At 48.3% G+C, this 57,671-nt stretch carries 38 protein-coding genes, 9 tRNA genes, 3 rRNA genes, 11 pseudogenes and 2 other annotated features (2 of these 63 running past the window's edge); all 61 genes and pseudogenes read left to right on the forward strand.

Going from position 1 to position 57,671, the window contains the following annotated elements; genetic code table 11:
• A pseudogene (lonB, locus tag ACTWJ7_RS09425) lies at nucleotides 1-1,476 on the forward strand (ATP-dependent protease LonB) (it extends 278 nt beyond the left edge of the window).
• A gap of 86 nt (nucleotides 1,477-1,562) precedes the next feature.
• Nucleotides 1,563-3,902 (forward strand): endopeptidase La, encoded by a 2,340-nt coding sequence (gene lon / locus ACTWJ7_RS09430; protein WP_301881430.1) that lies wholly within the window; start codon nucleotides 1,563-1,565, stop codon nucleotides 3,900-3,902.
• 156 nt (nucleotides 3,903-4,058) lie between these two features.
• Complete coding sequence (gene yihA, locus ACTWJ7_RS09435) at nucleotides 4,059-4,709, forward strand: ribosome biogenesis GTP-binding protein YihA/YsxC (protein WP_285078342.1); 651 nt, start codon at nucleotides 4,059-4,061, stop codon at nucleotides 4,707-4,709.
• A gap of 268 nt (nucleotides 4,710-4,977) precedes the next feature.
• Complete coding sequence (locus ACTWJ7_RS09440) at nucleotides 4,978-5,568, forward strand: non-ribosomal peptide synthetase module (RefSeq protein WP_301881434.1); 591 nt, start codon at nucleotides 4,978-4,980, stop codon at nucleotides 5,566-5,568.
• 322 nt (nucleotides 5,569-5,890) lie between these two features.
• On the forward strand, nucleotides 5,891-6,298 hold the full coding sequence (gene speD / locus ACTWJ7_RS09445) for an adenosylmethionine decarboxylase (RefSeq protein ID WP_301881436.1): 408 nt from the start codon (nucleotides 5,891-5,893) through the stop codon (nucleotides 6,296-6,298).
• A gap of 336 nt (nucleotides 6,299-6,634) precedes the next feature.
• Nucleotides 6,635-8,022, forward strand: a pseudogene (hemA, locus tag ACTWJ7_RS09450) (glutamyl-tRNA reductase).
• 14 nt (nucleotides 8,023-8,036) lie between these two features.
• A complete protein-coding gene (gene ccsA / locus ACTWJ7_RS09455; protein ID WP_024633984.1) occupies nucleotides 8,037-8,864 on the forward strand; it encodes a cytochrome c biogenesis protein CcsA in 828 nt (275 codons plus the stop codon).
• Nucleotides 8,865-8,869: 5 nt separating this feature from the next.
• A pseudogene (locus ACTWJ7_RS09460) lies at nucleotides 8,870-9,417 on the forward strand (precorrin-2 dehydrogenase/sirohydrochlorin ferrochelatase family protein).
• 103 nt (nucleotides 9,418-9,520) lie between these two features.
• Nucleotides 9,521-10,477 (forward strand): hydroxymethylbilane synthase, encoded by a 957-nt coding sequence (gene hemC / locus ACTWJ7_RS09465; RefSeq protein WP_301881439.1) that lies wholly within the window; start codon nucleotides 9,521-9,523, stop codon nucleotides 10,475-10,477.
• A gap of 6 nt (nucleotides 10,478-10,483) precedes the next feature.
• Entirely contained in the window at nucleotides 10,484-12,046 is a 1,563-nt protein-coding gene (gene cobA, locus ACTWJ7_RS09470; RefSeq protein WP_301881440.1) for a uroporphyrinogen-III C-methyltransferase, read from the forward strand.
• A 105-nt stretch (nucleotides 12,047-12,151) separates the two neighbouring features.
• Nucleotides 12,152-13,153, forward strand: a complete 1,002-nt coding sequence (gene hemB / locus ACTWJ7_RS09475; RefSeq protein ID WP_301881441.1) for a porphobilinogen synthase — start codon at nucleotides 12,152-12,154, stop codon at nucleotides 13,151-13,153.
• 120 nt (nucleotides 13,154-13,273) lie between these two features.
• Nucleotides 13,274-14,578 (forward strand): glutamate-1-semialdehyde 2,1-aminomutase, encoded by a 1,305-nt coding sequence (hemL, locus tag ACTWJ7_RS09480; protein ID WP_301881442.1) that lies wholly within the window; start codon nucleotides 13,274-13,276, stop codon nucleotides 14,576-14,578.
• Nucleotides 14,575-15,483 (forward strand): RluA family pseudouridine synthase, encoded by a 909-nt coding sequence (locus tag ACTWJ7_RS09485; RefSeq protein WP_301881444.1) that lies wholly within the window; start codon nucleotides 14,575-14,577, stop codon nucleotides 15,481-15,483. The genes hemL and ACTWJ7_RS09485 overlap by 4 nt, the downstream gene beginning before the upstream one ends.
• 135 nt (nucleotides 15,484-15,618) lie before the next feature.
• Nucleotides 15,619-17,181 carry a LysM peptidoglycan-binding domain-containing protein gene (locus tag ACTWJ7_RS09490; protein WP_301881446.1) on the forward strand — a complete coding sequence of 521 codons (1,563 nt, stop codon included), beginning with the start codon at nucleotides 15,619-15,621 and terminating at the stop codon, nucleotides 17,179-17,181.
• 156 nt (nucleotides 17,182-17,337) lie between these two features.
• Nucleotides 17,338-17,606, forward strand: a binding site (T-box leader).
• Nucleotides 17,607-17,664: 58 nt separating this feature from the next.
• A pseudogene (locus ACTWJ7_RS09495) lies at nucleotides 17,665-20,330 on the forward strand (valine--tRNA ligase).
• Between the two features lie 76 nt (nucleotides 20,331-20,406).
• Nucleotides 20,407-21,783, forward strand: a complete 1,377-nt coding sequence (locus tag ACTWJ7_RS09500) for a bifunctional folylpolyglutamate synthase/dihydrofolate synthase (protein WP_285078332.1) — start codon at nucleotides 20,407-20,409, stop codon at nucleotides 21,781-21,783.
• A gap of 56 nt (nucleotides 21,784-21,839) precedes the next feature.
• Entirely contained in the window at nucleotides 21,840-23,159 is a 1,320-nt protein-coding gene (murC, locus tag ACTWJ7_RS09505; protein ID WP_301881476.1) for a UDP-N-acetylmuramate--L-alanine ligase, read from the forward strand.
• A 119-nt stretch (nucleotides 23,160-23,278) separates the two neighbouring features.
• A complete protein-coding gene (locus ACTWJ7_RS09510; RefSeq protein ID WP_443145367.1) occupies nucleotides 23,279-23,776 on the forward strand; it encodes a hypothetical protein in 498 nt (165 codons plus the stop codon).
• A gap of 58 nt (nucleotides 23,777-23,834) precedes the next feature.
• Nucleotides 23,835-24,482 (forward strand): SPOR domain-containing protein, encoded by a 648-nt coding sequence (locus ACTWJ7_RS09515; protein WP_443145368.1) that lies wholly within the window; start codon nucleotides 23,835-23,837, stop codon nucleotides 24,480-24,482.
• 145 nt (nucleotides 24,483-24,627) lie between these two features.
• Nucleotides 24,628-24,870 carry a DUF4321 domain-containing protein gene (locus ACTWJ7_RS09520; RefSeq protein ID WP_024633972.1) on the forward strand — a complete coding sequence of 81 codons (243 nt, stop codon included), beginning with the start codon at nucleotides 24,628-24,630 and terminating at the stop codon, nucleotides 24,868-24,870.
• A 93-nt stretch (nucleotides 24,871-24,963) separates the two neighbouring features.
• A complete protein-coding gene (locus tag ACTWJ7_RS09525) occupies nucleotides 24,964-25,575 on the forward strand; it encodes a Maf family protein (RefSeq protein ID WP_079347334.1) in 612 nt (203 codons plus the stop codon).
• Between the two features lie 35 nt (nucleotides 25,576-25,610).
• On the forward strand, nucleotides 25,611-26,300 hold the full coding sequence (gene radC, locus ACTWJ7_RS09530) for a RadC family protein (RefSeq protein WP_024633970.1): 690 nt from the start codon (nucleotides 25,611-25,613) through the stop codon (nucleotides 26,298-26,300).
• A gap of 194 nt (nucleotides 26,301-26,494) precedes the next feature.
• Entirely contained in the window at nucleotides 26,495-27,529 is a 1,035-nt protein-coding gene (locus tag ACTWJ7_RS09535) for a rod shape-determining protein (protein ID WP_063568116.1), read from the forward strand.
• A gap of 189 nt (nucleotides 27,530-27,718) precedes the next feature.
• Nucleotides 27,719-28,590, forward strand: a pseudogene (gene mreC, locus ACTWJ7_RS09540) (rod shape-determining protein MreC).
• Nucleotides 28,590-29,123, forward strand: coding sequence for a rod shape-determining protein MreD (gene mreD, locus ACTWJ7_RS09545; RefSeq protein ID WP_024633967.1), 534 nt, complete (start codon nucleotides 28,590-28,592; stop codon nucleotides 29,121-29,123). Before mreC ends, mreD begins: the two are co-directional and overlap by 1 nt.
• Before the next feature lie 73 nt (nucleotides 29,124-29,196).
• Nucleotides 29,197-29,858, forward strand: a pseudogene (gene minC / locus ACTWJ7_RS09550) (septum site-determining protein MinC).
• A gap of 3 nt (nucleotides 29,859-29,861) precedes the next feature.
• Nucleotides 29,862-30,656, forward strand: coding sequence for a septum site-determining protein MinD (minD, locus tag ACTWJ7_RS09555; RefSeq protein WP_024633965.1), 795 nt, complete (start codon nucleotides 29,862-29,864; stop codon nucleotides 30,654-30,656).
• Nucleotides 30,657-30,880: 224 nt separating this feature from the next.
• Nucleotides 30,881-31,765 carry a M23 family metallopeptidase gene (locus ACTWJ7_RS09560; RefSeq protein ID WP_301881460.1) on the forward strand — a complete coding sequence of 295 codons (885 nt, stop codon included), beginning with the start codon at nucleotides 30,881-30,883 and terminating at the stop codon, nucleotides 31,763-31,765.
• Nucleotides 31,758-32,616 (forward strand): annotated as a pseudogene (locus tag ACTWJ7_RS09565) (M50 family metallopeptidase). The gene ACTWJ7_RS09560 and the pseudogene ACTWJ7_RS09565 overlap by 8 nt, the downstream one beginning before the upstream one ends.
• Nucleotides 32,617-32,721: 105 nt before the next feature.
• Nucleotides 32,722-33,972: an Rne/Rng family ribonuclease gene (locus ACTWJ7_RS09570; RefSeq protein WP_079347326.1), complete on the forward strand. Its 1,251-nt coding sequence runs from the start codon at nucleotides 32,722-32,724 to the stop codon at nucleotides 33,970-33,972.
• A 56-nt stretch (nucleotides 33,973-34,028) separates the two neighbouring features.
• Nucleotides 34,029-34,113, forward strand: a sequence feature (ribosomal protein L21 leader region).
• A 14-nt stretch (nucleotides 34,114-34,127) separates the two neighbouring features.
• The gene (gene rplU / locus ACTWJ7_RS09575; protein ID WP_024633961.1) at nucleotides 34,128-34,439 is read left to right on the forward strand and encodes a 50S ribosomal protein L21; all 312 of its coding nucleotides are present in this window, start codon (nucleotides 34,128-34,130) and stop codon (nucleotides 34,437-34,439) included.
• A 13-nt stretch (nucleotides 34,440-34,452) separates the two neighbouring features.
• Nucleotides 34,453-34,781, forward strand: a pseudogene (locus tag ACTWJ7_RS09580) (ribosomal-processing cysteine protease Prp).
• 23 nt (nucleotides 34,782-34,804) lie between these two features.
• Nucleotides 34,805-35,115, forward strand: a pseudogene (gene rpmA / locus ACTWJ7_RS09585) (50S ribosomal protein L27).
• Nucleotides 35,116-35,266: 151 nt separating this feature from the next.
• On the forward strand, nucleotides 35,267-36,004 hold the full coding sequence (locus ACTWJ7_RS09590) for a Spo0B domain-containing protein (protein ID WP_024633958.1): 738 nt from the start codon (nucleotides 35,267-35,269) through the stop codon (nucleotides 36,002-36,004).
• A gap of 17 nt (nucleotides 36,005-36,021) precedes the next feature.
• Nucleotides 36,022-37,332: a GTPase ObgE gene (gene obgE, locus ACTWJ7_RS09595; RefSeq protein ID WP_024633957.1), complete on the forward strand. Its 1,311-nt coding sequence runs from the start codon at nucleotides 36,022-36,024 to the stop codon at nucleotides 37,330-37,332.
• 225 nt (nucleotides 37,333-37,557) lie between these two features.
• Nucleotides 37,558-37,995, forward strand: coding sequence for an ACT domain-containing protein (locus tag ACTWJ7_RS09600; RefSeq protein WP_024633956.1), 438 nt, complete (start codon nucleotides 37,558-37,560; stop codon nucleotides 37,993-37,995).
• 94 nt (nucleotides 37,996-38,089) lie between these two features.
• A pseudogene (locus ACTWJ7_RS09605) lies at nucleotides 38,090-39,375 on the forward strand (homoserine dehydrogenase).
• A gap of 121 nt (nucleotides 39,376-39,496) precedes the next feature.
• Nucleotides 39,497-40,567 carry a threonine synthase gene (thrC, locus tag ACTWJ7_RS09610; RefSeq protein ID WP_079347320.1) on the forward strand — a complete coding sequence of 357 codons (1,071 nt, stop codon included), beginning with the start codon at nucleotides 39,497-39,499 and terminating at the stop codon, nucleotides 40,565-40,567.
• Nucleotides 40,564-41,532, forward strand: a complete 969-nt coding sequence (gene thrB, locus ACTWJ7_RS09615) for a homoserine kinase (protein WP_301881464.1) — start codon at nucleotides 40,564-40,566, stop codon at nucleotides 41,530-41,532. Before thrC ends, thrB begins: the two co-directional genes overlap by 4 nt.
• Complete coding sequence (pheA, locus tag ACTWJ7_RS09620; protein ID WP_079347316.1) at nucleotides 41,529-42,410, forward strand: prephenate dehydratase; 882 nt, start codon at nucleotides 41,529-41,531, stop codon at nucleotides 42,408-42,410. The genes thrB and pheA overlap by 4 nt, the downstream gene beginning before the upstream one ends.
• Before the next feature lie 140 nt (nucleotides 42,411-42,550).
• A complete protein-coding gene (gene ilvE / locus ACTWJ7_RS09625; RefSeq protein WP_024633951.1) occupies nucleotides 42,551-43,435 on the forward strand; it encodes a branched-chain-amino-acid transaminase in 885 nt (294 codons plus the stop codon).
• Between the two features lie 193 nt (nucleotides 43,436-43,628).
• Nucleotides 43,629-44,267 (forward strand): LysM peptidoglycan-binding domain-containing protein, encoded by a 639-nt coding sequence (locus ACTWJ7_RS09630; protein WP_443145369.1) that lies wholly within the window; start codon nucleotides 43,629-43,631, stop codon nucleotides 44,265-44,267.
• Nucleotides 44,268-44,296: 29 nt separating this feature from the next.
• Nucleotides 44,297-45,328: a hypothetical protein gene (locus ACTWJ7_RS09635; protein ID WP_443145370.1), complete on the forward strand. Its 1,032-nt coding sequence runs from the start codon at nucleotides 44,297-44,299 to the stop codon at nucleotides 45,326-45,328.
• Between the two features lie 493 nt (nucleotides 45,329-45,821).
• Nucleotides 45,822-47,372 (forward strand): 16S ribosomal RNA (locus ACTWJ7_RS09640).
• A gap of 307 nt (nucleotides 47,373-47,679) precedes the next feature.
• Nucleotides 47,680-50,605, forward strand: a 23S ribosomal RNA gene (locus ACTWJ7_RS09645).
• Nucleotides 50,606-50,687: 82 nt separating this feature from the next.
• Nucleotides 50,688-50,804, forward strand: a 5S ribosomal RNA gene (gene rrf, locus ACTWJ7_RS09650).
• Together the 16S, 23S and 5S rRNA genes with 9 tRNA genes alongside form the textbook arrangement of a ribosomal RNA operon.
• Nucleotides 50,805-50,889: 85 nt before the next feature.
• A tRNA-Asn gene (locus ACTWJ7_RS09655) sits at nucleotides 50,890-50,965 on the forward strand.
• Between the two features lie 4 nt (nucleotides 50,966-50,969).
• A tRNA-Glu gene (locus tag ACTWJ7_RS09660) sits at nucleotides 50,970-51,041 on the forward strand.
• A gap of 124 nt (nucleotides 51,042-51,165) precedes the next feature.
• Nucleotides 51,166-51,241: transfer RNA gene (locus ACTWJ7_RS09665), tRNA-Val, on the forward strand.
• Nucleotides 51,242-51,261: 20 nt separating this feature from the next.
• A tRNA-Met gene (locus tag ACTWJ7_RS09670) sits at nucleotides 51,262-51,335 on the forward strand.
• A gap of 27 nt (nucleotides 51,336-51,362) precedes the next feature.
• Nucleotides 51,363-51,440 (forward strand) — tRNA-Asp (locus tag ACTWJ7_RS09675).
• A gap of 20 nt (nucleotides 51,441-51,460) precedes the next feature.
• Nucleotides 51,461-51,535 (forward strand) — tRNA-Gly (locus ACTWJ7_RS09680).
• A gap of 8 nt (nucleotides 51,536-51,543) precedes the next feature.
• Nucleotides 51,544-51,620: transfer RNA gene (locus ACTWJ7_RS09685), tRNA-Arg, on the forward strand.
• Nucleotides 51,621-51,634: 14 nt separating this feature from the next.
• Nucleotides 51,635-51,713 (forward strand) — tRNA-Leu (locus tag ACTWJ7_RS09690).
• A gap of 7 nt (nucleotides 51,714-51,720) precedes the next feature.
• Nucleotides 51,721-51,794 (forward strand) — tRNA-Pro (locus tag ACTWJ7_RS09695).
• 233 nt (nucleotides 51,795-52,027) lie between these two features.
• Entirely contained in the window at nucleotides 52,028-52,720 is a 693-nt protein-coding gene (locus ACTWJ7_RS09700; RefSeq protein ID WP_301878371.1) for a BofC C-terminal domain-containing protein, read from the forward strand.
• Nucleotides 52,721-53,014: 294 nt separating this feature from the next.
• Entirely contained in the window at nucleotides 53,015-53,518 is a 504-nt protein-coding gene (gene ruvC / locus ACTWJ7_RS09705; RefSeq protein ID WP_024633031.1) for a crossover junction endodeoxyribonuclease RuvC, read from the forward strand.
• Entirely contained in the window at nucleotides 53,515-54,129 is a 615-nt protein-coding gene (gene ruvA, locus ACTWJ7_RS09710) for a Holliday junction branch migration protein RuvA (RefSeq protein ID WP_079350721.1), read from the forward strand. The genes ruvC and ruvA overlap by 4 nt, the downstream gene beginning before the upstream one ends.
• Before the next feature lie 55 nt (nucleotides 54,130-54,184).
• Nucleotides 54,185-55,195, forward strand: coding sequence for a Holliday junction branch migration DNA helicase RuvB (ruvB, locus tag ACTWJ7_RS09715; RefSeq protein WP_024633033.1), 1,011 nt, complete (start codon nucleotides 54,185-54,187; stop codon nucleotides 55,193-55,195).
• A gap of 82 nt (nucleotides 55,196-55,277) precedes the next feature.
• A pseudogene (locus ACTWJ7_RS09720) lies at nucleotides 55,278-57,351 on the forward strand (SpoIID/LytB domain-containing protein).
• A gap of 7 nt (nucleotides 57,352-57,358) precedes the next feature.
• Nucleotides 57,359-57,671: the beginning of a tRNA preQ1(34) S-adenosylmethionine ribosyltransferase-isomerase QueA gene (queA, locus tag ACTWJ7_RS09725; protein WP_301878369.1), read on the forward strand. 716 nt of this gene lie beyond the right edge of the window; 313 of the gene's 1,029 nt are visible here — the first part of the coding sequence; it begins with the start codon at nucleotides 57,359-57,361; its stop codon lies beyond the right edge, outside the window.

Raw genomic sequence — 57,671 nt, forward strand, 5'->3', positions numbered from 1 at the left:
CATTATATATGGACCACCAGGGGTGGGGAAAACAGCCGCTGCAAGGGTGGTTTTGGAGGAAGCCAAAAAGAATCCGTCATCGCCCTTTAAGGCAGATGCCAAATTCACGGAACTTGACGCCACGACGGCGCGTTTCGATGAACGGGGTATTGCTGACCCTTTGATTGGTTCAGTGCATGATCCGATCTATCAGGGAGCGGGAGCGATGGGCGTAGCAGGTATTCCACAACCGAAACCGGGTGCCGTTACGAAGGCACATGGGGAATGCTGTTTATTGATGAGATCGGTGAACTGCATTCCATTCAGATGAATAAACTGCTGAAAGTCTTGGAGGACCGCAAGGTCTTTTTGGAAAGTGCGTACTATAACTCGGAAGACACGCATACTCCTGCTTATATCCACGATATTTTTCAAAATGGTCTGCCAGCCGATTTTCGTCTTGTCGGAGCGACGACTCGTTCGCCCCATGAACTGCCTCCAGCCTTGCGCTCGCGGTGCATGGAGGTCTATTTCCGTCCATTGCTTCCTGAAGAGATTGGGCGAATTGCGGAAGATGCTGTTCAGAAAATCGGGTTCAGTCCATGTCCAGAAGCCGTTGATGTAGTCAAGCGATATGCAACCAATGGACGCGAGGCGGTTAACATTATTCAGCTCGCTGCTGGGCTGGCCTTGACCGAAAAACGTGAAACGCTGCAGGCGTCGGATGTGGAATGGGTTGCTGGCAGCAGCCAGATTCAGCCCCGGCCAGATCGCAAGGTGCCTTTGCAGCCACAGATTGGTTTTGTGAATGGCTTGGCCGTATATGGACCCAATATGGGCACCATTTTGGAGATTGAAGTATCCGCTGTTCCGGCTCTTCGAGATCAGGGACGGATTAACATCACGGGAGTTGTGGATGAAGAAGAGATTGGAGGCGGTTCGCGCACACTCCGGCGAAAAAGTATGGCTAAAGGATCGGTTGAAAATGTGTTAACCGTATTAAAGGCCATGGGCATTCGTCCTAACGACTATGATTTACACGTCAACTTCCCAGGTGGAACGCCAATTGATGGTCCATCTGCCGGGATTGCCATGGCCACAGCCATTACATCAGCCATCCAGGGGCGTCCGATTGATCACGAGACAGCGATGACTGGCGAGATCAGTATCCATGGACGGGTAAAACCAATCGGCGGTGTACTTGCCAAAGTGGAAGCTGCATTCCAGGCGGGTGCAAAGACGGTCATTATTCCCGCCGAGAACTGGCAGTCCATCTTTGAAAATCTGGATGGCTTACGCGTTGTTCCGGTCGATACCGTTGAAGACGTGTTCCGTGAAGTATTTGACTGGGTACCTAATGAAGAGCAAACAAAACAATTAAACCTTGCGGAGGAGTCAGCGACACCTGCACCGGAGATTTTTCCACCTGCATCCGCTTCATATTTACGTGTCGACTTGCCCCGTCCAGGACAGGTTACAGATTCGGGAAGCTGTTAGGCGCTTCCCTTCATTGGTTTTTTATGTGAACATTTGATAGAATAATGAATGACTACAACCTGAGAGCCATTGGAGGTGCGAAAGCGATGGGACCGAGCAAAGCGAAAGGTCGTCGTTTTCCTTTACTGCCTTTAAGAGGACTTCTCGTCTACCCGAGTATGGTACTGCATCTCGATGTGGGCCGGGAGAAATCGGTCAAGGCTTTAGAAAAAGCGATGGTAGAAGAACATTTGATTCTCCTATGTTCCCAAGCCGAGGTAAATATTGAAGAACCAACACAAGAGGATATTTTCAGAATCGGAACGGTTGCCAAGGTCAGACAGATGCTGAAGCTTCCAAACGGGACGATTCGTGTACTTGTGGAAGGCTTGGAACGGGCTGAAATCATTGAATATACGGATAACGAGGAATATTACGAAGTGCTGGCACAAGAGCTTCCTGAAGAGGAGAACAGTCATCCAGAAACGGATGCGCTGATGCGTACGGTTCTGAACCAGTTCGAAAATTATATTAATCTGTCCAAAAAGGTTACACCCGAGACACTTGCAGCTGTGTCTGATATCGAAGAACCAGGTCGATTGGCCGATGTTATTACAAGTCACCTGTCCTTGAAAATCAAGGACAAACAGGAGATTTTGGAAACCATCGACGTTCGTGAACGGCTGGAGAAGCTGCTGGACATCCTGAACAATGAGCGGGAAGTACTGGAGCTTGAACGCAAAATCAGTCAGCGTGTGAAGAAACAGATGGAGAAAACCCAGAAGGAATACTACCTTCGTGAGCAGATGAAGGCGATTCAGAAAGAGCTGGGTGAGAAAGAGGGCCGTGCCGGCGAGGTTGAGGAGCTCCGAGATCAGATGGAGGCTCTAAGCTTGCCGGACAAGGTGAAGGAAAAGGTTGAGAAAGAAATTGATCGACTGGAGAAGATGCCATCTAGTTCTGCCGAAGGCGGGGTTATCCGCAACTATGTCGATTGGTTGCTGGGGCTGCCTTGGACACAGATGACAGCGGACGATCTGGATATTCAAAAGGCTGAAGATGTGCTAAACGCAGATCATTACGGTTTGGAAAAACCGAAAGAGCGTGTGCTGGAATATCTGGCTGTTCAGAAGCTGGTGAAAAAGCTTAAAGGGCCAATCCTTTGTCTTGTTGGACCTCCAGGGGTCGGCAAAACGTCGCTTGCCCGCTCCATTGCCAGATCACTCGGACGCGAGTTTGTCAGAATATCGCTGGGTGGTGTGCGAGATGAAGCGGAAATTCGCGGACATCGTCGTACCTATGTTGGAGCAATGCCAGGGCGTATCATTCAGGGCATGAAAACGGCGGGTTCACTCAATCCAGTTTTCCTGCTGGACGAGATCGATAAAATGGCTTCGGACTTCCGCGGAGACCCTTCCGCAGCGTTGCTTGAGGTACTTGATCCCGAACAGAATAACACGTTCAGTGACCACTTTGTAGAATTGCCGTTTGACTTATCTAACGTTATGTTCATTACAACGGCCAACACAGTGCATAACATCCCACGTCCGCTTCTGGATCGGATGGAAATGCTCAATATTCCAGGATATACTGAACTGGAGAAGCTGCAAATTGCCAAAAACTATTTGCTGCCGAAGCAGAAGCAGGATCACGGTCTGGAAGAAGATCAGTTGAATATTGGGGATGACAGCTTGCTGCGTGTCATTCGTGAATATACACGGGAATCCGGTGTGCGGAATCTAGAACAGCAGATGGCGTCTTTGTGCAGGAAAGCGGCTAAAAACATCGTATCCGGTGTAGAAGGCCAAATTAATATCGCATCGGATGAAGTCAAAGACTACCTTGGCCCTGGCAAGTTCCGCTATGGCATGGCCGAACTGGAAGATCAGATCGGTACGGTGACAGGTCTCGCTTGGACTGAAGTGGGTGGGGATACGCTTGTCATTGAAGTGACGGTCGTACCTGGAACAGGTAAACTGACGCTGACAGGTAAACTGGGCGATGTCATGAAAGAATCCGCTCAGGCAGCATTCAGCTATACCCGGTCCAAAGCTGCACAGCTCGGCATCCCGTCTGACTTCCACGAGAAGAACGATATCCATATTCACGTTCCGGAAGGAGCCATTCCGAAGGATGGACCATCTGCCGGGATTACAATGGCGACTGCGTTGATCTCTGCTTTGACGAACAAGCATGTCTCCAAAGACGTTGCCATGACTGGTGAAATAACGCTGCGTGGCCGTGTGTTGCCAATTGGAGGACTTAAGGAAAAATCACTGGCGGCCCACCGCGCCGGTTACAAAAAAATATTATTGCCCAAGGATAACGAACGGGACCTGCGGGATATTCCGGATAGCATCAAGGAAGATGTGGAATTTGTTCCTGTAGCCCATATGGATCAAGTGCTGCAACATGCGCTTGTGGAACAGGCAGGAATACACCTGTAACCCGTTAAACGAGGGATCGTATGAAGAGTAAACCGTTCTGCGGAAGCTTTGGCGTCCGTTGGAACGGTTTTTTTGGTATGATAGAACAATCCATGGCATAATACGAACAGCAGCCATAAGTAAGAGCACAGGAGTTCAAGAGAGGACAGATACATTATGAAAGTAAATCAATCTGAATTTATTATCAGTGCCGTTCGGCCTGAACAATACCCCGAGGATGGCCTGCCCGAGATTGCATTGGCGGGACGATCCAATGTAGGGAAATCATCTTTGATCAACCGTTTGATTAATCGCAAAAATTTGGCTCGGACGAGTTCCACCCCTGGTAAGACACAGCAACTGAACTATTATAAGATCAATCAGGATCTCTATTTTGTGGATTTCCCTGGCTACGGTTATGCCAAAGTGTCGAAGCAGCAGCGATTTGCCTGGGGCAAAATGATGGAGAAGTATTTGCTGGAACGGAAAGAATTGAAACTGGTTATGCAAATGGTGGATATGAGACATGAACCTTCCAAGGATGACATGATGATGAATGACTGGCTTCGCCATCATGGCTTGCCTCTCGTTGTAGTAGCGACGAAGATGGACAAGATTCCAAAAACGCGTAGAGCCAAACATATCAAAGTCATCAAAGAAGCTTTGGATCTCCGTCCTGGGGATCTGTTCGTACCGTTTTCATCGGAAGAAGGTTTAGGTAAGGAAGAATTATGGGAGATCATCACCCGCTATGCTGGAATCGGTCAAGCTGTAGCGGAAGAAGAGCCTGAGGCTGAGAGTCAAGAAGACCACGAAATTAACGGATAACCGGGGATTACGCCATGTGTATGCAGGAAAGTGAGCAACTTGGGTGTATCTTTGAGGAGATCAAGGAATAATCCATATTTTGCTGGGTTTTCGTGGAAATTCATCGTTTTATTCTGGGGTGAAATAGCAATACGGTAGTGTATAATGAGTATAGGTGCATTTGTGCCAACAGTACTAAAGTAGCGGCCTTGCCGACCTGAAGAATTTTGAGATCACTGCCACATGTGCAGGAAGACAAAACAATCGGGAAAGAATTGAGGAGATTTTTATGGCTCAGCGATTAGCCACAGAGTATGTTAAAGCCACTTTGAAATTGTCAGAACCCCAGATGCATCAGTTTTTGCGCATGACAGAAGATGGCCGGCTTCATCAACGTGTGAAGGTGATGGAGAATGGCTGCCAGGAAATTGTGCTCGTAGATGTGAGTGGAGAAGAAGTTCATTTCCCTTTTGACCGTAGGGAAGGGTTTTACATCTGTGAGTTATCTTGCCGCCTGGTGAATCATCATCTGACGAACGTAGTTCGGAAGCTCTTTATGACCTTTAAGGGTGACGGCGTTGTTCATCGAATTTATAAAGAGTTCACCATGACGTATGTTTATACTCAGGGCGTTGTCCGTAAAATTGTGGAGCAGACCGGTGAAAATATCCGTGTCATCTACGAATACAAAAATACGATTCTTGAATTGCAGCGTGTGTTCCAGGCTCGGGATATTGAACGCGAGATAAACCGGGTATACGCCGAGGTTGATTCGTTACTCGATACAAGAAAAGATGCGTCTACTTCTGAACAACTCCGGCAGATTGATGAAAAGCTTGCTCTTCACCAGAAACGGCTGTTTGAGCTTGAGGCCTATTGACCTGAAGGTGTGAATGATACAAGTATTTAAATAACCGTCCCCTTATGCTCTGATCTGGCACATTCCAGGCGGCAGCGAAAGGGGATTTTTTTGAATTTGAGAGTCTAACGGACACTGAATTTTTTTATTTTTTGTTCTTCTTAAAAGGGGTTGCATTCCTTTTGATTAGATGTTATTTTTAATCTCGTTGAAAAGAATATAGGAACCAGGATTCACTCAGGACATTATATGTTGCGAGATTTTTCCCTCGGGAAGTGAATGACGTAGGTCCTAGCGGATGAAATTTTCAAACATTTTATTCCTAGGAAGGGGGCGCCGAAGGATGGAATATTCAACTTTCGGAAGACACGTTGCTGTTGATGTTTGGGGTGTAGACTTTGATCTATTGAACAGTGCGGAGTATTTGCAAGCTCAACTGGTTGAAGCAGCGGAGGCATGTGGCGCGACAGTAATGTCCGTACAATCCAAGCAGTTTGAACCACAAGGAGCGACAGTGCTTGTACTACTGTCTGAGAGTCATCTCTCGATTCATACGTATCCTGAGAGAGGGTTTGCAGCGATTGATTGTTACACTTGCGGGGAGACCGTAGACCCACAACTGGCCATTGATTACCTGGTATCCGTATTAAAACCGGAAAAAACGTACGCAAAAAAACTGGTACGTGGATTGGGCGAATTGCATGTTGAGACACCAGAAATGAAACCAAATGATCTGCTATACATGATTTAATTACGACAGCATGAATAATGTTCACATATCGGGATGAACCCAGAATCATCTTAAACCCAAATAGTCATGGAATCTTCCATGGCTATTTTTTTATATGGGGTTTTCATGAATCTTTATTATTAAAACAAGTATTTAACGCATAAGGGCGAAGATTGGTGAGACACTACAATAAATGACAATGCATAAGATGATTTACATGTGGATTTCATAAACATTTCATAAAAATGGCCCGGCCATTGTATGGATGTGTGATATAATTAACCATGTCAATCATAAATGGATGAACATATGTAGAAAACACTTTGATTGGAAATTTATTAGGCAGGTGAACTTGCAATGCACATCGTTGTCGTTGGTTTGAATTATCGCACGGCGCCTGTAGAGGTTAGGGAACGATTCACATTTGCAGAAAAGGACTTGTCTGAAGCGCTGCAGCAGCTCAAGCTGACCAAGAGTGTATTGGAAGGTGTAATCGTAGCCACATGTAACCGTACCGAGTTGTATGTTGTGGTAGACCGTCTTCACATGTGTGGTTATTTTATTCGGACGTTCATGGAACAGTGGTTTAATGTTCCGCGGGAAGAATTTACGCAACACTTATATATATATGAAGATGATCAAGCCATGCGCCATTTGTTCCGTGTCATTTGTGGGCTGGACTCTATGGTTATTGGCGAGACTCAGATTCTTGGACAAGTGAAACAGGCTTTTTTCAAAGCTCAGGAAGAGAAAGCTACGGGGACCTGGTTTAACATGCTGTTCAAACAGGCTGTTACACTAGGGAAACGCGCGCATTCGGAGACTTCGATCGGAGAGAGCGCGGTATCAGTAAGTTATGCTGCTGTTGAACTGGGCAAGCGTATCTTTGGCATGTTCACGGATAAGAAGGTGCTGATTCTGGGTGCCGGCAAAATGAGTGAACTTACAGTAAAACATCTTTATACTAACGGAGCCTCTGAAGTCATTGTAGCGAATCGAACACTTGCGCGAGCTGAGGAATTGGCCGCGAAGTTTCGGGGATCCCTTGTACGATGGAGCAGGCATTAGAGCGACTGAACGAGGTGGATATTGTTATCAGCTCGACGGGTGCAGAAAGATATGTACTGGACGCCACCGTTGTTCGAGAGAGCATGAAGCGTCGTCAATCACGCCCTCTGTTCCTGATTGATATTGCTGTTCCGCGGGATATTGATCCGGCGATCGGCGAGTTATCCAATGTATTCCTTTATGATATTGATGATTTGGAAGGAATCGTGGAGAGTAACCTGGAGATGCGTAAGGTGGAAGCTGCGAAGATCGAGAAAATGATTGAACTTGAGATGGAAGACTATTATCAATGGCTCAAAACATTGGGCGTTCGGCCTGTAATTCGGGCATTGCAGGAAAAAGGCGCTTCCATTCATGAAGAAACGATGGATAGCCTGTTCAATAAATTGCCTGAACTGGATGAACATCAGCGTAAAGTTATCCGTCGTTTGACGAAAAGTATCGTGAATCAAATGACGACAGATCCGATCAACCGGATTAAGGAAATGGCTGGTACCAAGCACGGTGATGAAGCACTGCGCATGTTTACTCAGATCTTTGCTCTGGAGGATGCAGTAGAGGTGGCCGCTGAGAAAGTAAACCAGAGCGACGCCACGGCTCTGCGCAAACCGGATGCCGTTCATCTTAATGATTCCCGGCAAGACCACGTGCCGGCTTATGCTCCGGCAGGCGTATAAGGCGGGTGGGCAGCTTGACCCTAGCTGAACAAATCTATGAAGCTTTAATCTATATGTATGCCCTGAGCCTACTGTTCTATTTCTCGGACTGCATTCGACGCAATGCGGGGGCGAAGCGGACAGGCACAGGGTTTCTTGTTGTTGTATGGGCGCTTCAGGTGCTCCATGTCATTTTACGCATGTTAACCGAAGGGCATTTTCCAATCTACACCACGTTTGATTTTTTGTTTATATTTTCATTCAGTATCGTGCTGATGTCCCTGGTAATGACCCGTATCCAGCGTTCTGAATTTGTTATTTTGTTGCTGAACGTGGTTGGTTTCTCGGTTACGGTGTTGAACCGTTTGTGGTTTACAGCAGGCGAGATATCTCTGCATAATTGGCAGACCGTGCATGGATTGCTTATTATGCATATTACCTTGGCGAATCTTGGTTTCGCAGCTCTGACGGTTGGTGCTGTATTTGCCATGTTATATCTGTTTTTGCACCGCAAGCTCAAGAATAAAAAGTGGAATGATACCGTACGTCGTCTGCCGAGTCTGGAAGTGATCAGCAAATATATGGATGGTGCTACACTGATTGGCACACCTCTCCTTGGTGTTTCAATCATGCTCGCGGTATTGTCTATTGTAGCCGAAACGCGCTGGAGCCTGCTCTTGGATCTCAAGGTTATTGCCACAGGGCTTGCCATGGCGATTTATGTGGGATACTTCGTCTTTAAGAGAAGGAAACAGTTCTCCACAGTCATTATGGCGAGATGGACGCTCATCGGATACGGTTTTGTCATTATCAGTTTTTTATCCAATGCGTATTCAGCGTTTCATCGTTGGACGGGAGAGTGAAGGAGATGGAACGCTACACCCCCATATTTGTAGATATATCAGGGAAGTCTTGCTGCGTGGTTGGGGGCGGACGTGTTGCTGAACGTAAAATAAAAGGTCTGCTTCATGCGCAAGCGCAAATCAAGGTGATTAGTCCGGAAGTTACGCCAACGTTACAACAATTGCATCTTGATTCCCGAATTCAATGGCTGGCCCGGTCCTACCGCAATGGAGATTTGCGGGGGCCTTTCTCGTATATGCAGCAACGGACCATAGTGAAGTGAATACAGCGGTTGTCCAAGAAGCCGAGGATGCGGGTATACTGGTGAATGACGCCATATCTTCTGAACGAAGCACCTTTATTACACCAAGTGTGGTCAGGCGTGGAAGGCTGAGCATTGCGATATCGACTGCTGGAGCTGGGCCTGTGGCCGCAGCAGAAATTCGTGACACATTGGAACAGCAATTCGGAGATGAGTACGAGACGTATATTGAATTTTTGTATCAGATGAGGATGGAAGTAAAGGCACGTGTATCTTCTCCAGAAGTCAGGGGAAATTACTCCGTCGTTTAACCGAGATGAATGTGCTGGTAGATATCCGTACAGGTCAGTTTGAGTGGTGGACAGAAGAACAAATTGGGGACTGGATTTCCCATAATCAGGAGGACGTGTAGACATGCGGACAATAAAAGTGGGAAGCAGACAAAGCGCACTTGCTTTGACCCAGACAGGCCATGTAATTCAAGATTTACGTGATATTTGTGAGCGAGAAGGACTAGCGTTTGACTTTGAAGTACATAAAATCGTTACAAAAGGGGATTTGATTCTCGATGTAACCCTGTCCAAAGTTGGAGGCAAAGGTCTGTTTGTCAAAGAGATTGAACAGGCGATGCTGGATCGCACGATAGATATGGCTGTTCATAGCATGAAGGATATGCCTTCTGAGTTGCCCGAAGGGTTAACGAACGGAGCTGTTCCTCGCCGGGCAGATCCCCGTGACGCACTAATTTCGAATGGTGGACTTACCTTGGATCAATTGCCGGAAGGTGCAAGAGTGGGGACGAGCAGTCTGCGTCGCTCCAGTCAATTGAAAGCATACCGTCCGGATCTGCAGCTTGAATCACTTCGTGGTAATATTGATTCCCGTCTGCGCAAGCTGGAGACCGAAGGGCTGGACGCCATTATTTTGGCTGCCGCAGGTTTGTATCGAATGGGCTGGCAGGATCGAATTACGGAATATCTGTCAGAGGAAGCTTGTCTTCCTGCAGTGGGTCAGGGTGCGCTCGGCATTGAGTGCCGTGAGGAAGATGCGGAACTGCTTCATCTGTTGCAGTTGTACAACGACCCAGAAACGGCATTTCCTGTGTTGGCTGAACGTCGCTTCCTTAGTGTATTGAATGGGGGCTGTCAGGTTCCGATTGGAGCTCATGCCGTATGGGTGCCACAGCAAGATGCAGATTCCGCGAATGGACAAAACGCGTTACAATTAACAGGTATGGTCGGAACGCCGGATGGCGGGCTGATTCTTAAAGAAGCCTTGACGGGCAAAGATCCGGTTCGTCTTGGTGAAGAAGTGGCTTGGAGATTGATTGAACGGGGAGCAGAGCAGATACTGGCAGAAGTTAGGGGATGAAGAGACATGGTGGGAAAGGTCTTTTTGGTTGGTGCAGGTCCAGGGGACGCCAAGCTGATTACAGTAAAGGGCTGGGAATCAATCGGTAGAGCGGATGCAGTAGTGTATGATCGATTGGCCAGTCCAAGACTACTCAAACAAATGAAGCCCGGCGCGGTTAAGATATATGTGGGTAAACGCCCGGATCGACATACGATGAAGCAGGAAGAAATCAACCAGCTATTGGTTGATCTTGCATTGGAAGGTAAGGTTGTGGTCCGACTTAAAGGGGGAGACCCGACGATATTTGGACGCGTAGGCGAAGAGGCTGACTTGCTACGCAAAAATGGCGTTCCTTTTGAAATTGTACCTGGTGTAACCTCAGCCATAAGTGTACCTGCTTACGCCGGAATACCTGTGACCCACCGCGACTATGCTTCCTCCATTTCCATCATTACGGGGCATGAGAGTCCGGACAAGCTTGATCGCAGCATCCATTGGGATAAAGTGACGAATGCAACAGGCACACTTATATTTATGATGGGTGTCTCCAAAATTGGATATATCAGTGAACAGTTGATTCGCCATGGACGCCCGGCACAAACACCGGTGGCATTGGTTCGCTGGGGCACAAGAGCAGAGCAGGAAACGATAACAGGCACGCTAGAAGATATCGAAGCAAAAGTCATTGCTGCAAACTTCCAACCGCCCGCTGTCATTGTTGTAGGTGAGGTGGTGAACCAGCGTGAGCAGTTGAAATGGGCGGAAGCACTGCCGCTGTTTGGCAAACGCATTCTGGTAACGCGGGCACGCAGTCAGGCTAGTGAATTAGTGAACCGGATTGAGGAGCTTGGCGGTGAACCTTATGAATTTCCGGTGATCGAGACCGTAATGCCATCAACGGAGTCGGCACAGGAAAGTGTCAGACAGGCTTTTGGTGCGTTAAATACGTTTGACTGGGTATTTTTCACGAGTGTGAACGGGGTGGATTTCTTCTTCCGTCATTTGGAGCAGCAGGGGAAGGATGTCCGTGCGCTCCATCAAGCGAGAATTGCTGCGGTAGGACCTTCCACTGGGGAGGCATTGCGTAAGTACGGCATCGTTGCCGAGGTCATCCCAGGACCTTTTCAGGCCGAAGGCATGCTGGAGGCTTTCGAAAGTGAGCTGAAGGAAGGCCAGAAGGTGCTGCTTCCGCACGGAGATCTTGCTCGCACCTGGTTGCCGGAACAGTTGAGGGAGCGAGGGCTTTTGGTCACCGAGGCCATTATCTATGACACCATCCTGGCTGGCGAGGATGACGATGAACTGCTGAAGCTGCTCGAAGAGGGCGGCATTCATGCGATGACTTTCACGAGCTCATCCACCGTTACTAATTTCCTGAACATTCTAAAACGGATGGGATTACAGGATCCCTTGCCTTTATTGAAAAACGTAGAGGTTGCTTGTATCGGGCCTGTTACAGCGAACACGGCAGAAGCAGCAGGCTTGAAGGTCACCATGATGGCTGAAGAAGCAACGATTGAGAGCCTCATCTCTGTCTTGTGTGAGTGGGAACGAAAGCCTGCTACGGCAGCTGCCTTTCCCCGTTGAACATATAAATTGAACGCAATCGATAGATGAAGCGTGCTGAATCATTACGATACCGGCGCGCTTCGCTTTTTGCACTATATAACTATTTAGGGAGGTTTCACACATATGAGTTTTCCAATTGTACGGCATCGCCGTTTACGTCAATCCACAGGTATTCGAAATATGGTGAGAGAGACCCATTTGACTGTGGATGACTTTATCCAACCGATCTATGTGACTTATGGTGAAAATGTAAAATCCGAGATCAAATCCATGCCGGGCGTATTCCGCTTCTCGCTGGATCGTCTGCAGGAAGAAGTGAAGGAGATTGCCGAGTTGGGTATTCCGGCTGTGCTGTTATTCGGTATTCCCGAAACCAAAGACAGTGTCGGTTCGTCTGGATTCGCGGAAGATGGGATTGTGCAGGAAGCGACGAAGCTGATTAAATCCTGGTATCCTGAGCTGCTGGTTGTTGCTGATACCTGTCTGTGTGAATTCACGGATCATGGTCATTGCGGCATGGTGCATACCGTAGAAGTGGACGGTCACATATGCGGAGATGTTCTCAACGACGAATCGCTGGATCTGCTCGTGAAAACGGCAGTATCCCAGGCCAAGGCAGGCGCGGACATTATTGCTCCTTCCAACATGATGGACGGTTTCGTTCAAGCGATCCGTGCCGGACTCGATGAGAATGGGTTCAGTCACATTCCGATTATGTCCTACTCGGTGAAATATGCGTCGGCATTTTACGGTCCATTCCGCGAAGCTGCGGATTCTACGCCGCAATTCGGAGATCGCAAGTCGTATCAGATGGACCCGGCGAACGCCCGTGAAGCATTGCGTGAAGCCGAAACGGATGTGCTTGAAGGAGCGGACATGCTGATGGTGAAGCCTTCGCTTTCCTATCTGGATGTCATACGTACGATCAAGGACCAATTCGATCTTCCACTGGTTGCTTACAACGTAAGTGGAGAGTATGCCATGGTGAAGGCAGCCGCGATTCAAGGCTGGATTGATGAGAAGAAAGTGGCGATGGAAATTCTGCTGAGTATGAAACGTGCGGGTGCAGATATGATTATTACGTACTACGGAAAAGACGCTTCACGCTGGTTGTCAGAGAAATAAGAAGTAATTAGCTTGCTTCAATAACAGCTAGGATGAACAAAACTTATTATGATTTATCAAAAAATATAAAAGGCCTCATCCAATAAGTTTGGAGGGGCCTCATCACTAAGGAGGATGTTCATGACTGCACAACAAGGAACTCGTCGTAATGATGAGCGCTCGCGCAGCGCATTTGAAGAAGCCAAACAGTACATACCTGGGGGTGTAAACAGCCCGGTTCGGGCGTTCAAATCGGTTGGGCTTACCCCGATCTATGCAGAGCGCGGAGAAGGCTCCAAAATCTATGATATTGATGGCAATGTTTTTATTGATTATGTGGGATCCTGGGGTCCGCTCATTATGGGACATGCACATCCTGATGTTGTAGAAGCTTTGCGTGAGACAGCACTTAAAGGAACCAGCTTTGGTGCGCCAACGCTGCTGGAGACAGAGATGGCAAAACTCGTCTGTGAACGAGTGCCTTCGATCGATATTGTGCGGATGGTGAATTCCGGTACGGAAGCAACAATGAGTGCGATTCGTCTGGCACGTGGGGTAACAGGACGCAGTAAAATTTTGAAGTTTGAAGGCTCCTATCACGGGCATGCCGACAGCTTGCTGATCAAAGCAGGATCTGGCGTAGCAACACTGGGTCTGCCTGACAGCCCGGGTGTTCCTGAAGGTGTGGCTATCAATACGATTACGGTTCCATACAATGACCTGGAGTCGGTGAAGCTTGCTTTTGAACGTTACGGTGAAGAACTGGCAGCCGTCATTGTGGAACCTGTTGCAGGTAATATGGGCGTTGTGCCTCCTGTTTCGGGCTTCCTTGAAGGCCTGCGCAGTTTGACGTCTCAGTACGGCAGTCTGCTCATTTTTGACGAAGTCATGACCGGTTTCCGTGTGGGACTGAACTGTGCGCAGGGGAGATACGGCGTTACACCTGACCTGACCTGCTTGGGTAAAGTCATCGGTGGCGGACTTCCGGTTGGCGCTTATGGCGGCAGACGCGATCTGATGGAACAAATTGCTCCAACCGGACCGATCTATCAGGCAGGTACATTGAGCGGCAATCCGCTGGCTATGGCAGCAGGTTATACCACGCTCAAATTGCTGACGCCAGAGGTCTATGACCGTTTGGAGACGCTGTCTGCACGCTTGCAGGCTGGGTTTGAAAAGAATGCAGCAGAGACGGGCATCCCGATTACGATTAACCGTGTTGGTTCAATGGTTTGTCCATTTTTCAGTGCTGTTCCCGTTACGAATTATGATATTGCCAAAGAAAGCAACCTGGATCAATTCCGTCGTTACTTTGCGGCCATGATTGATCAAGGTGTAAGTGTTGCCCCTTCTCAATACGAAGGCATGTTTGTCTCTGGCGTGCATACGGAGCAGGATATTGACGATACGATTGAGGCAAACCGTAAGGCTCTTCAATCATTATGACGATTAAAAGTTGGAAACGCCGTGGGGACTGGCTTGAACTGATGCCAGGCAAAGTGGTGACAGGCAGTCCAGACAGACAGGCTGCTGCAGAGCAATGGCTTCTGTCTGAACTTCAGTTTCCGGAGAAATTGCTGCGTCAGCTAAAGACGAACCAGGGCATACAACTGGCAGGGGACCGGCTTCGGCTGGCCCTTTTTGCGTCTCAGCCGATTGACGTTGAACCGAGTTGGGCGGATATTGAAGTTTTGTATGAGGATGATTTCTGCCTGGTTGTGCACAAACCTGCCGGAATGAAGCTGCATCCTGATGGGAGCCGTGCGGATCAAGCGATTACGCTGGATCATGCGGTAGCCTCCTACTACGAAATGAATAATATTCAGGCGAATGTACGCCATGTTCATCGTCTGGACGAGGACACGACAGGACCTGTTTTATATGCCAAAAATGCCTTTGCTCTCGTTAAACTGGATGAAGCGATGCGGCGTAAAGACATTGGACGCCATTATGTCGCCATTGCAGGCGGTCAGATATCCACAGAGTTGAATACGATTGATGCTCCGATCGGGAAGGACAGGCACCACAAGCAACGCAGACGTGTCTCGGAAGGTGGGCAGGAAGCGGTAACCCATGTGGAGATCGTGGAGGTATGGGATAGAGCTACTCTTGTACGGCTGACACTGGATACAGGACGCACACACCAGATTCGGGTGCATTTAAGTTATGCAGGACACCCCCTCATAGGGGATGAGTTATATGGGGGCAGAAAGGATTCAATTGGCCGACAGGCGCTTCATGGTGAGACACTGAGTTTTACCCATCCGCTGACCGGCGTACGAATTGAAGTGGTTGACCCTTGGCCGGCGGATCTCGAACAACTGGCACAACGTGAAGGCAAGGACCAATAAACGGAAAGGTTTGCACAAAAGGTGGCATGCTCATCTCATTCAAGGCATATAGATGGGGTAACGAAGGATTTGGACCATGGATCAGTCCCATGAGAAGGATCATGGTGAACATATGCCGAAAGGAGGACGCCACCTTTGTTGAATCAACCTTATGGTTTGCGGTTCGATATTTATGAGCGCGTTCATTTGTCAGAGGGAGTCCCTGCGATTGAGGAACTGGAGGAAATTGAGCTTTATCCTCGCATTCAGGTGATAGGTCAGGATGATCATGCAACATTGCGAGGCCATCTTTTGCTGACGGGTGCGTATCGGGGAGAGAACGAGATCTCGGAGGAACTCAAACATTTTATCCCGGTGGAGATCACGGTACCCCTGAACCGGGTAAGATCGCTTGAGGATATTTCCATTGAGATTGAAAATTTTGATGTCGATTTGTTATCCAACCGAAGTTTGAATATTACAGGCGTATTGTCGCTTCGCGGCATTGAGGGCTTCCCGGTGGAGGAGCCGCAGGTCTGGTCAGCAGATGAGTTTACCGTTGTACATTCGCCTGACCCTCAGCAGAGTGACCGTTCAGCTCAACTGGAGCAGACAGGCAGCGATCCCAATGTATTTGCTCAGGAATACCTGCTTCAACGGAGCGAAGAGGAAGGGCTTACGAGTACAGCAGAGCCTGCCTATGGCAGTCAGGGATTCGTTGATCCTTCTGCTGGAGATGAGACGGCACGGAATGAAGAGGAGTCGCAGCAGGCACATCTATATCAAGTTTCTCCTGAGCAGTTTCAGAACGGGCAGCAAGGGGCTGGTTACGCGCAGCCAAGCCCAATATCGGCTGAAAACGAAGAGTCCTTGTCCTTGAGGAACAAAGAGGATGAAGCGAAATCGAATGTATCCGAAACGCCTTCTCCAGTTTCGTCTTTTTTGGCGGAGACAGCCGACAGGTTGGCTTCTTACCCTGAATCTGAGCCTCTGCTTCCTCTGACTGAAGAGTCGTCAGTTTGGTCCGAGCCTTCCGTCGAGACCTTACATACGAACTCAAGGAACTCGGAGCAGGCCGATTCCAAATTGGTCTCAAAGCCTTCTGATGAACCAGCAGCACCGAACGTTTGGCATTTTGAATCTGCCCGATCTGAATCCAAACAAGAGGAGCAGGCGGTAGCAGATGTCCCGGCAAATTCCCAGTCGGAGAACTGGCAGGATGTCTTCGCAACATCTGAACCGGAAATTTCGGAAGAATACAAACCTCATGAAGTATCGGACACCAATGAGTCCGCTGAAGAAAAAGAAGCCTTTATCCCTGAACCTGTGGCTGAAACGGAAGACAAGCCGGAGCTCAAGGTTGCTTTTGGCAGCAAGAGAGAGTCTGCACCAAAACAGGCAGAGGGCGTAGGCATCTCCTCCTTGTTATCCTCTGGCAGAGTGACACGTGAGGCGGAAGCTGAACGGGAGCAAGAGGCACTCGCTGGAGAACTGCAGGAAGAAGCATATCAGCCTGATGATGTAGAGTGGAAGAACCTGTTTCTCGGCACCCTTGTGGATCAGACCCCGTTTCGTAAGGTGAAATTATGCATTGTACAGCGTGAAGAGACACTGGATACGATTGCAGACCGATATCAGTTAAGTACCAGAGAGCTCCAGTTGTATAATCGATTATCCGAACAGGTTGTGGAAGAAGGGCAGATTCTATATATCCCTTAACTGCAGGTAGGTTAATGTCCATTTCGACCCGTGATCCCTTGAGGATGGCGGGTTTTTGCTTTATCTGCCCTCAACCTGCATTGCAGCGCGCTTTTTCCGCTGTTGTCAGGTTGACTATCGGGCACGGGCAGGGTATGATGTGTTTAGGTTTTTTGAAGAACAACGTGGATCGGGAGTAGTAGACAGTATGACCTTTCAGAGAGCGGGATTGTAACGCTGGGAAATTCCGTAGGAACCAACTGATCGAAGTCGCCCGGGAGTTGCCTGTTTGAATACAAGGGATGAGTCATTCATACCTGAGGTAGGATGGGCCGGTCGCAGCCGTTATCTGCTTGAAGTGTCACGTAAGTATAGGAGGGGAAGTCTGTCTTTCTATCTGCGTGAAACAAAGGTGGTACCGCGAAAGCTAACCTTTCGTCCTTTGATGGATGAAAGGTTTTTTTGTTTTTTGGCGATGATGAATAAGTAACGGAGGAATGACACATGTCTGAACAAAAAAATTCAGCTGCAACAGAAATGCCGACCACGTATGATCCGAAAGCTGCGGAACAAAATGGTATTCCACTTGGATGGAAAATGGATATTTCAAGGCAGGCCAGCGTAAAGATGCTGAACCTTATACGATTGTAATCCCACCCCCGAACGTAACCGGAATGCTCCATATTGGGCATGCGCTCGATTTCACACTGCAGGATATTCTGATTCGTACCAAGCGGATGCAGGGCTATGATGCACTGTGGCTGCCGGGTTCTGACCATGCAGGGATTGCTACCCAAACCAAAGTCGAGCAGAAATTGCGTGAAGAAGGTCTGACTCGTTATGATCTGGGACGCGAAAAGTTTCTGGAGAAAGTATGGGACTGGAAAGACCAGTATGCAACAACTATTCGTCAGCAATGGGGCAAAATGGGCTTGTCGCTCGACTATACGCGTGAACGTTTTACGCTGGACGAAGGTTTATCTCAGGCTGTGCGTAAAGTGTTTGTTCAACTGTATGAAAAAGGCCTCATTTATCGAGGCAAACGAATTATTAACTGGGACCCGGTAAACCGGACTGCATTGTCCGACATCGAGGTTGAATATAAAGAAGTTCAGGGTCACTTGTACCACCTGCGTTATCCGCTCAAAGACGGAAGTGGTTATGTCACAGTAGCGACAACTCGCCCGGAAACGATGCTGGGAGATACGGCAGTTGCTGTTCATCCGAAGGATGAGCGTTACGCAGATATGATTGGCAAAGTGCTTGTGCTGCCTATCATCGGACGCGAAATTCCGGTTATTGCAGATGAGTATGTAGATAAAGATTTCGGAAGTGGCGCCGTGAAAATTACGCCTGCTCATGATCCGAATGACTTCGAAGTGGGCCTCCGTCATGATCTGCCACAGATTACGGTGATGGATGAGACCGGTACGATGAATGCCGACGCAGGCAAATATCAGGGACTGGATCGCAGTGACTGCCGCAAGCAAATCGTTGCAGATCTGAAAGAACAGGGCGTATTGATCAACATCGAGGATCACACGCATCAGGTTGGACACAGCGAACGGACAGGAGCTGTCGTTGAGCCGTATTTGTCGACACAATGGTTTGTTGAGATGAAGCCGCTCGCGGAAAAAGCGATTGAGAAGCAACAAAGCGGTGAAGGGGTTCGTTTTGTTCCGGATCGTTTTGAGAAAACGTATCTGAACTGGATCGAGAATGTTCGTGACTGGTGTATCTCTCGTCAATTGTGGTGGGGTCATCGTATTCCTGCCTGGTATGACGAGGAGACCGGAGAAGTTATTGTATCTGCTGAAGATCCGACAACACTGCCAGAATACGCTGGGCGCAAGCTGAGACAGGATGAAGACGTTCTGGATACATGGTTCAGCTCTGCATTATGGCCGTTCTCTACATTAGGCTGGCCGGAAGACACGGAAGATCTGAAACGTTATTACCCGACAAGTGTATTAGTAACAGGGTATGACATTATTTATTTCTGGGTGGCGCGCATGATCTTTACCGCTCTGGAGTTCACGGAAGAGGTTCCGTTCAAAGATGTGCTGATGCACGGTCTTGTTCGTGATGCAGACGGACGCAAGATGTCCAAATCGCTTGGCAACGGTGTTGATCCGCTGGATGTGATTGAGCAATATGGCGCGGATGCTATGCGTTACATGATCTCTACCAGCAGCACTCCGGGGCAGGATCTCCGTTTCCGCTGGGAGCGTGTGGAACAGGCTCGTAACTTTGCGAACAAAATCTGGAATGCATCACGCTTCGCCCTGATGAATCTGGAAGGGTTCACCTATGAAGATCGCGATATTAGTGGAGATCTTGGAACAGCGGATTACTGGATTTTGCACCGCCTGAACGAAACTTCTCGTGATATTACGCGTCTAATCGAAGCATATGAATTTGGAGAAACAGGCCGTTTGCTGTATAACTTTATTTGGGATGACCTGTGTGACTGGTATATCGAGTTTGCGAAGTTGTCCTTCTATGGGGAAGATCCGGTTGCCAAGAAGAAAACACAATCGGTGCTTGCTTATGTGCTGGATCAGACCATGCGCCTGATTCATCCGTTCATGCCTTACATTTCGGAAGAAATCTGGCAGCATCTGCCGCATGAGGGCGAGACGATCACGTTGGCTTCCTGGCCGGTATATGATCCTGCATTGGAGAACCCAGAAGCTGTTGCTGAGATGAATCTGCTTATGGATACCATCCGTGCAGTGCGAAACATCCGTGCAGAAGTGAATGTACCTATGAGCAAGAAAATCGAATTGATGGTGAAAGCGAACAACGAAGAGACATCCAGCATCATTGAACGCAACAGCCATTACATCAAACGTTTCTGTAATACGTCCGAGTTCGACAGCGGCCTGGATCTGAGCTCACCGGATAAAGCAATGACTGCTGTCATTACTGGGGCTGAGCTTTACTTGCCGCTGGCGGGCCTTATTGATATTGATCAGGAAGTGGCTCGTCTGGAGAAAGAGTTGCAGAACCTTGAGGGCGAAGTACTCCGTGTGGAGAAAAAGCTGGCGAACGAAGGCTTTGTTGCCAAGGCTCCTGCCAAGGTCATCGAGGAAGAGCGCGCCAAGCAAGCGGATTATTCCGACAAACGGGATAAAGTGATTGCACGAATCAAGGAACTGAAAGGTTAATGTATTCGGGTCGGATGGAGTGCTTTTGCGCCATCCGGCCGCTTTTTCAACCAAACTCAAACCAAAGGTGAATCATATGACGGAACTTAACGGGACAGAAATAGCAGCTCCTTTACTTACCTATGACGAGGCAGTCAACTGGATCAATGGCCTTATTCCTTTCGGCATCCGACCCGGATTGGAACGAATCGAGGGATTGATGTCATTGCTGGGCAATCCTCACCAGCGTCTCAAATTTATTCATGTCGCGGGAACGAACGGCAAAGGTTCGACTTGCGCTTTTTTGACGTCAGTGCTGCTTCAGGCGGGATATGATGTTGGAACGTATACATCCCCTTATATCACCAAGTTCACAAACCGTTTTCAGTACAACGGTGAGGATATTCCTGAAGAAACTTTGCTCAAAATCTCGAACCGCCTGTATCCATTAGTCCAAGAGATGGCTACAACTCCCCTTGGATCACCTACAATGTTTGAGGTTTCCACGGCACTCGCCCTTCTGTATTATGCGGAAGAATGCTACCCGGACATTGTGGTATGGGAGACAGGGCTCGGGGGAAGGATGGACGTAACGAACATTGTTACACCCGTGATATCGGTCATTACCAATATCGGTATGGACCATACGGATGTACTGGGAGATACGATTGAGGCGATTGCAGGAGAGAAGGCAGGCATTATTAAGGCGGGGGTACCCGTTGTTACCTGTGCTACGCAGCCAGAGGCTGTGAAGGTGATTCGGGAGACCGCAAAACGGTTAAGTTCAACCGTGTATCTGGCAGGAGATCGTTTCTCCTATCATAGACTGGACAGTGATGAGAACGGTCAATCCTTTCATTTTACAGGACCGTTCCGTGATCTGGACGCTCGCATACGCATGCAAGGCATACATCAATGCGAAAATGCAGCGGGTGCGCTTATGGTACTTGAGTTACTTAGGCAATACATGGCATTTATGCTGGATGACGAAGATATTGCGCTTGGACTGGAGAATGCCTTCTGGGCAGGCCGGTTTGAGAAAGTTGTTGATGAACCCCGAATTGTACTGGATGGAGCACATAATCCGGAAGGGGCTGAATCATTGGCCAAGAGCATTATCGAAGTATATCCTCACAACAAGTTAATTTTGATGATGGGCATGCTGGCGAATAAGCATCACGAAGCGTATTTACAGCATATACTACCACTAGTGGATACGCTGATCCTGACCGAGCCAGATTTCCGACGCAAAATGGCTGCAGCCGAATTGCTGCAGATTGTCGAACGGGTACGTCCCGCCATTGCGAAACCGGAGCTGGAAATCATCGTCGAGCCTGAATGGGCAAAGGCACTTGATCTATTGAAGTCACGGACGGAAGCGGAAGATCTGGGGGTGGTGTCCGGCACATTGTACCTGATTGCAGATGTGCGGGCAGCCCTTTTGCATCAAACCGATTCTGAAAAAGGTTGGTGAAAGTTTTGTTAAATACATCGGAACACGTTCATTTTATAGGGATTGGCGGATATGGCATGAGTGCCATCGCGAGAGTTATGCTTGAGATGGGATACACCGTTACCGGATCGGATGTCGCTTCACAGGAGTTGACCGAGAAGCTGGCAGCCAAGGGAGCGAAAATATATATCGGACATACGGCAGAGCACGTAAATGGGGCAGACCTGGTTGTCTACTCTACGGCAGCTCCGGCTGATAATGTGGAGCGTGTGGCAGCCGAACAGCTGAACATCCCGATTCTGCATCGCGCCCAGATGCTGGCGCGTTTGCTGAACGAGCGCAAGGGTGTGGCTGTGGCGGGGGCTCATGGCAAAACAACCACTTCATCCATGATTGCACTCGTTATGGATAAATGTGATACAGACCCGACATACATCATTGGCGGAGAAATCATGAACGTGGGTACTAACGCCAAGGCAGGCCAGGGCGACTGGGTTGTTGCGGAGGCAGACGAAAGCGACGGTTCATTTTTGCAGTATCACCCTTGGCTAGGTATTGTAACGAATATTGAAGCGGATCACCTTGAGAATTACAACAGTGATTTTGAGGAACTCAAAAAGGCTTATGTGCAGTTCCTGAGTCAAATTCGTCCAGAGGGTACGGCCATTGTATGTTCTGATGACGAAAATGTTCAAGCTATTTTGCCAGCGTTAAAATCACGGGTGACCACATACGGCATTGACCATGCTGCTGATTATACAGCAACAGATATCGTGCTTGGTGATCGCCGAATTTCCTTTACAATGAACCACGAGGGGAATGCTTTGGGTACGGTGGAGTTGTCCGTTCCAGGTAAACATAACGTTTATAATGCGATGGCTACGGTCATCACATGCTTGGAAGCAGGTATTCCATTCGAGAAAATTACGGCTGCCATTATCCAGTTCCATGGAGCGAAACGCAGATTCCAGGTGCTGGGTGAGGCGCGTGATATGCTGATTATTGATGATTATGCTCATCACCCGACCGAGATTGAGGCTACGATCAGTGCAGCCAAAGCGACAGGGAAACGTATCATTGCAGTATTCCAGCCGCAGCGTTACACACGTACGTTCTTCCTGCTTGATGCGTTTAGTCGCGCCTTTGCAGAAGCGGATGAGGTTCTCATTACCGATATCTATTCCCCTGCGGGTGAAAAACAGATTGAAGGTGTGCACTCGGCCAGACTGGTTGAACTTATCGTTCAGAACAGTAATGCTACTGCGCGTTATCTTCCGACAAAGGAAGAAGTTGTTGCAGATTTGCAGCACCGACTTCAGCCAGGTGATCTTGTGCTCACAATGGGTGCAGGTGATATCTGGAAAGTTGGCGATACACTTGCCAAAGGGTTGAAATAATTACATCCTTAAAACCGTCTGACTTCATTTCGAAGCGGGCGGTTTTTTGCATGAAATGGAATGTTTCAGATTCTCTCCGCATATAGCTGTTATAAATGGGACAAAGGAGAGGGTACGGGGTGAGCAATGCTAGAATGACGTTTCGCTTTGGGGATAACGAGTCGGACAAGCCTGAAAACAAGGGGATACCCACATCCAGCACATTTGCCGCTTTGAGTGAAGAAATTCCGCACAGTCCAACACCGACGCCAACGCCAACGCGGTTAAATACAACGCCTTCATGGACACCAGAGGATATACCCGGAGACTGGGGAGAGACGATGCTGACAGGCTCCACTGTACCTGAACCTTACCAAAGAACGGACAAGAATGAGATACTTGATGAGCCCGAATACAACTATAATCACCTTACTGCATATCCGGGAGATGAGGACGAGAGCAGATCGGACGAGAATTATGGTGATCATAATTGGATTGCAGATAGTGAAAATTACTCTTATAAGCGAAATCGTCCCCCGAGGGGCTGGAAAATGATTGGTTCAGTTACCGGTGCACTTGTAACCGGGGCCCTCTTCGGGATGGTTATTCTTTCTTTTTCAATCGGGAAGGGGCCGTAGATCCTGGGAGCAAGATTCCCGCCAATCAGGCGGTGTCGGCTGTGACAGGTCGGGGGGAGTGGCTGGTTCGGAACAGCAGCTCCAAGCAGCAACTACAGGCGGCAGTTATTATGCACTGCAATACGGTGTATTCAGTTCTCCTGAACGCGCTGAACAGGCGAAGGTGGAATTGTCCCAGGCAGGCATTGCAGCAGGCTCCGACCCGGAGGATGGTAATCGGGTATACGCAGGCATTTCGGCTGACCGTGAGGAGGCCAAGCTGCTTAGCACAAGGCTTAAGGCCGAAGGTGTGGAACTGTACGTCAAGGAAATCGTCAACCCTGAAGTGAATCTAGCAGTATTCGGCGGAAAAGCAGAGGATGTTCAGCAGTTCTTCGCAAGTGGATCAACTTTGGTAGAACAACTGTCTACCCTCTCGATCCAGAAGCTCGGTCAAGCTGTTCCTGAAGCTGTTTCAGCCGAAACGATGACCGCACTACAGAACCAGCATGAACTCTGGCTCACTGGTTTGAATAGTATTGCACCGGGTCTGAGTGCAGACGTACAACCCTATGTATCCGCGATGGAAAAATCGATGAACAGTGCGGTAACTGCACTTGCCGAATACAACAAAAATCCGGCGAATGTGCATATGTGGTCTGTACAGTCTGATCTGATGGAATATGTATTACAGCAAAAAAAATGGCTTGAGGCGATAAAACAGTAATCAATGCTTTCCCATAACACAGCCTTGAAATACCTGTCCGGCAAGGAACTGGAAATAGTTCCCCTTGCCGGATTTGTGTTTGTATTGACGTACAAAACCCCGTATAATAATGTGGGTGTCAAAAAATGGCGAGGGAAGATCACCGATGAAAAAAAACTTCGGCATGTTATTGCTGTTTCTGCTGCTCGGCTGGCTGGCCGGTGCGTGGATCGCCAAGGCACTGCAGCCTGTAAAGGCCGTTGCCTTTCTAACGAAAGCCACGACCATTCGTTGGTCGCCGCAGGCTGATCTGGATATTATCAGTTATGATATTTCACTTCAATTTCAAATGAGCCTCCTGAGTCTGATTGGTATTATTGCTGCTGTATGGCTGTATCGCAGGTTATAGGAGAATGACGAATTTTGACGAAGAAACTAAAAAAATGATATCTACTAGCGTGATCCGATAGGATTGTCGCCGTAGCATAAGGGGCCGGTTATTTTGGATAAAACAAAACAGCGTCGCATTATTCTGGCTTCCACTTCGCCACGGCGTAAAGAACTGATCGCATCACTCCATCTAGCTTTTGAAGTAATACCAAGTCATGCCGATGAAGATACACCGCCGGAATGGACTCCTGAACAGACGGTACAGGAGCTTGCGATGCGTAAGGCGCTTGCCGTTTATCGTGGGCTGGAAGGCCGTGAACAGGATGCGGTTATCGTGGGTAGTGACACAGTTGTCGTTCTGGACGGTGATATTCTTGGCAAACCCGTAGACGAAGCGGACGCTGAACGTATGTTATCTCGTCTACAGGGACGTGTACACCGTGTTTTCACGGGAGTAGCCTGTATTGATGCAAACAATGGGCAATCTATGGTTCAGTATCGACAGACTGATGTAACGATGAAGGAACTGTCTGAAGCTACGATTCGTGCGTATGTTCAGACCGGGGAGCCTTCGGACAAGGCAGGATCATATGCCATTCAGGGCATTGGTGCTTCACTGATAGACCGTGTTGAAGGATGTTATTTTAATGTGGTGGGCCTACCGTTGTCCTTGCTTAGCGATATGCTGGATGGATTCGGCATACATGTACTGCCGCGTACATGAAATTCCGCAATTGACGATCTGAAAAGAGGGAACATATGGAGTCGCCTCAATATATGATGCGCGACATCCCCCAGGAAGAACGCCCGAGAGAACGCATGATGGAATACGGGGCGGGCGCCTTAAGCCATGCTGAATTGCTGGCGATTTTACTTCGAACGGGTACAAGACAGGAATCTGCAGTGCATATGGCACAGCGGATTCTGACCGAAGCGGGTGGAATTCGCTCGTTGATGGATCTGAGCCTGGAAGAACTGACTGCGATGAAGGGAATCGGCATGGCCAAGGCTGTACAGCTGAAAGCCAGCATTGAGCTTGGTCATCGGATTGCGAAGAGCAGACTTACACAGTCCACTTCCATCCGTACGCCTCGTGATGCGGCCGATATCCTTACCGAACAATTACGTTACTTGCAGAAAGAACACTTTGTGTGTCTTTTCCTGAATAGCAAAAACCACATTATTGCCCAGGAAACACTCTCCATGGGTAGCCTTAACGCTTCGATTGTACATCCGCGTGAAGTGTTCCGGGCTGCCATCAAATGCAGCAGCGCATCTATTGTGTGCGCACACAACCATCCCAGTGGTGATCCTACGCCTAGTCCAGAGGACATCCAAATAACCAAAAGACTGATCGAAGCCGGCGCAATTGTTGGCATAGACGTGCTGGATCACATTATTATCGGAGATGGAACGTACGTAAGTTTGAAGGAGAAGGGCTTAGTATAATATAATGGTTGGCGTTGATGTTTTCCTATGAATGTTGACGGCGTTGTCCGTAGAAGATAGGTTCACTTTACACATGCAAAGCAATGCAACACAAAACAAATGCGAATATTAGCTCCGCCATTGTGGTGGGAATGAAAATGAAACGCTCTTGATGAACTGGGGCGGCTATATGAGGCAGAAAAGGAGATTACGTCATGTTTGGTGGTTTTACGAAAGATTTGGGTATTGATTTGGGGACAGCGAATACTTTGGTTTATGTACGTGGAAAAGGAATTGTGGTGCGCGAACCTTCGGTTGTCGCTATACGGACAGATACAAAAACCATCGAGGCAGTAGGTGAAGCCGCCAAGAAAATGATTGGACGTACACCAGGTAACATTCGTGCCATTCGTCCAATGAAAGATGGCGTTATTGCCGATTTCGATACAACGGCAACGATGATCAAATACTTCATCCGTGAGGCGCAGAAGCAACGCTCCATGTTCCAGCGTCATCCTAACGTGATGGTATGTGTACCATCCGGGATTACTGCGGTAGAACAACGTGCCGTTGAAGATGCAACAAAACAAGCCGGTGCGCGTGAAGCCTACACAATTGAAGAGCCTTTTGCAGCAGCAATCGGTGCAGATCTTCCGGTATGGGAACCAACGGGAAGCATGGTTGTCGATATTGGTGGCGGTACAACAGAAGTGGCTGTTATCTCCCTGGGCGGGATTGTAACGAGTCGTTCGGTTCGTGTAGCGGGTGACGAGATGGATGAGTCCGTGATTCAATACATTAAACGCCAATATAATCTGATGATCGGTGAACGTACATCGGAGCAGTTGAAGATGGATATCGGATCAGCTATGCCGCTTGAGCAAGTGGAAACCATGGAAATTCGTGGACGCGACCTCGTTACAGGTCTGCCGAAGACGATTACGATTACATCGGATGAAATCAGCGAAGCTCTGGCGGATACGGTGAATGCCATTGTTGAAGCTGTAAAAGTAACATTGGAGAAATGTCCTCCTGAGCTGGCAGCAGATATTATGGACCGTGGTATTGTCCTCACAGGTGGCGGCGCATTGCTTCGCAATCTGGACAAGCTGCTTGCTGGTGAGACAGGAATGCCTGTTATCGTAGCAGAGAACCCGCTCGATTGCGTTGCAATCGGAACAGGTAAAGCGCTTGAGAATATTCATTTGTTCAAGAGCAGAAGCAGTTCGGCAGTTCGCTCCAAACGATAATTGATATCTCCTTCTGCTTGGCTCGCTTATCGACCAAGGGGAATGATATCAACGAAGAGGACCTGGCTTAGGCTGGGAGAGCTATTACCCGCATACCCGGGGAGAATGGACTGATATTCTCGAAGGGACTATAAGTCTGACAGTCTCCCCGCCGGGCATGGCTCGGAAGAGAATAATGGATGTTAGAGGGTGGTCGAACTGTTTAAACTGCTGGGTAACAAAAGACTTTTTGTTTTGCTGGTGGGCCTTGTTACATTTATCGCGTTAATGGGCTTTACGCTCGGTCCGCGAACCGCTCTATCCTGGCCGGAGAAATTCCTGAAGGATTCTGTCGGATTTGTACAATACGTATTTTACAAGCCCGCTTCTTCTGTAGCGGGCTTTTTTAAAGATTTGGCGAACATGCGTACGGTATATCAAGAAAATGAAGAGCTTCGCATTGCGATGGGTCACTATACCCGGGATCGGCTGAAATACAATGATATGGAACAGGTAAATGAACAGCTCCAGAAAGCTCTCAATTTTACCGAGGAACAAAAAAATCGGTATAACTACGGTTCACGAATTGCTCAAGTTATCAGTGCCAATTCCGACCCGAACAGCAGAACGATTAATATCGACATTGGTGAAAATGCGGGAATTAAGGCTGGGATGGCTGTCACTTCGCAGGAAGGGCTGGTTGGGTCGTTAGTCATGTCAGCTCATATACGTCCACAGTTAATCTGTTGACTTCCATGGACGCCAATGATCCAACATCCAATGCCATTGCAGCTACAGCGGTTGGTAAAGAAAAAGTGTTTGGTATGATCGAGAGTTATGATCCGAAGTCCGGCATGCTCAAAATGACCAAGATCTCAGAAGATTCAAATATCAAAGAAGGGGATGAAATTATCTCCTCCGGGATTATTAACAATTTTCCAAAGTACATGCGTATCGGAGAAGTGGAAAAGGTTGAGAAAAGCGAATATGGCTTAACACAAACAGCTACAATTAAACCATACGCAAGCTTTCTGGACTGGAAAGAGCTGATTGTGATTATCCCGCCTGAGGTAAAAGAATAATGGTGACGCGCAAGCAAGTCTTATTCCTGCTGCTGTTCGTGTTGTTCATTGCGGAAGGAACGATTCTTCCGTTACTCATTCCTTCGGGTTGGCAAATGCGCATTTCTGCGAATCTGGTTTACATCGTAATTTTATTTATCGCTGTATATCATCATCGGCACACGGCGTTGGTGCTTGGCATATTTTTTGGACTGCTGCATGACGTCGTATTTTACGGCGAAATGATTGGACCATACGGATTTTCTATGGGACTCTCAGCATATATGATGGGACTTATTTTCCAAGCTCCGCGTGCACCACTGCCAGTGATGGTTTCCGTCGTCCTTTTAGGAAGTCTGCTGAATGATACCATGTTATTCTTTCTGTATAAGCTCTTCCAACTCAATCACGTGACATTTGACTGGGCGCTGCTTGAATACATGATTCCCAATTTGTTCATTCATTTTGTGTTCGCCCTGATCATTTATGTTCCTCTTCGGAAACAACTGGAGCGGATTGGTAAGAGAAAGAGCAAAGCACAAGAAGCTTCTTGAACCATTTTTGGAGTGGGAAGCAGGAACTTGGGGACCCGGGCACGAAATGTAATGAGATGGGAGGGACAGGCTTATGACGGTAAAATCGAATCACGTAACGATTAAAGGCATCCGAGACGGCCTGGTTTTCCTGTTGGACGATCAATGTGAATTCGAGGAATTGCTCTACGAGCTCCGCTATAAGCTGGAACACAGCCATCAAAATATTTTGACCGGACCGATTGTTCATGTGGATATCAAACTGGGCAGCCGTGAAGTGACAGAGGACCAGAAAGAAGCAATTCTTGATATATTGAAACAAAAAGGGAATTTGCTCATTCGTTCCATCGACTCACCGGCCCTTAAACCAGAGGTTAAAGGGCCGCCGCCGATTGTGACCATGTGTGGTATGGTACGTTCTGGCCAGGTGCTTCATCATGATGGGAATCTACTGTTTCTTGGAGATATCAATCCGGGGGCACAGTAACGTGTACCGGAGATATATATGTTTTGGGTTCACTCAGAGGCATGGCTCACGCTGGAATTGGTGGGGACGAAGACTCGATCATTGCCGCTTCGGTATTTGCACCGACGCAGCTGCGGATCGCTGACATCATCAGCCGTCCTCCCGATGAGTGGGAGAGCCGAGAGACCGGAATGGAATTTGCTTATTTACAGGACAATCAGATGCAGATCGACAAGATGAGCAATATCGTTCGGTTGCGCCGAGATTTTAATGTGTTTAAAGGAGTGTAGCTCATGGGAGAGGCGATCGTGATCACTTCGGGTAAAGGCGGCGTGGGTAAAACAACCACCTCGGCAAACATCGGGACAGCGCTGGCGCTGCTCGGCAAAAAGGTTTGTCTGGTAGATACCGATATCGGCCTTCGCAATCTGGATGTCGTGATGGGACTCGAAAACCGGATCATTTATGATCTGTGCGACGTTGCAGACGGCCGCTGCCGACTGAATCAGGCTTTGGTCAAAGATAAACGTTTCGAAGAATTGTATATGCTGCCTGCAGCACAAACGAGAGATAAGAACTCTGTGTCACCCGAACAGGTGAAGGACATTATCCTCGAATTGAAAAAAGATTTTGAATACGTCATTATTGATTGTCCAGCCGGAATTGAGCAAGGGTTCAAAAATGCGGTTGCAGGAGCGGACCAGGCGATTGTGGTCACTACACCAGAAAATGCAGCTGTCCGTGATGCGGACCGTGTCATTGGTTTGCTGGAGAGTTCACATATTCAATCACCAAAACTGGTCGTGAACCGTATCCGCAACAATATGGTCAAATCAGGCGACATGCTTGACATTGACGGCATTTTACAAGTACTTAATATTGATCTGATCGGGATCGTTCCTGATGATGAGCTTGTTATCAAGGCAGCTAACTCAGGAGAGCCTACAGTAATGAATCCGGATTCACTTGCGGCCATTGCCTATCGGAATATTGCCCGTCGTATTCTGGGGGATACCGTTCCCTTGATGCAATTGGAGCAGAAAAAGGGTGCCTTTTCACGTTTCAAAAAGTTTTTTGGAATGGGTTAACTCGTTCGTCCTTATCGCATTCTTGTATGACAGCCGCGGCCCTCAAGCCCGGCTTTTTGATTATTATGGGGCATTTTATTAAAGGTGTCTTGTATAGAACGGATATGTACTTCAAGTAAGGGCTCCACATTGTGGGGTTATTTTTGCTTCCAGCCGAAGCTTGTTCATATTATGAACGGGCTCTCATAGGATGTAGTAAACAAGCCTCGGCGGGAGGATATTCCATGAATACGAAACTCAGAATCAAGCAGAGAAGAGAAGAGCGCATTCGGCGGCTGATGGATGGTGCGACGGAGGAAATTATGCAGCAGCGAGAATCGGGCCCGGTATCTGATAAGCGTACATCAGCGCAACGTAAGCCTCTCTCGGCTATGGATATACAAGAAAATCTAAGAACGGCAAGATCTTCACTGGCAGAACAGGAAAGAGATCCGGAATGGCTGTGGAAAAAAGAGAATGGGCATTTTGGTCCTGGCGGCCATCCACGCTTCAATCTGATGAAGTCTTTCATGGGACGAACGGTGGTTAGTATTTTATTATTTGGCGGCGTTTGGGGATTATTTCAGTTGAATACCGCGTGGACGACTCCTGCCAAAACCGTGATCGCTGATATGCTGCATCGTGATATGGACTTTGCGTATGCCGCTGCATGGTACGAACGTCACTTTGGCGGAACACCCTCATTCCTGCCTGTTCTTGGACATACTACTGATCCTGTGAACGGCTCGGGTATTCGACACCTTTTGGGCAAACCGATCTCTGGAACCGTTGTTCAGCCTTTTGCACTGAGCATGAAAGGTATTGAAATTGTTCCCGAACCTGCCGGCACTGGGCTAGTTCAGGTTGTCAGTTCAGATGCCGGACGAGTACTTCAAGTATTGGATGATCCGGAAAATGGAACTACGGTTGTAATCCAGCACTCTGGCCAAGTGACAGCCATATACGGACGCTTGAACGAAAGTGAAGTTCAGGTGAATGATTGGGTAGAAGCGGGTGACGCAGTCGGTAGCCTGAAGGAGACTGGAAATGATCAACCTGCCACATTGTATTTCGCTGTAAAAGAGGGAGAGGAGTACGTAGACCCTGCGGAAGTGGTTGCCCTTGATTAGGTTATGGGGGGTGCGTATCTCGTTTCACCCTTTTTTGTGATCATCATGATGGCCTCCCTGTTAACCGGAAACTTTATTGAACTCATCACGCTTTTTGCCATCGTTTTTATTCATGAATGTGGACATGCTGCAGCGGCAGCCCTTCTGGGCTGCCGTGTCCTTTCGATACAGATGCTTCCTTTTGGCGGCGTTGCCGTTATTGAGGATGCCGGGAATATTACAGCTCGTCGGGAGATCATTATCGCGTTGGCAGGCCCATTTCAAAATATACTCATGGTTGGAGTCGTTTTATTATTGAAGTATGGAAACTTGGGAGACCCGGTTTTTTTGGATTATATTATACAAGGGAATCTGCTGATTGCCCTCTTTAACCTGTTACCCGTGTTGCCGCTCGATGGCGGTAAAATTGTACAGGCACTCGTTAGTATGGCTGCTCCCTACTATACGACATTGATGTGGACTTACAGGATCAGCATTCTGTGCAGCGCAGGGGTTATTTTGGTTGCCATGGGTCGCTGGTTTACTGGTGATTACGGGTTACCGTTAAATATTCTGTTGATCGGGATTTTTCTGTTCTATTCCAATGTGACTGATTACCGAAATATTCCATATCGATTTATCCGATTTCTGATGAATCGTGAGAGTGCATTCACCCGCCATGCAGCTGCAGGAAGTTTGGCGCAGCCGATAATCTCATTTCCGGCGAAACCTTTGGAGTCTATTTTGCGTCTATTTAGAGAGAAAGATACCATATGATATATGTGATGAATAGACAGGGAAGAATCATGGCCGTTTTGCCTGAGCAGCGAATCATCGGTTCTTATTTCAAACAAGACACGGATAAGTTGTAGCATCTTGGTGGATCTGTCCTGAAATGGGTTAATACATGTACAATGAGTATGGCAAAGATACAGAATGGATGTGGATGAATTGAATAGTCTTCTAGAGGTGAAGCCATGAAACAAATGATTGTACATAATGAACATAACCTCATGCAAATGGCGCTTCTGGAAGAAGGCAAAGCTGTAGAGTTCATGGCAGAGCGTACACGCGAGCGTGGGCTGCTGGGTTCGTATTTCAAAGGACGGGTAGTGAACGTGTTACCAGGTATGCAAGCTGCTTTTGTGGATATCGGTCAGAAAAAGAATGCTTTTCTGTATGTGGACGATGTTTTGCATCCCAATCTGGAGAAACAACCGAAAGTGAAGCCTTCAATCGCGGAGCTGCTTCGTCCAGGTCAGGATGTAATCGTCCAGGTCCTGAAGGAGCCAGTAGGAAGCAAGGGAGCCCGGGTGACGACTCATTATTCGCTGCCGGGCCGCTGGCTTGTCTTCATGCCTTTGGCGGACTATGTAGCCGTCTCCAAAAAAATTGCCCGTGAGGGCGATCGATCCCGCCTTAAGACGCTCGGCGAACAACTGAGACGGGACGAAGAGGGGCTTATCATACGAACCGTATCCGCAGAGGAACAGAGGGAAGCCATTCAGGCCGACCTGGAAACATTACGTGAGCAGTGGCGTCTGATCCGTGAAAAAGCGAATAGCTTGCCTTCACCAAGCCTGCTGCATCGGGATCACAGTATGGTTCAGCGGATTATTCGAGATGTGTATACGCCTGGCAGCGATGAAGTCATTACAGATAATGAAGTACAAGCCAGGGAATTGAGTGCTTTGCTGGAGGAAATCTGTCCAGGCCATAAACCTAAAGTACAGGTGTACAGGGGAGAAGAATCGATTTTTGCCGCTTATCGTGTGCAGGAGCAGTTGAACAAGGATTTTGCCCGCAAGGTATGGCTGCCTGGAGGCGGGTATATTGTCATTGATCATACCGAGGCGCTCACTGTAATTGATGTTAATACAGGCAAGTACACGGGAGCGGGCGGTGACAGTCTGGAAGAGACCGTAACGGAGACGAATATGCAGGCAGCGGTTGAGATCGCCCGTTTAATGCGTCTTCGGGATATCGGCGGCATGATTATTGTGGATTTCATTGATATGGAGGAAGCGACGAATCGGCATGAAGTTGCGGCAACGCTGGAAAATGAACTCAAGAAGGATCGAACCAAGGCTTTTGTCATGGGGTGGACCAAGCTGGGGTTGCTCGAACTTACTCGTAAGAAGGTACGGGAAGAGAGTACGCTCCCTTATGTGGAGCCGTGTTCTTCCTGTCATGGGACAGGCAAAAGATATATTTCACCGTTGCATTGATTTTCAGTATAGTTGGTGGTATAATCTTCAGGTATGTGTTTAGCCTAACGGTCTTGCACATGCTGTAACCGCACTGGCCGGGTACAAGAACAGTTCCGCAAGGACACTGTCACCTGAGACCGGGCGAGTCTGAGACATGAGGAGGTGCAAGGCAAATGTACGCAATTATTGAAACTGGTGGCAAACAGTACAAAGTCCAAGAGGGCGATGTTCTGTTCATCGAAAAATTGACTGCGAACGATGGCGAAAGCGTAACGTTCGACCGTGTCCTGGCTGTATCTAACGATCAAGGTTTGACAGCAGGTACACCATTGATTTCCGGAGCAACTGTAACGGCTAAAGTGGAGAAACATGGCAAAGGACAAAAGGTTGTTGTATACAAATACAAACCTAAAAAGAACTACCATGTGAAGCAAGGTCACCGTCAACCGTATACTAAAGTAACTATCGAAGCAATCAAAGCGTAAGAAGGTGCGATAAGTGATTATCGTTCAAGTCTTTCGTAATGATGACGGGAGCATCGATCGTTTCTCCATCAAAGGGCATGCTAATTTTGCCAAGCGAGGAGAAGACATCGTATGTGCCGGGGTATCCGCTGTTACAGTGGGTACGGTGAACTCGATCGAAACACTGACTGGTGTCGAAATGGATGCTAAGATGAAGAATGGCTTTTTAAGCGCTTCTTTACCGGTGCTGGAGAAGACGGAACCTGGTCCCAGGTACAATTGCTACTCGAATCCATGGTACTTATGCTCACTGATATTGCAGAGTCATACGGAAAGTATATTCAGATAGAGCAAGTCAAATAATTAAAGAAGGAGGACAACCAATCATGTTGAAATTAAATCTTCAGTTATTCGCATCGAAAAAGGTGTAGGTTCCACGAAGAACGGTCGTGACAGTAACGCACAACGCCTTGGCGTTAAACGTGCTGACGGTCAAACAGTAACTGGTGGTAGCATTCTCGTTCGCCAACGCGGTACGAAAATTCACCCAGGTACTAACGTGGGTATCGGTAAAGATGACACTTTGTTTGCGAAAGTTGACGGCGTTGTGAAATTCGAACGTTGGGGACGCGATCGTAAAAAAGTAAGCATCTACCCTGTGAATGTTGCTCCAGTAGCAGCTGCAGTAGAAGCATAATATCGGCATTCCGCCTAAGGAGCCTTCGGCATTTTTGCCGGAGGCTTTTTGTATTTTTAGGTTATTCGATAATGAACTGGCAGAAAAGACATGTTATACTTGTGTACGGTGGGGATTAAACCAACCGAGTTTTGTAGAACGGGGAGAAGCCATGAAATCTTGGAAAAGAGTGCCGTGGATTGCGGCATGTTCACTTCTGATTCCTTTGGTTTTCGTTATGCTGTATCCAGTGGTTATTTCAATGGCTGTGTACGCATTGTGGTCCGTCGCGGTGCTTTTTGTTTCTGTGAACGTGATGAAAAGACAGGCAGAGGCGGAACGCAGAACCATCATACAATCTATGGAAAAGACAGCAATTGCATCATTAAATCATCATAGGCATGATTGGATGAACGATCTTCAGGTGTTATATGGATATCTTCGGCTGGGCAAACTTGATAAATCAGTGCAATGTGTGGAAAGAATAGTAGAGCGGGTTAACGAAGAAAGCCGAATCTCCAGATTGGGTATTCCTTCACTCGTTTTTTATCTTCAATCTTTCCGGACCAGTGGAGTCGCTCTGGAATTGCATGTGGTAGTAGAGGAAGAGTTACAGCTTAGTGCTCTGGTCTCTCCCGAGGATGGCGAGTCACTTACGGGGGCGATTGCCGATGCGATTCGTGCCTATCAATATGGCGGCGGCCGGTCGTCTTGGGGAGAGGTTCGCAAACTGACCTTGAACTTCGGACAGGACCATGGAGATGTGGTTGTTCGGCTGGATGGGGATCAAACACCCGATCCGGAAACACTGCGGCAGCTCAATGCCGTACTCAAAGGAAAAAAAGTCAGAACGGAGCAGCTTCCGTCTGAGGATACGTTTATACAATTCAGAATGCCTTGCGGAATATAGGAAGAAGGGGTTAACCAATGTTTGTAGATAAAGCTAAGATTTATGTGAAAGCCGGAGACGGAGGGGACGGAATTGTTTCGTTTCGTCGTGAGAAGTATGTACCGAACGGCGGACCTGCCGGGGGCGATGGAGGCAGAGGAGCTGACATCATTTTCCGTGTGGATGAAGGTCTGCGTACGTTGATGGATTTCCGTTACCAACGTCACTTCAAGGCCCCTCGCGGTGAGAAGGGACGTAATAAAAGTCAGCATGGCGCGAACGCTGAGAACATGATTGTACGTATTCCACCAGGGACTGTGATTTTGGATGAAGACAGTGGAGAAGTACTGGCTGATTTGACACGTCATGGTCAACAGGTTGTTGTTGCTCGTGGTGGACGAGGCGGACGGGGAAATATCCGTTTTGCCACGCCTAACAATCCAGCGCCAGAACTGGCCGAAAATGGTGAAGAGGGCGAAGAGCGGTACATCGTACTTGAGCTTAAGGTCATGGCAGATGTCGGTTTAGTTGGTTTCCCGAGTGTTGGTAAATCCACGCTGTTGTCTGTTGTATCGGCAGCCAAGCCAAAGATTGGAGCCTATCATTTTACAACGATTACACCTAACCTGGGTGTTGTTGGTGTGGGAGAAGGCCGCAGCTTTGTTATGGCCGACTTGCCGGGTCTGATTGAAGGTGCTCATGAAGGTATTGGACTTGGACATGAGTTCTTGCGTCACGTTGAACGGACGCGTATCATCGTTCATGTCGTTGATATGTCTGGTTCCGAAGGACGTGATCCGTTCGAAGACTGGCAGAAAATCAACGAGGAACTGAAATTGTACAATCCTGTTCTCGCCGAAAGACCACAGGTTGTAGCAGCGAATAAAATGGACATGCCAGACTCCGAAGCTAATCTTGAAGAATTCTTGCAGAAGGCTCGTGAGGTTCAACCGGATATTGAAGTTATGCCTATTTCATCCCTGACACGGAAAGGCATTCAAGAGCTCTTGTATCGTGCCGCTGATCTGCTGGATCAAATTCCGGACGAGCCAGTGGTTGAAGAAGTGGCAGACTTATCCGAACGTAAAGTGTACAGCTTGGACAAGAAAGAGGACGATGGCTTCCGTATTGTACGGGAGAACGAAATCTTCGTTGTCGAAAGTGCCAAGATTGAACGTATGATGAAACGGATGCAGTTGAATTCCCATGAAGCCATTCTCAAACTGGCGCGTACATTGCGGTATATGGGTGTGGATGCGGAACTGCGTAAACGCGGAGCTGAAGAAGGCACCATTGTACGCATTGGCGAATTTGAGTTCGAATTTGTGGAAGGCAGCAGCTACTACTAAGGCAGTTGGCCGCTATGTACAAATAAAGGCTAGAACATACGCAGAGAAGTGGGAGATGACCCGCTGCTCTGCGTTTTTATTTTTTCTTACCTGCACGCAGGATAAACTTGTATACTGTTAGGAACAGTTTTTCAAAAATAGACATGTAACGTATTGCCCTTTTGGAATAGATCCTTTATAATGTCCACTATATGAATACATGAGTCTTTGAGGAGAGGACGTTCTGTGAACGAACGCTATTACTTAGTACGGGAAGACATTTTGCCAGAGGCTGTAGTGAAGACCATGCAGGTTAAAGAACTGCTGGCTTCCGGAGATGTCAAAACAGTTCATGAGGCGGTTGAGCAGGTTGGATTAAGCCGAAGTGCTTTTTATAAGTACAAGGATGGCATCCATTTGATCAACCAGCTTGAACGGGAGAGAATTGTAACGATCTCCATTGATTTGGAGCATCAGTCAGGAATACTGTCTCGTGTGCTCGGACATGTAGCTGGTTATGGAGCCAACGTGTTAACCATTAATCAAAGTATCCCGCTCCAGGGAAGAGCCAACGTTGTCATTTCGGTGGAGACATCGCATCTCCATGGGGAAATCGGAGAAATGCTCGATCGGATGCAGGATATGCCCGGGGTTCGACGCACGCGCATTGTAGGCCAAGGTTAAATAGACGTTATCTTAAAACGTTTAGGTATAAGTTGTATGGATGGTTGAATCGTACAGGGGTGAAGGAGAAAAAGACAATGGGGGTAGAGCGTTGGTGAAACCGGTAAAAGTGGGATTGTTGGGTCTGGGTACGGTGGGTACTGGGGTCGTTCGCATCGTGGAAGGGAATCAGGAGGATCTGAGCAGTCAGGTTGGATCACCGATTGTCATAGAGAAAATTGCAGTGAAGAATACGGAGAAAGATCGTGTCATTGCTGTAGATCGTGCGAAGCTCACGGTAGATCCCTGGGAAGTCATTCGTCACCCGGATATTGATGTTATCGTGGAAGTGATGGGCGGCATTGATCAGACCAAAGAGTATATTCTTGAAGCGCTGGAGCGGGGCAAACATATCGTTACGGCAAATAAAGATCTGATGGCTCTGCACGGTTCCGAGATTTTGGCCAAGGCACAGGAAAAGCAATGTGATGTCTTCTATGAAGCGAGTGTGGCAGGGGCATTCCGATCATCCGCACGCTGATTGAAGGCTTCTCATCCGACCGGATTACCCGCATTATGGGGATTGTGAACGGAACAACGAACTTTATTTTGACTAAAATGAGCCAGGAAGGCGCCTCGTATGAAGAGGTTCTGGCAGAGGCTCAAGCACTCGGATATGCAGAAACCGATCCAACATCGGACGTCGAAGGACTCGATGCAGCTCGCAAAATGGCGATTCTGGGTACGCTGGGCTTCCGCACCAATGTCGAACTGAAAGACGTGACCGTTAAGGGGATTACATCCGTAACCCGTGAAGATATTACGTATGCCAAAAGACTCGGCTACGAGATGAAGCTGCTGGGTATCGCAGATCGTCGGGATGATGAGATCACGATTAGTGTTCAGCCGACGATGGTAAGACAGAATCATCCGATTGCTTCCGTCAATGGGGTGTTCAACGCTGTGTATGTTCATGGTGAAGCTGTAGGTGAGACCATGTTCTACGGTGCGGGTGCCGGTGAGCTCCCGACAGCTACTTCTGTAGTGGCGGATATCGTGGCTGTGATCAAAAACCTCAAGCTGGGCGTGAATGGTCTCAAAGCGATTGTGCCTTATAAACAGAAACGCTTGCAAAGTGACGAGCATATTATGTCGAAAAATTTCATTTTGCTGCATGTGGATGACAAGGCAGGGGTACTGGCGCAAATTACTCAAATCTTCGCTGAATACGAAGTCAGCCTGGCTTCAGTTGTACAACAGCCAAACGAGCATAACCCGGATGCTGAGATCATTATCGTTACGCATAACGCTAGCAAGGCGAGCATGGATAAAGTATTGAAACACTTTGAGTCCCTTGCCGTCATTCGTCGCATTAAGAGTGTGTATCGGGTAGAAGGATAATTCGTTCCCAAATTACGGTTTGAATTTTCAAGTTGAAGTCCAGGTTTTAAGGTACACGATTAACCATATAGATGTATGCAATCATATTCGATTTAATAATTGACAAAGGAGTTTACCCACAATGAGATATCAAGGATTACTGCAAACATACAGAGAGCACCTGCCGGTTAATGAAAATACACCCCTGCTTACGCTTCACGAAGGCAACACACCCCTGGTTCATGCCGAGAATCTGTCCGAGGAACTTGGATTGAATTTATATTTCAAATATGAAGGTCTGAATCCAACAGGTTCATTTAAAGACCGCGGAATGGTTATGGCTGTCGCTAAAGCAATGGAAGAAGGCAGCCGCACGATTATGTGCGCATCGACAGGCAACACTTCAGCGGCAGCAGCAGCCTATGCGGCTCGTGCGGGTCTAAATTGTATCGTATTGATTCCGAATAACAACATTGCGCTGGGTAAACTGGCTCAAGCCATGATTTATGGAGCCAAGGTGATTGCGATCAATGGCAACTTTGACCGTGCATTGGAAATTGTACGTGAGATTACGGCCAAACATCCAATTACGCTCGTGAACTCCGTGAATCCGTTCCGGATTGAAGGTCAGAAAACGGCTGCATTTGAAGTTATTGAGCAGCTGGGTCAGGCACCTGATGTACTCGCAATTCCGGTGGGGAACGCAGGAAATATCTCTGCCTACTGGAAAGGGTTCAAGGAGTACAAAGAAGCAGGCAAATCGAATTCCCTGCCTCGTATGGTCGGTTTTGAAGCGGAAGGCGCCATGGCGATTGTCAAAGGTGAACCGATCCTTGAGCCTGAAACCGTAGCAACAGCTATTCGAATTGGTAATCCGGCAAGTTGGAAAACCGCTGTAGCTGCAGCTGAAGAGTCTGGCGGACAGATTAACTATGTTACTGATGAAGAAATTCTGACAGCCTATCGTACGATCGCTGCTCGTGAAGGGATTTTTGCTGAACCTGCGTCCGCTGCTTCTGTTGCCGGTGTATACAAACTGAAGAGTGAAGGGTACTTTAAAGGCGGAGAGACTGTGGTGTGCGTACTGACAGGACATGGCCTCAAAGATCCTAATATCGCCATCAAAACGGTAGCGACTGAGCCGCTTGTTGTAGACGATTCCGAAGAAGCGGTTATGGCGGCAATTGCGCAACTGGAGCAACAATCCGTATGAGCTTGAAGCCAAGGGTAATCGTTAAGGTACCTGCAAGTACAGCCAATCTGGGTCCAGGGTTTGATACCCTGGGCATGGCATTGTCTCTGTATGCCTGGCTTGAGATGAAACCGGCTGAGCAGACGACATTCCATTTACATGGGGATCATCTGACGGGTCTTCCAACAGATAAATCCAATTTGATATATGAAGTTGCACAGATGGTCTTCAACGAAGCCGGGGTCTCCGTGCCGGAGTTGGAGATTTCCATGTATTCCGATATTCCGCTTGCTCGGGGACTGGGAAGCAGTGCATCGACCATCGTAGCTGCATTGGCTGCTGCTAATGCATTAATTGGCACTCCATTATCTGATGCCAAGCTTCTTAACATGGCTACGTCGCTGGAGAAACATCCGGATAATGTAGGTGCTTCACTATATGGAGGTATCATTACAGCAGCGTGGGATGGCAGTCGGGTAGACCACATTCGCATTGAGCCGCATCAGGATTTGCAAACTTTGGTCATCGTGCCGGACTTCGAGTTGTCCACTTCAAAAGCCAGAAATGTCATTCCGCAGCAGTTCGACAAATCGGATGTCATTCACAATATAAGCAGATCATCCTTGCTTGTTGCTGCCTTGGCCAGTGGAAGATTGGACATGATTCAAAAGGCGATGTCGGATCGGATTCATCAACCTTACCGGGCATCCTTGGTACCCGGCATGGCTGATATCCTGGAGAACGCGGTTAGTCATGGCGCGCTTGGAGCCGCTTTGAGTGGAGCCGGACCTACCGTGTTGACGATGGTAGATCGTCATGATAACCGTAAGCATGAGCTGGAGCAATATTTAATAGACACGATGAGCCGTGAAGGCATCACTGCATCGGCATTGTGGTTAGATCCGGACCTGGAGGGTGTTACCATGCTGCCTGATCAAGATGAAAGTCCTTTTATGGACAGAGTTAAAGGGGAAGTTAACGCATGAAACGAATTGCAGTATTACCTGAAGGTTCCGTTTCTCATGAAGCAGTAGATTTTCTGTTTAACGGGGAGCCTTTGGAATTGCTTCATTCCAAGCTGATTTCTGATGTTTTCCGTGCTACGGATAGTGGAGAGTCCCAGTACAGCGTCATACCCATTGAAAACACGATTGAAGGCTCCGTTAGCTTGCATATGGACTGGCTGGTTAACGAAGTGGACATTCCGATGCAGGCAGAATGGGTGTATCCATCCATACAAAATGTGATTGGGCATGGCTCCGAGTTCAGGACAGCGAGTGGCGAATATGATTTCGGGAAAATTACGAAGATTATGTCCCATCCCGTAGCGATTCCGCAATGCCAGAATTTTATTCGCCTGCATTCACCTGGAGCAGATCTTGAGGGTGTGAACAGTACAGCAGAAGCTGTAGAAATTGTGAAAAAAAATCCTGGCAAAGGCTGGGTTGCGATCGGCACAAGGCTTGCTGCACAGAAGCATGGTTTGGACATTATGGCTGAACGGGTTACCGACCATGACAACAACTATACTCGTTTTGTGCTGATAGGTCACGAGCCAGTACAGATACCACGAGAGCCTGATCATGTGAAAACCAGTTTGCTGGTTACATTACCTGAAGATGCGCCGGGTGCATTGCATCAGGTGCTGTCGGCTTTTGCCTGGCGAAAACTGAACCTGACCCGATTGGAGTCACGTCCAACGAAGAAAAGGTTGGGTAGTTATTACTTTTACATTGATGTTGAGGAAAGTGCAGATTCCGTATTGCTTACCGCAGCGATGGCTGAGATTGAGGCATTGAATTGTCAGGTGCGCGTTCTTGGCAGCTATCCGTGTTATACATATCCTTCGTTAAAAACGACCTGAATCAGGGCGAACATTGTTGAGGATTGTCATATGACTGGGTAAAATGAGCAAGAAATAGCTTGTCATTTGTTGTACAATGAACGAGATAAATCTAGTTTCGGAATCAAGGAATGGAAAATTTTATGGAGGTGCAGTCATCGGTGTCAGAACAATGGATTTATTTGGATGGTCAATATGTGACCAAAGAGAACGCAACCGTTTCGGTATATGATCATGGGTTTTTGTATGGAGACGGTATTTTCGAAGGTATTCGGATTTATAACGGTAACATTTTCAGATGCAAAGCGCATTTGGATCGTTTGTACGATTCGGCTAAATCCATCAGTCTGAACATTCCACTGTCTTATGATGAGATGCTGGAAGTGATGGCTGAAACGGTACGTCGTAATGATATGCGTAACGGTTATATTCGTCTGATCGTTTCGCGTGGACCTGGTAATCTGGGTCTTGATCCGCTCCGCTGCCCTAAAGCATCCGTTATCATCATTGTAGAGCAACTGGCGATCTATCCGGAGGAAGCGTATCTTACCGGGCTGAAAGCCGTGTCTGTATCCCAGCGCCGCAACATCCCGGATGCCCTTAATCCAAAAATTAAATCATTGAACTATCTGAATAACATCCTTGTTAAAATTCAATCCACCTATGCAGGTGCTGGTGAAGCGATTATGCTGAATTCCCAAGGATATGTTACGGAAGGCTCCAGTGATAACATCTTTATTATTAAAAATGGTGTGGTCTATACGCCACCTTGTTATCTTGGGGCACTCGAAGGAATTACACGTCAGGCCATTATCGATCTGTGCGGTGAGTTGGACCTTGAATTAAAAGAAGTGCCATTTACACTGCATGATGTGTACATTGCCGACGAAGTCTTTTTCACTGGAACAGCTGCAGAAGTTATTGCTGCTTATGAAGTAGACGGCAGAACGATTGGAACGGGTGTCGCAGGTCCTGTAACCTTGAGGTTGCTGGAAGCGTTCCGTCAAATTGTCGACAAAGACGGTTACAAAGTTTGGGAAGATTAATGGCACGACCTGAATAGGGGAGCAAGAAATCCTTCATGTCTCAGAAATTCAGCATACCCGGAGTATGTGGTTTTTGGGGCAGGAAGGATTTTTTTTGTTTAGTTGATGTCATTAGCCTAATTTCTGCATAGGATGTAGTAACGGTATGGGCGAATGCACTGCCCAAGTATCACGTCTAGGAGGTTAGTTCCAAGTGAAAATACACATGGTGAAAAAAGGCGACACATTATATCTGCTGTCCCAAAAATATAATGTAGCGTTGGACAAAATTATCGCAGCTAATCCGCAAATTGCAGATCCCGACAAGTTGGAGATCGGCATGAAGGTCAAAATTCCGGCGGAGCCTGTAACACCAAAGCCAGAAGGCATGTTGCACAGTCATAAAGTTCAGCAAGGCGATTCATTGTGGAAGTTGTCACAGGCATGGGGAATTCCGTTGAAAGACATGATCAATGCCAATCCGCAATTGAAAAATCCAAATGCTCTACTTGTAGGGGAAACCGTGTACATCCCAGCAGGCAATGCAGGGGGAAATGCAGCTTCAGAGAACAATGCATCATCCAATGTTGCTAATGAGAAGCTGTCACCAGAAGGGAAAGAATACACGGGAGTTAAAGAAGAAACGGCTCCGGTTGTACCAGTAGCCCCAGCCCCTGAACCAGCACCTGTACCGGAAGTCTCCAATTCGGTTCCAGCTCCGGTACCTGCAAATCCAGTCATACCTAATATCAAGCCAGAAGTGGAAGTTCTTCCACAATTACCTGAAATTCCTGAAGAGAAGCCGCAGAAGGAAGTTCACAAAAAGAAAATACTAAATCCGAAGTGCAGTTAAAACCAATAACTGAAGCGCCGACGTATACGATGCCTAATATTTCACCTGAAGTCATGCCTTTACCAGAAATACCTAACAACAACATGAAATGGCCTACAGAAGTGGCGCCTGCTACCAAAGCTCCGTGTGGTTGCGGCAGTAAAATGCTTCATGCTCCTGCCGAGCATCCGTATGCTCAAGTTCCTGTACCAGCACAAGAGGTTTACACTGCTCCACAAAACATGTACACGGCCGGGGCGTATGACAATAATACTTTCCCGGGTATACCAGAAGTGAGTCCGTACTCCATGGGGAATACATCGAACACGCCTTGGACCGGCACAGAGTATAATCATAACAACGTTATGCCAAACGTATCTGCTGAAATGCTAAACAATTCATATCCGATCGCTCCAGCAGGTCAGGTGAACAGCCCATTTCCTCCATTTGCAGCCAATGATCATATGAACCACCAACCACCGCACATTTCTCCTTACTCTATGCTTCCGTACCCGCCATGTGGATGTGGCAACCATCATATGCCCAACCATCATATGCCCAACCATCATATGCCCAACCATCATATGCCCAACCATCATATGCCCAACCATCATATGCCCAATCATCAATACCCATATCCCTCACATAACTATCAGAACTCAGGATGGGGCACATACAATCCATACGGGATGCAACCCGAAATGACTACATCCATGATGCCAAATCAGCCAATCGAGTATGCGTATCAAAACCCATATCCTACTCAGAACATGGTGCCATCGTCTCCGCTTGGTGCATTTGGTGAAATGTATCCTCCACAAGGCAAGGGGGAAGGCAAAAAGGGCGGACGTGACGAGGCAAGTCTAAGCCAGTCGGCTACAGAGAATGAGGCTGAGTTTAATATTGAAGCGAAGCCAAAACAAGCAGCCAAAACAGGAACCGCAAAGGGCAGAACAGCCAGACCTGCTGCAAAAGCCAAATCCAAAGTATCTGTGTCCGGGAAAACATCAAGAGAGCGAACCGGAACATCCACTAAACGCAGCTCAGACAAAAAGCGTAGAAATCCATGGATACAACAATAACATTGTAGAGTAAGTGAAAAGCATTAAGCTTCAAAAGGCCGACTGTCAGAAGAGTTGGCCTTTTGGGTATTGTATTGAAATAGGAGAATACAAGAGCATAATGGTAATGTCTCGTCTGCTAGGACTCTTAGTAGATCTCAAGAAAGCCATATTATGTGATGTTATGAATAAGGAGATAGTGCTTCAAATCAAAATAGGTTTAGCAGGGAAGACGGGGATTTAGAATCTATTAAATGTTTTTCGAAAAAACTATTGCATTGGTTTCGTCAGTGTGATATATTATTTAAGTCGCCGCTGAAACACAGTGTTGACAGGGTGAAGAGTAACAAACAAGTTTGATCTTTGAAAACTGAACAACGAGTGAGTAACGATCTTGCTTGCAAGATCGACGCTGAGAAATCAGTACACGTCTTCGGACCGTATGATTTCGAAGCATAAATGAGATTTTTAATCTCGTCAGTTTCAAAATGAGCATATCGCTCTTTTCAATACTTTATTGGAGAGTTTGATCCTGGCTCAGGACGAACGCTGGCGGCATGCCTAATACATGCAAGTCGAGCGGACTTGAAGAGAAGCTTGCTTCTCCGATGGTTAGCGGCGGACGGGTGAGTAACACGTAGGCAACCTGCCCTCAAGCTTGGGACAACTACCGGAAACGGTAGCTAATACCGAATAGTTGTTTTCTTCTCCTGAAGAAAACTGGAAAGACGGAGCAATCTGTCACTTGGGGATGGGCCTGCGGCGCATTAGCTAGTTGGTGGGGTAACGGCTCACCAAGGCGACGATGCGTAGCCGACCTGAGAGGGTGATCGGCCACACTGGGACTGAGACACGGCCCAGACTCCTACGGGAGGCAGCAGTAGGGAATCTTCCGCAATGGGCGAAAGCCTGACGGAGCAATGCCGCGTGAGTGATGAAGGTTTTCGGATCGTAAAGCTCTGTTGCCAGGGAAGAACGCTTGGGAGAGTAACTGCTCTCAAGGTGACGGTACCTGAGAAGAAAGCCCCGGCTAACTACGTGCCAGCAGCCGCGGTAATACGTAGGGGCAAGCGTTGTCCGGAATTATTGGGCGTAAAGCGCGCGCAGGCGGTCATTTAAGTCTGGTGTTTAATCCCGGGGCTCAACCCCGGATCGCACTGGAAACTGGGTGACTTGAGTGCAGAAGAGGAGAGTGGAATTCCACGTGTAGCGGTGAAATGCGTAGATATGTGGAGGAACACCAGTGGCGAAGGCGACTCTCTGGGCTGTAACTGACGCTGAGGCGCGAAAGCGTGGGGAGCAAACAGGATTAGATACCCTGGTAGTCCACGCCGTAAACGATGAGTGCTAGGTGTTAGGGGTTTCGATACCCTTGGTGCCGAAGTTAACACATTAAGCACTCCGCCTGGGGAGTACGGTCGCAAGACTGAAACTCAAAGGAATTGACGGGGACCCGCACAAGCAGTGGAGTATGTGGTTTAATTCGAAGCAACGCGAAGAACCTTACCAGGTCTTGACATCCCTCTGACCGGTACAGAGATGTACCTTTCCTTCGGGACAGAGGAGACAGGTGGTGCATGGTTGTCGTCAGCTCGTGTCGTGAGATGTTGGGTTAAGTCCCGCAACGAGCGCAACCCTTGATCTTAGTTGCCAGCATTTCGGATGGGCACTCTAAGGTGACTGCCGGTGACAAACCGGAGGAAGGTGGGGATGACGTCAAATCATCATGCCCCTTATGACCTGGGCTACACACGTACTACAATGGCCGGTACAACGGGCAGTGAAACCGCGAGGTGGAACGAATCCTAAAAAGCCGGTCTCAGTTCGGATTGCAGGCTGCAACTCGCCTGCATGAAGTCGGAATTGCTAGTAATCGCGGATCAGCATGCCGCGGTGAATACGTTCCCGGGTCTTGTACACACCGCCCGTCACACCACGAGAGTTTATAACACCCGAAGTCGGTGGGGTAACCGTAAGGAGCCAGCCGCCGAAGGTGGGATAGATGATTGGGGTGAAGTCGTAACAAGGTAGCCGTATCGGAAGGTGCGGCTGGATCACCTCCTTTCTATGGAGAATCGTTTCCCGCGTGGAAACATTCAAATACGCAGCTTAGCTGCAAACTTACTCACTCGTTGCTCAGTTTTGAGAGTTTAAACTCTCAAACAGCTTGCTTTTGCATGGAGCTTGTTCTTTGAAAACTAGATATCGAAACGAAATTTTGCGATTTAGAACATTCCTTTTTAAGCTGAACTTGTGTATAACAAGTTTCAATAAATAGTGAAAACTGCATTGCGATGGTATCGGATGGGAGCGACTTTTGGCTTTGCGTAAGCAAAACAAGGGAAGCGAGCAGTGGAAACCGGAGCAATTATGGTTAAGCTACTAAGAGCACACGGAGGATGCCTAGGCGCTAGGAGCCGATGAAGGACGTGGCGAACAACGAAACTGCCTCGGGGAGCTGTAAGCAAGCTTTGATCCGGGGGTGTCCGAATGGGGAAACCCAGCTGGGGTAATTTCCAGTTACTCACAACTGAATACATAGGTTGTGCAGAGGCATACCAAGGGAACTGAAACATCTAAGTACCTTGAGGAAGAGAAAACAATAGTGATTCCGTCAGTAGCGGCGAGCGAACGCGGAGAAGCCCAAACCAGAGAGCTTGCTCTTTGGGGTTGTGGGACGTCTCACATGGAGTTACAAAGGAACCGGTTAAGTGAAGAGGTCTGGAAAGGCCCGCCAAAGAAGGTAAAAGCCCTGTAGTTGAAAGTCTGTTCCCTCCGAGACGGATCCCGAGTAGTGCGGGGCACGTGAAACCCCGTATGAATCCGGCAGGACCATCTGCCAAGGCTAAATACTTCCTAGCGACCGATAGTGAAGCAGTACCGTGAGGGAAAGGTGAAAAGCACCCGGAAGGGGAGTGAAATAGAACCTGAAACCGTGTGCTTACAAAAAGTCAGAGCCCGTTTTAGGGGTGATGGCGTGCCTTTTGTAGAATGAACCGGCGAGTTACGTTCCCGTGCAAGGTTAAGGTGAAGAGCCGGAGCCGCAGCGAAAGCGAGTCTGAATAGGGCGACTTAGTACGTGGACGTAGACCCGAAACCGGGTGATCTACCCCTGTCCAGGGTGAAGGTGCGGTAACACGCACTGGAGGCCCGAACCCACGCATGTTGAAAAATGCGGGGATGAGGTGGGGGTAGCGGAGAAATTCCAATCGAACTCGGAGATAGCTGGTTCTCCCCGAAATAGCTTTAGGGCTAGCCTCGGAAAACAGAGTCGTGGAGGTAGAGCACTGATTGGGTGCGGGGCCCGCAAGGGTTACCAAGCTCAGTCAAACTCCGAATGCCATAGACTTACTTCCGGGAGTCAGACAGTGAGTGCTAAGATCCATTGTCAAAAGGGAAACAGCCCAGACCATCAGCTAAGGTCCCCAAGTGTGTGTTAAGTGGGAAAGGATGTGGAGTTGCACAGACAACCAGGATGTTGGCTTAGAAGCAGCCACCATTGAAAGAGTGCGTAATAGCTCACTGGTCGAGTGACTCTGCGCCGAAAATGTAACGGGGCTAAACACACCACCGAAGCTATGGCTTGATGCTTTGCATCAGGGGTAGGGGAGCGTTGTATAAGGGTTGAAGGTGTACCGTAAGGAGCGCTGGACATTATACAAGTGAGAATGCCGGTATGAGTAACGAAAAGATCAGTGAGAATCTGATCCGCCGAAAGCCTAAGGGTTCCTGAGGAAGGCTCGTCCGCTCAGGGTAAGTCGGGACCTAAGGCGAGGCCGAAAGGCGTAGTCGAAGGACAACAGGTCGAAATTCCTGTACCACCGTAAGCCGTTATGAGCAATGGGGGGACGCAGCAGGGTAGTGACGCGGACTGATGGATGTCCGTCTAAGCAGTGAGGCTGATGTGTAGGCAAATCCGCACATCGATAAGGCTGGGCTGTGATGGGGAGCGAAAATTATAGTAGCGAAGGTCATGATCTCACACTGCCAAGAAAAGCCTCTAGCCAGGTGATGGTGCCCGTACCGCAAACCGACACAGGTAGGCGAGAAGAGAATTCTAAGGCGCGCGGAAGAACTCTCGTTAAGGAACTCGGCAAAATGACCCCGTAACTTCGGGAGAAGGGATGCCCCGGTAGTGTGAATAGCACGAGGGGGCCGCAGTGAAAAGGCCCAAGCGACTGTTTAGCAAAAACACAGGTCTGTGCGAAGCCGTAAGGCGAAGTATACGGGCTGACGCCTGCCCGGTGCTGGAAGGTTAAGGGGAGCGGTTAGGAGCAATCCGAAGCTGTGAACCGAAGCCCCAGTAAACGGCGGCCGTAACTATAACGGTCCTAAGGTAGCGAAATTCCTTGTCAGGTAAATTCTGACCCGCACGAATGGCGTAACGACTTGGGCGCTGTCTCAACGAGAGATCCGGTGAAATTTTAATACCTGTGAAGATGCAGGTTACCCGCGACAAGACGGAAAGACCCCATGGAGCTTTACTGCAGCTTGATATTGAATTTGGGTACGATCTGTACAGGATAGGTGGGAGCCTTTGAAACGTGAGCGCCAGCTTGCGTGGAGGCACCGTTGGGATACCACCCTGATCGTATCTAGGTTCTAACCTGGTACCGTAATCCGGTGCGGGGACAGTGTCAGGTGGGCAGTTTGACTGGGGCGGTCGCCTCCTAAAGAGTAACGGAGGCGCCCAAAGGTTCCCTCAGAATGGTTGGAAATCATTCGAAGAGTGCAAAGGCATAAGGGAGCTTGACTGCGAGACCTACAAGTCGAGCAGGGACGAAAGTCGGGCTTAGTGATCCGGTGGTACCGCATGGAAGGGCCATCGCTCAACGGATAAAAGCTACCCTGGGGATAACAGGCTTATCTCCCCCAAGAGTCCACATCGACGGGGAGGTTTGGCACCTCGATGTCGGCTCATCGCATCCTGGGGCTGAAGTAGGTCCCAAGGGTTGGGCTGTTCGCCCATTAAAGCGGTACGCGAGCTGGGTTCAGAACGTCGTGAGACAGTTCGGTCCCTATCTGTCGTGGGCGTAGGAAATTTGAGAGGAGCTGTCCTTAGTACGAGAGGACCGGGATGGACGTACCGCTGGTGTACCAGTTGTTCCGCCAGGAGCACCGCTGGGTAGCTATGTACGGAAGGGATAAGCGCTGAAAGCATCTAAGCGTGAAGCCCCCCTCAAGATGAGATTTCCCAGTATGTAAGACCCCTTGAAGACGACGAGGTAGATAGGCTGGGGGTGGAAGTGCAGCAATGCATGGAGCTGACCAGTACTAATCGGTCGAGGGCTTATCCAAGATATGCAGGTGATACATCGCGAATTTCGTTTCGGATCTAGTTTTCAGAGAATAATCTCTGAAGGTAAGGCTAAGCTATGCGTTTGGTGGCGATGGCGGAGGGGTTCCACACGTACCCATCCCGAACACGACCGTTAAGCCCTCTAGCGCCGATGGTACTTGGACCGCAGGGTCCTGGGAGAGTAGGACGCCGCCAAGCGAACTCTTTCATCCTACATAGAAAACAGATTTTGCGTGTTGACGTTGTACGATGGATTGCATTTGCACTGCAGATGCATTAATATTCCCTGATAGCTCAGTTGGTAGAGCACTCGACTGTTAATCGAGTTGTCACAGGTTCGAGCCCTGTTCGGGGAGCCATTAAGGCCCGTTGGTCAAGGGGTTAAGACACCTCCCTTTCACGGAGGTAACAGGGGTTCGAATCCCCTACGGGTCATAGCTTTATTTTTTAGCTTAAAAAAGGGATGAGAATCCCAAAGGTTCGTCGGAGGATAAACTTAGTTAGCAACTGCTTCGTAGTCTCGAACGAAGTGAGAGTATCCCCTACGGGTCATAAATATGGAGGCTTAGCTCAGCTGGGAGAGCATCTGCCTTACAAGCAGAGGGTCGGGGGTTCGAACCCCTCAGCCTCCACCATATAGTTTTCTAAATAACGACGCGGGGTGGAGCAGCCCGGTAGCTCGTCGGGCTCATAACCCGAAGGCCGCAGGTTCAAATCCTGCCCCCGCAATTATACTTTCTTTTAAGAAAGTGATCTGGAACCGTGGTGTAGTTGGCCTAACATGCCTGCCTGTCACGCAGGAGATCGCGGGTTCGAATCCCGTCGGTTCCGCCATTTTTATCTTATTACCGCTTGCGGACGTGGCTCAGCGGTAGAGCATCGCCTTGCCAAGGCGAGGGTCGCGGGTTCGATTCCCGTCGTCCGCTCCATATTATTTGCGCCCTTAGCTCAGCTGGATAGAGCGTTTGACTACGAATCAAAAGGCCGGGAGTTCGAATCTCTCAGGGCGCGCCATTATAACTTAATACGCCGGCGTGGCGGAATGGCAGACGCGCTCGACTCAAAATCGAGTGGGAAACCGTGGAGGTTCGAGTCCTCTCGCCGGTATAGATAACGGGATGTAGCTCAGCTTGGTAGAGCACCTGGTTTGGGACCAGGGGGTCGCATGTTCAAATCGTGTCATCCCGATCTCAAAAAGACAGACTATCTTTTCATAGATAGTCTGTCTTTTTATTTATATTTTGAAGTATGCTGAGCAATAACAACCTCTTCACTCATGTAAACCTTTAATAAGGGAATAACTATAGCTTTTATCTTGTTTGTGCTCAAGTGCAGCGCATTACTGATGCCTTAGGTTGATTTTGCATAAACCCCAAGTCTTTCGGTCACAATAGGTTTAAAAAGTGATAGAAGGGGTTCATGTGAACACGTTTAACTTCAAAAAACAATTCAAGAGACGCTGGCGTCGGTGGAAACGAACAGTATGGATGACTGCAGCGTTGGCTGCTGTAGCTATATTGGCTTACAGTGGTTTGACGATTTCTTCTGCGATCGAGCGTTTACTAACGACCAATTTCAGTGAGGCAGTATCCGTAATGGGACCTGCTACGAATGAACAAAGGTCTGAGCAAGAAATTGAGACTTTGATGGAACAACTCGGGTCTGATCCGGACCGTTTAACGAGTGTTGTGCTGGAGACGCAATATATATGTGGGGTAGAGACGGAACAATTGGGAAAGATGGCTGTTCCTCAATGGAAGATGCTGCTCGTTCAACATCCGGATTGGGATGCTCAGGTTGAGTCAGCAGCAGTGTTACGAGTTAAGCAACATGTGGACGATCTTTCTCCACTATGTAAAGAGCAGGCGTATATTAGTATAGATGCTGTGGGCAATCTCAACCTTTATGAGGGGCGACCAGCAGAAGAGAAAATCATCCGTACTTTTTTTCAAATGGACGTAAGAACGTTGGAGACTTCATTGCCGGAAGGTGTATTGGAGCAGTTGCAGCAGGGTATTCGTATTCAGGACAAGGATGAGTATGATAGTGTGATTTCGACGTTCAGCGATTATGCGGTGGATGAAGCCAATAAAGAAATCCGCAATGGCGGATAAATAAATAGGCTGATCTGCATTGAACACATTTGTTTACATTGGATAGAGGAGAAGTACCTGCTCGAAGGACATCACAGCTTATACAACATACGAAGTGAAACGAAGGACATCGAAAGATGTCCTTTTTGTCGTTCCATGACCGAAACACCTGAATATAGGAAATAACGATTGTAGGTTGTTCACGAAATTCAGGCGAGTGTAAGGAAGGACAAAGTTTTTCCTGCCGCAGGGTCTATCTTTTGTTATAATGAAATGAACGATACATATGTTCGCTTTTGTAAGGGAGAGATGGATTTGCGTTTTTTGGGAATTGACCCGGGGATTGCGATTGTCGGTTTTGGTTTTGTGGATAAAATCGGCAGTAAGGTAACCCCTGTACAATATGGCTGTATTCAGACTGAAGCTCATACCCCTGAAGAAGAACGGCTGCTTCATGTATATGAGGGCATGGTACAGCTGATTGATAAATATAAACCGGACGCGGTAGCGCTGGAGAAACTTTTTTTCAATCGTAACGTTACAACAGCGATGTCTGTCAGTCAGGCGAGAGGTGTCATGGTACTGGCTGCTGCCCAGAAGGGACTGCCTATTGCCGAATATACGCCGATGCAGATTAAGCAGGCGATTGTTGGATACGGAAAAGCGGAGAAGCGGCAAGTGCAGGAGATGGTCAAAATGTTTTTGCGTTTACAGGCGATTCCGAAGCCGGATGACGTAGCGGATGCTTTGGCTGTAGCCGTGTGCCATGCACACTCATATACATTAAATTCCAAGTTGAATGAGGTATTGCGAAAATGATTGATTTTCTAAGAGGACAGTTTATACATCTGGAGAACGAATATATTGTGCTTGATGTGCACGGAGTCGGATATCGTGTGTTCTGCCCGAACCCTTTTGCATTTGCGAAGCAAGAGGGCGAAATTATAGTGTATACCCATCACCATGTACGTGAAGATGCGATATTGCTGTTTGGTTTTGCTACTCGGGAGGAACAGAAGTTATTTCGCAAGCTGATCGAGGTATCAGGTATTGGCCCCAAAGTTGCACTGGGTATACTTGCTGGCGGTACGCCGGATCATGTCGTGACGGCCATTTATCAAGAGAATCTGACGTTCCTGACCAAACTTCCGGGAATTGGTAAGAAAACAGCGCAGCGTATGATACTGGACCTCAAGGACAAATTGGATGGTTTTGGTGCTGCTACGTATGCAACAGGTTTGTTTGCTCCTCCTTCAGAAGAAGCAGGAAGCGGCTCTGCCTGGGATGAGGCTCGTGAAGGTCTCAAGGCGCTGGGTTATACCGACAGTGAGCTCGATAAAGTATGGCTCAAACTGAAGAAAGATGTTACTTCGGCTGATTCTGTTGATGTGTTAATGAAACGGGCACTGCAAATGCTGTTTACAGGATAATTAATTTTGCCTCTATAATAGAGCAGTAAGCCGCATAAAAAAGGTAGGGATGAACATGGATGACCGGATTATTTCCGCGAACCTGATGATGGAAGATCAAGCTGTGGAGCTCAGCCTTCGTCCCCGGTATCTGAATGAATATATCGGGCAGAACCAGGCTAAGGAAAATTTGAAAATATACATTGAAGCCGCCAAAATGCGTAATGAGGCGCTCGATCATGTGTTGTTATATGGCCCGCCTGGACTTGGGAAAACAACACTTGCGAATATCATTGCCAACGAATTGGGTGTTAACTTGCGTACGACATCAGGACCAGCAATTGAACGCCCAGGCGATCTGGCTGCGTTGCTGACTAACCTGCAAGAAGGGGATGTCCTGTTTATTGACGAGATTCATCGCCTTCATCGTACGGTAGAAGAAGTTATGTATCCCGCGATGGAAGACTTTGCGTTGGATATTATGATCGGAAAAGGCCCAAGTGCCCGCTCTGTACGTCTTGATCTGCCATCATTTACACTGATTGGTGCTACAACCCGCGCAGGCTTGCTGTCTGCGCCTCTCAGAGACCGGTTTGGTGTTATTAGTCGGCTGGAATTCTACACGGTGGACGAGCTGGCTTACATCGTCTCACGAGCCTCCGAGATTCTAGGGGTGGAGATTGTTGGTAATGCCGCTGAGGAGATCGCATTGCGCTCCCGTGGGACGCCAAGGATTGCCAATCGTCTGCTAAAAAGAGTACGTGACTTTGCTCAGGTACGGGGTGATGGTATCATCACACAGACTCTGGCGGAAGAAGCACTGCAACGTCTTCAGATTGATCCGCGCGGTCTGGACGAGATCGATCACAAGATGCTCAAATCAATGATTAACAGTTTCCGTGGAGGCCCGGTGGGTCTGGATACGATTGCCGCTACGATCGGTGAAGAGAGTCAAACCATAGAGGATGTTTACGAGCCCTATCTGCTGCAGATTGGCATGCTTCAACGTACACCGAGGGGCAGAATTGTAACGGACCAGGCCTATCATCATCTGGGTTTGCCTGTTCCACCGAGAGATGCCAAATAAATTGTGATTATATATCAAAGAGATTCATTTCAAAATACTACTTGGGACAAACATGGAGAGGAGACTGATCGTGGGGAAAGCAATGCAAACAAAGAAGTGGAGTCGGCGTTTGAAGGTTCTGGCCGCAGCTCTGTTGACGGTAGGGTGTCTGCAAGTGCCTGTGTATGCCGCTGAAAGTGATGGACAGATGATCCGGGTAGCCATGTTTGCTAACCTGGGGAGTACGTATAAATCGACTACACCATTGATTACGCTTGAGTCGAGTGGAAAATGGAATATTAGTTCCGAAAGCGGAGCAAGCATAACCCTTCCGGCAGGACAAATCCGTTTCAGTGCGGATGGATTCCGCGTCAAAGTATTGGAAACAGGGGATTTCAAAACGGCAGCAGCAGCTGCGAAATTGTTGCAGGCCACCAGCGATAAACCGTTGTTGTTTACAACGTCTCTGAATGGTAAAGCAACCTATCAGCTCTACACCGGTAACTATGCTACAGAAGCGTTGGCCGGACAAGCGGTAGCACGCGTGCAAAAGGTGGCCGCAGCCCAACTGGGGGACAAAAACCAGCGGTGACGGGCAGCAAGCGTCTATCGGCTGGAGTCTACAGTTCACTTCAAGAGGCAGAAACAGCGCAAGCGTCCTTTTTATCGGCAGGAGTTAGTGCCTATACGGTGCTTCAACTGGATGGAGGAAGTCAAGGGTATACCGTATGGGTTGGTGAAGCCTCAACAGATGCTGAGCTGGCAACATTCAAAAAGAGTGTGGAAGCCAGTGTTCCAGGAGTATCCCTATCTCCGATAAACAGTAATAGTGCTGCACTTATCATCCGTCAGGATGCCGGGTTAAGTACGGATACACTTAAAACAGCACCGCACTACACCATTGCTGGAAGTGAAGCCAAGGCGTTAGTTCAAGGAGACGGCAGTGGAATCAAAGTGGTGGAACGTTCAGGGCGGACATATCGCGGTAACATGGAAATTAGCATTGTAAGTGGCGATTTGGCTTTGGTTAATGTCGTTCCACTGGAGCAATATTTATACTCCGTCGTTGGTGCAGAAGTTTATTCATCCTGGCCAGCAGAAGCACTGAAAGTACAGGCTGTCGCTGCACGTTCTTATGCACTTCAACAAGGGGACCGTTTCAAAATTGCCAATGTCGTGGATACCACGCTCAGTCAGGCATACAACGGAATGGGCTCAGAGAATGATAAGGTCTCCAGCGCGGTTGATGCCACCTCTGGAGAAGTTATCAAGAGCGGTGGTAAGATTGTGGAAGCTGTATTCTCTTCCAACGCAGGGGACAGACTGCTGACCCATCCGAGGTATGGAACGGAGGCGGGGGTGTGTTCAGTAACGTGGACAGCCCGGGAGACACATCGGCTCAAGCTGGATTACAAACATGGTATCATGTGCTGTTGAGTACAGGAGTCAGCGGCTATATTCGTGAAGATAATGCAAAAGAATTAACGACCAAAACGGATGCGGGTTTAGCCAAAGTGACGGTTACTGCCCAAAATACCAATGTGCGTCCCATTCCGTTAATTCAATCCAATGTTGAACCGGTAGCGAAAATAAATCCAGGCAATGAGGTTGTTGTTCTGGCCAAAGTGCCGCAATCCAATGATTATGCTTGGGTAAGAGGACCATTCACGTCAGCTCAATTGGTTAAATCCTTGCAAGGTAAAACGACTTCTACTGTTCCATCTTCGATTTCAACGCTGGAAGTGACCAAGCGTGGGCCATCAGGAAGAGCACTTGAAGTCACTGCGAATGGCCAGCCTATGTCGGTAAAATATGCAGATACATACCGCTCAGCTTTAGGTGGATTACCGAGTACTTTATTTGATATTGCAGGGACCGGAAGTTATACTGTATTAGGCGCTGACGGCAAAACAGCAAGCAAAACCGGCTCACAGGATGCTGCTGTACTATCTGCCTCAGGCACAGGAACTTCATCCAGTAATGCTCTTGTGGTTATGAGTGGTGATGGTCAAGCCCGAGCTGTAACTCAGGGCCAAAGCTTCATGTTTATCGGTCAGGGCAACGGGCACGGATTGGGCTTGTCCCAATGGGGTGCCAAAGGCATGGCAGATGAAGGGTATGATTACCAAGCAATATTGAAACACTATTATCAAAATGCGACTATTGTTAAGGAATGAATAGAATATGAATGTGAACTTATATGATTTTGAATTGCCGGAGAAATTGATTGCACAGACGCCGCTGCTTGACCGCACGGCGTCCCGGTTGCTTACCTTAAACAAGGAAAGCGGTGAGGTTAACCATCACACGTTTCCTGATATTATCGACTTCCTTCAGCCTGGAGATACGCTGGTGTTGAATGATACACGAGTTCTTCCAGCCCGTTTGTTCGGAACCAAAGAAGATACGGGGGCAAAGGCGGAAGTGCTCCTGCTCAAAAACGTGGAGGGCGACCGTTGGGAAGCTCTGGTTAAACCAGGTAAGAAGCTGAAAACCG

The sequence above is a fragment of the Paenibacillus sp. 1A_MP2 genome (genome assembly GCF_052244825.1).
Taxonomy (GTDB): Bacteria; Bacillota; Bacilli; order Paenibacillales; family Paenibacillaceae; genus Paenibacillus; species Paenibacillus vandeheii.

Excerpts from the sequence above, each read along its gene's own strand:
- lon (WP_301881430.1), top strand. The coding sequence starts at position 1,563 with ATGGGACCGAGCAAAGCGAAAGGTCGTCGTTTTCCTTTACTGCCTTTA.
- yihA (WP_285078342.1), top strand. The coding sequence starts at position 4,059 with ATGAAAGTAAATCAATCTGAATTTATTATCAGTGCCGTTCGGCCTGAA.
- ACTWJ7_RS09440 (WP_301881434.1), top strand. The coding sequence starts at position 4,978 with ATGGCTCAGCGATTAGCCACAGAGTATGTTAAAGCCACTTTGAAATTG.
- speD (WP_301881436.1), top strand. The coding sequence starts at position 5,891 with ATGGAATATTCAACTTTCGGAAGACACGTTGCTGTTGATGTTTGGGGT.
- hemC (WP_301881439.1), top strand. The coding sequence starts at position 9,521 with ATGCGGACAATAAAAGTGGGAAGCAGACAAAGCGCACTTGCTTTGACC.
- cobA (WP_301881440.1), top strand. The coding sequence starts at position 10,484 with ATGGTGGGAAAGGTCTTTTTGGTTGGTGCAGGTCCAGGGGACGCCAAG.
- hemB (WP_301881441.1), top strand. The coding sequence starts at position 12,152 with ATGAGTTTTCCAATTGTACGGCATCGCCGTTTACGTCAATCCACAGGT.
- hemL (WP_301881442.1), top strand. The coding sequence starts at position 13,274 with ATGACTGCACAACAAGGAACTCGTCGTAATGATGAGCGCTCGCGCAGC.
- ACTWJ7_RS09485 (WP_301881444.1), top strand. The coding sequence starts at position 14,575 with ATGACGATTAAAAGTTGGAAACGCCGTGGGGACTGGCTTGAACTGATG.
- ACTWJ7_RS09500 (WP_285078332.1), top strand. The coding sequence starts at position 20,407 with ATGACGGAACTTAACGGGACAGAAATAGCAGCTCCTTTACTTACCTAT.
- murC (WP_301881476.1), top strand. The coding sequence starts at position 21,840 with ATGAGTGCCATCGCGAGAGTTATGCTTGAGATGGGATACACCGTTACC.
- ACTWJ7_RS09520 (WP_024633972.1), top strand. The coding sequence starts at position 24,628 with ATGAAAAAAAACTTCGGCATGTTATTGCTGTTTCTGCTGCTCGGCTGG.
- radC (WP_024633970.1), top strand. The coding sequence starts at position 25,611 with ATGGAGTCGCCTCAATATATGATGCGCGACATCCCCCAGGAAGAACGC.
- ACTWJ7_RS09535 (WP_063568116.1), top strand. The coding sequence starts at position 26,495 with ATGTTTGGTGGTTTTACGAAAGATTTGGGTATTGATTTGGGGACAGCG.
- mreD (WP_024633967.1), top strand. The coding sequence starts at position 28,590 with ATGGTGACGCGCAAGCAAGTCTTATTCCTGCTGCTGTTCGTGTTGTTC.
- minD (WP_024633965.1), top strand. The coding sequence starts at position 29,862 with ATGGGAGAGGCGATCGTGATCACTTCGGGTAAAGGCGGCGTGGGTAAA.
- ACTWJ7_RS09560 (WP_301881460.1), top strand. The coding sequence starts at position 30,881 with ATGAATACGAAACTCAGAATCAAGCAGAGAAGAGAAGAGCGCATTCGG.
- ACTWJ7_RS09570 (WP_079347326.1), top strand. The coding sequence starts at position 32,722 with ATGAAACAAATGATTGTACATAATGAACATAACCTCATGCAAATGGCG.
- rplU (WP_024633961.1), top strand. The coding sequence starts at position 34,128 with ATGTACGCAATTATTGAAACTGGTGGCAAACAGTACAAAGTCCAAGAG.
- ACTWJ7_RS09590 (WP_024633958.1), top strand. The coding sequence starts at position 35,267 with ATGAAATCTTGGAAAAGAGTGCCGTGGATTGCGGCATGTTCACTTCTG.
- obgE (WP_024633957.1), top strand. The coding sequence starts at position 36,022 with ATGTTTGTAGATAAAGCTAAGATTTATGTGAAAGCCGGAGACGGAGGG.
- thrC (WP_079347320.1), top strand. The coding sequence starts at position 39,497 with ATGAGATATCAAGGATTACTGCAAACATACAGAGAGCACCTGCCGGTT.
- thrB (WP_301881464.1), top strand. The coding sequence starts at position 40,564 with ATGAGCTTGAAGCCAAGGGTAATCGTTAAGGTACCTGCAAGTACAGCC.
- pheA (WP_079347316.1), top strand. The coding sequence starts at position 41,529 with ATGAAACGAATTGCAGTATTACCTGAAGGTTCCGTTTCTCATGAAGCA.
- ACTWJ7_RS09635 (WP_443145370.1), top strand. The coding sequence starts at position 44,297 with ATGCCTAATATTTCACCTGAAGTCATGCCTTTACCAGAAATACCTAAC.
- ruvA (WP_079350721.1), top strand. The coding sequence starts at position 53,515 with ATGATTGATTTTCTAAGAGGACAGTTTATACATCTGGAGAACGAATAT.
- ruvB (WP_024633033.1), top strand. The coding sequence starts at position 54,185 with ATGGATGACCGGATTATTTCCGCGAACCTGATGATGGAAGATCAAGCT.